The organism is uncultured Bacteroides sp., assembly GCF_937912035.1.
Taxonomy (GTDB): domain Bacteria; phylum Bacteroidota; class Bacteroidia; order Bacteroidales; family Bacteroidaceae; genus Phocaeicola.
Genome location: NZ_CALDPF010000043.1, coordinates 1 through 57,671, shown reverse-complemented (window position 1 = coordinate 57,671; position 57,671 = coordinate 1). Strand labels below are relative to the sequence as shown.

Genomic DNA, 57,671 nt, shown 5'->3' with positions numbered 1-57,671 from the left:
CTTTCTATACTTAAAACTGGAAAGGCTAAAGCTATACGTTTCTCTACTTTGGAGGCTATCTGTAAGGAACTGGACTGCCAGCCGGGAGATATTCTGGAATACAGGGATGAATGAAGTCTTAACGTAAAGATAACATAGCGATAACATAAACTAATCTTCTTTGCGCATACCTTTGCGGCATAAGAACAACTAATCAATATAAAAGTTATGAGAAGAATTATGAAACTGGCTTTTGTAGCCATTGCAGGATTTGCCTGCTTGCCGGTAGCTGTCAGGGCACAGCAGATGCCTCCGGTACCGGTGGATAAGGAAGTGAGAATAGGTAAACTGGATAACGGACTTACATACTATATCCGTCATAATGAATATCCTAAGAACCAGGTGGACTTCTATATCGCCCAAAAGGTGGGTAGTATCCTTGAAGAGGACAACCAGCGCGGATTGGCGCATTTTCTTGAACACATGTGTTTCAACGGAACAAAGAACTTCCCGGGTAACTCAATGATAAAATGGCTTGAGTCAGTAGGTGTGAAGTTCGGTTATAACTTGAATGCCTATACCAGCATTGATGAAACTGTATATCGTATCTCCAGTGTACCTACAGAGCGTATCGGGGTGCAGGATTCATGTCTGATGATTCTGTCCGACTGGGCTGACGGCCTTTTGCTTGAAGGTAAGGAGATAGACGAGGAACGTTCCGTTATACATGAGGAATGGAGAAGCCAGCTGCCACCGAATATGAGAATAATGGAGAAACTGCTTCCGGAAATATATCCTGACAGCAGATATGGACACCGACTTCCTATAGGAACCATGGAAGTAGTGGACAATTTCCCGCATCAGGCTTTACGCGACTATTATGAAAAGTGGTACCGTCCTGACCTGCAGGGTATAGTTGTGGTAGGTGACATTGATGTTGACCGTATAGAAGGCAAGATCAAGGAAATGTTCTCAAAGATTGAGAAGCCTGTAAATCCGGTAGAAAGGGTTTACTACCCGGTGGCCGATAATGAAAAGCCTATTGTAGCTTTCGGCTCGGATAAGGAGCAGGATAAATATGTAGCTCAGATTATGTTCAAATATGATGCCCTGCCTGATTCATTGAAGGGCACAATGGCTGATATTACAACCTCTTATCTGCTTGATATGGCCCAAATGATGCTTCAGATAAGACTGAACGAACTGGGGCAGAAGGCAGATGCTCCGTTTGCTGTGGCTTCTGCATTTTACGGTGAGTTCATTATGGCAAAGACTAAACAGGCTTTCCAAATGGCTATGGTTCCTAAGGGTAACAGCTTCAACGAAGGACTGAAGGCTGTCTATCGTGAGGCTCTTCGTGCAAAGAGGGGAGGATTTACTGCTACTGAATATGCGCGTTGCCGCACAGAATATCTTTCTCAGCTTGAAAAGGCATACAATAACCGCAACCAGCAGGAAAACAAGACTCTTGCAGAATCGTATGTACGCAACTTTATCGACAAGAAACCTATACCTGGTATAGAGACAGAATATCAGATGATGAGCATGATTGTAAACCAGATACCAGTGGAAGCTGTAAATCAGGTGTTCTCGCAGATTGTTTCGGACAAAAATCTGGTTGTTCTTGGTATGATGCCTGCACGCGAAGGGGAGTCATGTCCTAAGGATGAGGATATACTTGCATTGCTTTCTCAGGTGGAAGCAGAAAACATTGCTCCTTACGTTGACAATGTGAAGGATGAACCTCTGGTAAGCGAATTGCCTGCAGCCGGAAAGGTGGTGAAGGAAAACATGCTTTCTGATTTCGGTGCCAAGGAATGGATTCTTTCAAACGGTGCCAAAGTGATATTGAAGAAAACTGACTTCAAGGCTGACGAAATCAATATGATGGCTGTGGCAAAAGGCGGTACTTCTGTTTATGGCAACGATAAAGCTGCGGACTTGATGTTTATGCCTGCCGTATTGGAACAGCACGGTCTGGGTAATTTTACCAATTCTGATCTTACCAAGCTGATGGCCGGCAAGCAGGTATCCCTGAAAGTTGCTTTCGAGGACTATGTACGTAGTCTTTACGGAAATACCACTCCAAAGGATCTGAAGACTTATATGGAGATGATATACATGACTTTCACAGGACTGACAGTAACAGAGGATGAATTTGCTGCAATGCAGAATCTGTATAAGGGATTGATCCAGAATCAGGAGCAGAACCCTAGTTTTGTCTTCCAGAAGAAGGTTCAGGAATTCCTTTATACTTCGCCTAACAAGCAGGTGTTCGGTGTAAGTGATATTGAGAAGGCAAACCGTGAGAATATCCTTTCTATCATACATGAACAGCTTGCTAATGCAGTGGACTTTACATTTGTATTCAGCGGTAACTTTGATGAAACTGAATTAAAGACACTTGTTGAACAGTATATCGCTTCACTGCCTTCTGTGAAAGGAAAAAAACAGGAATTGAAATATAACAGTGCGGTAGAAATCAAGTCCGGTAGCGAAGAAAAGGATTTCACAATGAAGATGGAAGTGCCTCAGGGTAGTGCTGCTGTCATCATCAGCGGAAAGATGCCTTACTCGTTCAAGAACAGGCTGATGGCTTCAATGTCGGCACAGATAATTTCTACACGTCTATTGAATGAGGTTCGCGAAAAGGAAGGTGCGGTATATAGTATATATACACAGGGCTCTCAGGACAGACTGTCAGAAGTGTCAGTCACATATCAGACTATATTCCAGGTTAAGCCTGAAAAGAAAGACCGTGCGCTTGAAATAATCCGCAGCGAGTTTGATAAGCTGGCAAAGGAAACTCCGGCAGAAGAACTTGACAAGGTGAAGGAGTTTATGGTTAAGCAGTATGCCGAGAATGAACATACAAACAGTTATTGGTGTTCTATGATTGCAGGCAACGAACTTAAACCGGCCGAAGTATTTGCTCAGGCAGAAAAGGCAATCTTGTCTGTCACTCCAAAAGAACTTTCGGAATATGTCGGCAAAGTTATGAAACAGAACAACTACAGGGTGTTGGTTATGATGCCTGAAAACAAGTGATTTGATTTTTCTGAACTATAAAAGGCTAAGCTTGGAGAACGGGCTTAGCCTTTATTATTTTAGTATGTCGAGATATATATTTACGTCTTTATTATCAATCGTTTAAAACATAATTTATAATATCATTTTTTATTAGTATTTTTGCGGCTCAAATAATAACACATAGGATTAATGAGAACATTACGTTTATTTTACCTTTTTATTCTTTGTCTGTCTTTCTCCGGTTACGCTTCATCGCAGATTGTTGAAAAGGCACTTGATATATTACGTAAGGACAGTTTGGTAAAACCTGCTGTTACTGTTGCAGATTCTGATTCTGTTCTGCTGGCAGCCGCAAGGGAAGAGTTGGCTGCATTGCGGTTGAATGAGGCAAATATGCGAATGGAAATGGAGCAGATGAAGATAGCAATGTATGCGGCGGATTCCATAAAACTGGCAAAACAGAAGCAACGTATCGATTCATTGAGAAATGTAACATGCGGTGTACCTGTTGTTGTAGATAATGATACATTGTTTTACTATTATGCCAAACGTGGAGGACATACACCTCAACAACGTGCGGAAAATGTGGCAAATGAAATTCTCAGACTGGGAAAGCGTTTTAATCTCCAGCCAGATTCGCTGTATATTGAAAACAGTGAAATTGTGACAGATTTGATGTACGGCGACAAGGTTATAGTATCATTCACTGATCAGGATGGACTTTGGGAAGGCTGTTCACGCGATCAGTTGGCTGCCAATAAACGCACTGTTATTGTGGAGAAATTGCGTATGATGAAGGAAGAACACGGATTTCTGCAATTGTGTAAACGTGTTTTCTATTTCATTCTGGTGCTGGTAGGACAATACTTGTTGTTCCGGGCTACAAACTGGCTTTTCCGAAAACTAAAAGTACGTATTATCAAGTTGAGGAATACACGCCTTAAGCCTTTTTCTATTCAGGATTATGAGTTGCTTGATACGTATAAGCAGGTAAAACTGCTGGTATTTCTTGCCAATATCATTCGATATATATTCATGTTTCTGCAGCTGTTGCTTACCGTTCCGATGCTGTTTTCAATTTTCCCCCAGACAAAGGATCTTGCTTATAAGCTGTTTTCATATATATTGACTCCCGTAAAGAGTATTATAGCAGGAGTACTCTCATATATTCCTAACTTGTTTACTATATTTGTCATTTGTCTGGCTATCAGGTATCTGGTGCGTTTCTTCAGATATTTGGCAGAAGAAATACAGTCTGAAAGATTAAAACTGCGAGGATTCTATCCGGATTGGGCGATACCAACTTTCCATATCATCCGCTTCTTGCTGTATGCGTTTATGATTGCTATGATTTATCCTTATCTGCCTGGCTCTAACTCTGGCGTTTTTCAGGGTATTTCGGTTTTTGTAGGTTTGATAGTATCGTTAGGATCTAGTACTGTTATCGGAAATATTATTGCCGGACTGGTCATTACATATATGCGACCGTTCAAGATTGGCGACCGTATTAAACTGAACGACACTACAGGTAATGTGGTTGAAAAAACTCCTTTGGTTACACGTATCCGCACTCCGAAGAATGAAGTGGTTACTATTCCAAACTCATTCGTGATGTCTTCGCATACGGTTAATTTCAGCCAGTCGGCGCGTGAATTCGGACTTATTATTCATTCTGAGGTTAGTATTGGATATGATGTTCCATGGAGAGTTGTCAATAAGTTATTGATAGAGGCTGCACTTAATACTCCGGGAGTAGTGGATGATCCAAGACCTTTCGTCCTTTCCACATCTTTAAGTGACTGGTATCCTGTATATCAGGTAAATGCCTATATCAAAGATGCTGACCGTTTGGCGGAGATTTATTCTGATCTTCATCAGAACATTCAGGATAGATTTAATGAAGAAGGTGTGGAAATTATGTCTCCACATTATATGGCTGTGCGCGATGGCAACGCTTCTACTATACCTCCAAAAGAAGATGCCGACAAATAAGTATTAAATGAATCATAAATCAAAGCCGGATTCAATATTGTATTTTTAAACGGGAATACATTATTGAATCCGGCTTTGATTTTTATGTTAGCTTGTTTTTTAGATGTGACCTACAAATCAGTAGCTTATCTTTATGCCTGCAAATATAGAACGTGGCGTTCCAGGGCCATAGATATACCCGGAGTCTCTGTTTGCACCTTTGTCGAAGTCTTTCTGATAGGCATTGAATATATTCTGTACTCCTGCATTTAACTGAAGAGTTGTACTCTTATACAGGCTGAAGTCGTAAGAGGCTTTTAATCCTATATCCATAAAGCTTCTTGTCTTTTCTGTTCTGTTTTTTTCGATATATCCTTTGTGGTGTTCCACTAGCATACTTCCTGTATAAGTACCTGATAACGCTACATTAAAATGTTTCACCGGAGCGTATGTCATTGTAAAATATCCGTATGTGTTTGGTGTACGGAACATTCTTTTTTCTTCTGCTACATCTTCGCTCCAAGCTCTTGCTTCCTTATATTCAGCTTTCTGTAGCGTTAATCCGGCCTGCAACTGCCAGATATTACGCCATGCAAGTTTACCTTCAAGTGTTCCTCCATAAACTACAGAACCTTTTTCGTTTCCGCGTTCCATGATGAGGATGCCGTTCTCGTTACCTATTTCTGTCAGTGCAAATACATCTGAAATGTTAGTATAGAATCCTTCTACCAGAAGATTTCCCTGCCAGTCTCCCCAGTTGTGATACATATCTGCAGAGATGCTTGTGCTTTGTGATTTTTCTTCTTTTAAATCTTCTGCCAGACGAATCATCGAAACCGTACCTCCTACATTCTCTATATGCAGGTCTTCATCGAATGCCTGTGGAGCACGGAAACCGAATGAATAGCTTGCACGCAGATTGATATTTTCAGTAGGGTTGAAACGAAGGTTTGCTCTCGGACTGAATATCGGTTTGCTCAGCATGCTGTGTTTGTCCAGACGACCACCGATAAGGAAACTCCACATCTCGTTTTTCCATTCGTTCTGTGCAAAGGCACTCATAATTCTTACTTTCTGTGCAACGTATCTGTTGTATCCCCACTGGTTATCCTTCAGATTGTCGTAATTATATTCAGCACCGGCTGTAAGGTCGGCAGGCATGAACAGACATTTGTCCCAATGATAATTGTATTGTGTACCTGCTATCCATGTAATGTCAGTTGTCCCTCCGTATGCCTTTAGTGCAGTTTCACTGCTTTGTCCGCCACCATAGTAACTGTCGCGGTTAATATGTTGTGCTGATGTGTAGATGCTCACGCGATGTTTCTCGTTTGGTGAGAAATAGTCAAACTTCAATCCTCCGGTGTTTATGCTGTGAGTGAGCTGTTCGGCTATGTTTGCTTCGTGAGCAGGCCGGTCAAGCATATCACCTCCGCGTCTGAATTCCTGCAGATGATGATATTCCATTGTAAGTTTGGAGTAAGTACTTGTCTTTATATACGAACGCATACCTACAGTCTGGTTCTTGAGTTTAGGAAGTTCGGTGAAACCGTCGGCATCGTTATCATAACCGTTCCTTTCTCTATTTTGTCCGAAAACAGCGATTCCCATTTTCTGATCTTCTGTGACCAGTGAAGCATTCATTGTTGTATTATTTTCGAATACGTTACCATCACCAATACCAGTAAGAGTGTGTGATATTTGTGCAGAGTTTCTTATCGGTTCTTTTGTAATAATATTTATAGTACCAGCTATGGCAGATGAGCCAAACAAGGCAGAACCTCCACCACGCATTACTTCCACCCGGTCTATCATATTTGCAGGAATCTGTTCAAGACCGTAAACTCCCGAGAGGGCACTGAATATTGGGCGTGAGTCTATAAGAATTTGAGTGTATGGACCATCCAGACCATTTATTCTGACTTGCTGAAAACCGCAGTTTTGGCAGTTGTTTTCCACTCTTATACCAGGTTGAAAATTCAATCCCTGAGCCAGGCATGAAGAGTTTGTATTCTCGAATGTCTTCATAGAAACTACATTTACCAATGTAGGAGCCATACGGCGTGTGGTTTCGTTTCTGTTTGCAGAAACCACTACACCTTCAAGCGAAATAAGGTCCTCTTCTATCTCGAAATTCATTTCTATTGTTTTTCCCTTCTTGAAATTTATTTCCTTGCGAATCGTCTTATATCCGACAGATGAAACTTCTACTGTGAATGTTCCTTCAGGAAGGTTTTTCAGAAAGTAGTGACCGGTCTCATCGGTGGTTGTACCGATAGTAGTACCTTTCAGGCTTATTGTAATAAAAGCCAGATGTTCATGGGAGTGTTTGTCTGTCACGTGGCCTATCATGTTAGCATCCGATTCATTTAACTCGTATGCATATAACTGGTAGGGGAGCAATGTAAGTATTGTTCCAAGTATAATGGTATATATTGTTTTCATTTGATTTTGCGTTTAAATTTTTAGACATGATATATGAGTATATCTTCATTTGGAAGACATACGATATAAAATAAAGAATTTATTATATCAGTCTAATGCCGGAGGGGCACGCAGAGAGATAACTCCGTATGTAGCACTGTAAGGCTTGTTGCAGACAGCAGGTGTTATAAGAATGCCAATCAGTAAAAGCCACAATACGGGACTTAACGGCTGAGGTATATCGCCATAAGTGTAGAATGAAGATAGGAAAAAGATTGTTTCGGCCTGTTGTGCCGTATGGGTATGTTCGCTGTTGTATGGATGGGAGTGTACGATTATAACCCCATTTACTACATGAGTATGTGTAAACAGTGTTATTCCCCCGAAATAGAATATAAATAATATCGGAAGGAAAAAGCGCATGAATTTTAAATGTCTTTTTTCCTTAAGCATGTGAAGCCTATGTGCCTACTAATCCCTATTTGTTTGCAAAAATACGATATTTAGGGTTATTGTCAAATACTTGTTAATGGTACATGGTGGATTTAATACAAATGCAATGTTGAAATACCTACTAATGATTATAATCTAGTATCTTTTGTATGTTTTAATACCAATTTTTAGGTATTGCCATCTTTTTGATATCGTAATAATTTTGCGATTGAGAATTTAAGGCGTTTTATGAGATCTAATTTGTTGTTAATATTAATATTTTTAATCACTCCAATAGCTGGATTTTCATTTAACATATCAGGCAAGATACTTGATATAAAATCTAAAAAGCCAATAGAGTTTGCTACTGTATGGGTTGAGGGTACTGGTATTGGTGCAGTGACAGATTTAAATGGAGCATTTCTGATAAATAATCTTTCTGAAGGTAATTATGAATTTATCATTAGATGTTTGGGATATACAGAGAAAAAGGAGAAAATATATTTCATGAAGAATACTGATGTGGTGTTTTATCTTTCTGAAACATCTTTGGCTTTGGACGAGGTGACCGTTACAGCAGAGAGGAAAGCTTATGCTGCCACGACATATACGCTGAACAGGACTGCATTGGACCATTTGCAGAGTGTAAGTGTAACGGATGCCTTAAGCCTGTTGCCCGGTGAACAGACAAACAAATATAAAGCATTGACATCTTCAGAACAGGTCGTAACCTTGAGAGGTGAAACTACGGAGATGGGTAATCCTGATTTTGGAACTGTAGTTGAGTTGGATGGAGTAAGACTTTCCGGTAATGCTACTGCTCAATCTACGGGTGGAACAGATTTAAGGAATGTTGGTAATAATAACGTAGAAAGAATAGACGTTATTACAGGTGTTCCTTCTGTGGAATATGGTGACCTGACAAACGGTGTTGTCAGAATAATAACTCGAAAAGGTAAAAGTCCTCTTTTTGCAGACATATCAGTACGTCCCAATACTCAGTCATATTCACTCAGTAAGGGTGTTGATTTGGGAGGAAAAAGAGGGATAGTCAATCTGTCATATGAGCGTGTACGTTCTGTCTCTGATATTGCATCTCCATATACTTCTTATATGAGAAATGCTTTTGGTCTCAAGTATTCCAATGCAGTAAATTATTCGTCAGGGAGAAATCTTTCTATGGATTTCAGTCTGAATGGTAATGTGGGAGGATTGAATTCTGAATCAGACCCGGATGCTTTCAAGGAAACTTATACCAAGAAAAAAGACAATGCCTTGTGGAGCAGTGTCGCTTTCAATTATATGATAAACTCCAATTGGCTTTCAAATCTGAGGTGGGGGATGACTTTCTCATATTCTGATAAAATGACGGAAGTGAAGACAAACAAATCTGCATCATCCGCTATGCCTGCTTTGCATACCACAGAAGAAGGGTATTTCGTAGCTTCTAAATATGAAGACAATCCTTCGTCACCAATAATTCTGTTGCCTACGGGATACTGGTATGTCACTACATATAATGATAACCGTCCGATAAATTATTCAGCTTATGTGAAAGCAAGGTGGACACATAAGATTGGAAATATAACAAGTAATTTACTGTTGGGCTCGGATATTAAGTCAGACGGTAATCTGGGAAGAGGAGAGTATTATACAGATATGTCCGTTGCACCAACCTGGAGAGAATACAGATACGATAATCTGCCGTATATAAATAACTGGGCCTCATATATAGAAGAGGATTTGAATGTATCATTCAGAAATTCCAGTCTGAATCTGAAGGCAGGATTGAGAAATGATATGACTATAATATCTGGTTCTGATTATGGAACAGTTTCGAGTCTCTCTCCAAGAATCAGTGCGAAATATTCGTTTGGCAATGCTGATACCGGATTCTTTAGAGGGGCAACAGTCAGAATGGGATGGGGTAAAGCCGTAAAGCTTCCTTCATTTGAGATTCTTTATCCCAGAGAAACGTATGTGGATAGGTTGGCTTTTGCTCCAGGAACAATGGCTGACGGAACTACATATTATGCTTACCACACTCATCCGGTCACCCCTATATATAATTCATCACTGAAGTGGCAATATAGCATAATGCGTGAGTTTGGTGCAGATGTTAAGTTAAAATGGGTAAAGATGTCATTGTCCTTTTATTATAACAGTATGATGAGTTCATATTCCAGTACTAAGTTTTATTCACCTTTTGATTATAAACTTACGGACCAGAGTGCTTTGGAGTCTTGTTTGATTCCTTCTTCAGACAGGATTTACAGTATTGACCGTAATACTGGTGTCGTTACTGTATCCGACAAAACTGGAACCTTTCCTTCACAAGAACTGCACTATAAAGTTGTAAATGATTTTCAGTCGGCAAGTATGAGTATAAATGGCTCTTCGTCATCAAGAATGGGACTGGAGTGGGTATTGGATTTTGATAAAATTAAATCAATAAACACTTCTGTACGGATAGACGGAAAGTATTACAGATATAGAGGAGTTGATGAAGTTATTGTGCCATCCAGGGTTAACCTAACAAGTTCAGACGGGCAGCCATACAAATATATAGGATATTATGTTGGCGGAACCGGTAATTATAATGGCTTCGAGAGTAAACGCTTAAACACAAATCTGACTTTTATCACACACATACCTAAATTGAGAATGATTTTTTCATTGCGTTTCGAAGGTACATTAATGAATATACGTCAGAATCTGAGTGAGTACAGTGGAGGTACAAGAAGTTATGTAATCGATGACAGAGGTGATTATTTGCCGTCTGCTACGGATAAAAATATTTATGATGGAGATAATTATGTAGTGACTTATCCATTGTATTATGTATCGCGCGATGATATGGATATCAAAGTTCCATTTATGGAAAAACTGTTGTGGGCATACGATAATGATAAGGACTTATATAATGAGTTGACTAAACTTGCTGTAAAGAGCAGTTACGGATATATATTCAAGAAACAGAGTTATTCACCTTATTTCTCAGCCAATCTCAATGTGTCAAAAGAAATAGGTAAGTATCTTACTGTTTCATTTTTTGCAAATAACTTCTTCTACAGTACGCAGAAGTTAAAGAACGAACAGACAGGAAACGAAACGTCATTGTTTGATTCAAACCTTATAACTCCTTTTAATTACGGAATATCGTTTAAACTAAAATTATAATTGTTATGAGAAAACTTTTTTTAGCTTTAAGCATTTTGATGCTTAGTTTATTAGTCTATTCATGTACGGAGAAAGATAATCCGCAATATGAGTTAAGTAAAGTAAAGATTCAGCTTGTATATCCCGAGGGGTATAACGCATCAAAAGGTGTGGAAGTATTGTTGAAGAATACTTCTACCGGAGCTGTGTTTACTGAAAAGACTGGTGCTGAAGGTACGGTTCTGTTAGAAGTTCCTAAGGGTATATATGAGGCTTCAGCTTCGGAACAAAGAGTTGTAGATGCTGAGGTTTGTATGTTTAATGGAGTAAACAGCAACGTGAATGCCAGTGCAGAAAATGTAGAAGCTGTAATAAATTTGGAATTGTCAAAAGGCGGATCGGTGGTTATTAAAGAACTATACGTAGGCGGATGTCCAAAAGACGACGGCTCTGGGTATTTTGCAAGAGACCAGTATGTGATACTTTATAACAATTCGTCTGCAACTTTAGATATAAGTGATTTTGCTCTTGCAATGGTAAATCCTTACAATTCGCAGAGTACAAATAATGACTATGTTGATGGAGAGTTGTTTTATGCATCGCAAGGATGGATACCTGCCGGAAATGGTTTGTGGTATTTTGAAAACAACGTAAAACTGGAGCCTGGAAAACAGATTGTTATAGCAATTTGTGGAGCTATTGATAATACAAAGACCTATTCGCAGTCAATAAACTATGCTAACAGTGAGTATTATTGCTGTTATGATATAGAGGATTATAATCTGACTTCTTACTATCCAACTCCTTCTGAATTAATTCCTACAGAACACTATCTGAAAGTTTATAGTTACGGATTGGGTAAGGCATGGCCTTTAAGCAATTCCAGTCCGGCATTTTATATCGTACGTCCTCAGGGAACAACTCTAAAGGAATTTGTTGACAACCCTGAAAATGAGAACATGTACGGTTCTAATCAGGTTCGTAGAAAAGTTCCTGTGGAATGGGTTGTCGATGGTATCGAAGTGTTTGCAAAAGGACAGTCGAACAATCAGAAAAGACTTCTGCCTACAATTGACGCAGGTTATGTGGAAATGACTGCCAAGATGGGCTATACTCTTTACAGAAATGTAGATAAGGAAGCTACTGAGGCTATCAAGGAAAATGAAGGTAAACTTGTATATAATTATTCACTAGGAGTAGAAGGTTCTACCGACCCAAGTGGAATTGATGCTGAGGCTTCAATTAAGAATGGTGCGAGAATCGTTTATAAAGACACAAACAATTCTTCTGTCGATTTCCACCAGAGAAGCAAAGCCTCATTAAGAAACTGATTATGTATTTTGTGAATACCAGGAATATTAAATTGGCAATGACAACGGGGATAATACTCCTCGTTGCTATGTCTATTTGTGCAGACGATAATCCTGCGGTTGCCGATATAGATTATACTGAGACTGTTCTAAGGTTTCATGCATCGAAGAGCAAGAATGCTTCTTTCCTTACTGATATGAAAAGCCCTAACTTATCTTATCTGGAGATGAATGGTCATATCCGTAAAGGTGATATGGTGAATTATTATCAGTCTGACTATAGCAGGGATTTTGAAATCATAACTGAGTCATATTATCGTTTCAATGAACGTCTGATGTTGTCCGGCGCGATATCATATGGAACGGATAAAGGCAACAATATGTCAGGTTCCGTATTCATCAATCCTGAATATACTCCTTTTGATATCGTAGAGATGGACAAATCCAATGCTGGAACCAAGCGCAGAGAATGGTATTCATTGAGTGGAAAAGCTGGGTATTCGCTGAACTCCAGAATCTCATTGGGAGCTTCATTGGAATATGCCGTTGAGAATTATGCTAAGTTCAAGGATTTGAGACATCAGAATTCCATGATGGATTTGAACCTGTCTTTAGGAGTCAAGTATAAAATCACAGATAATGTAACTTTTGGTTCTGCCTATGTTTATAGAAGAAACATTCAGAGGGTATCATTTAATATTTATGGTAATACGGACAGGCAATATACTTCGCTGATAAGTTTCGGTAGCTTTTATGGGCGTACTGAATTATTTGGCGAGAGTGGATATACCTCTAATGCTCTTCCTCTGTTTACGCAAACTAATGGTGGTGCTTTGCAACTGTTATGGGAAACAACCGGTATGAAGTGGTTTAATGAATTTGGTTATTATAAGGATAATGGACAGTTCGGAACAGGTTCTTCTACTTCAATTACTTATAGTAATCATAATTCTACAGGGCTGGAGTACAAGTCGAAACTTATAATAGAAAAGTCTCGTATATCTCATGTGTTAGAACTGAATGTGTTCAGCAAATCGCTCGAGAATAATGAGAACTCATATAAGGAAAGCACTGATGCAAACGGAGTATCACAAATCGTCTATTATGGTAGCAATAAAGTAGGCGAGAAGAAGTGGAAAGGGGCTGATATCACATATTCAATTCTTTCAGGAAAAGGAATACGGCGTTCCGAGTGGTCGGCCGGTATAGATGCTGGATATTATTCACGCCTTGTAACAGCTTCGCAGTATCCGTTCTACAGAAAGCAGGATATCAATAGAGTTCATGCTGGTTTGTTTGCGAAAAAGAACTGGTTTAAGAAGAAAAGTATTTACACAATATCGATAAAAGGTGGATATTCAACAGGATGGGGAAACATGAACGAAGACGGAACATACACCATTGTTTCAGAAAATCAGAAAGTACCTGTCTCGCTTGATAATCTGCTTGTTCAGGAATATGATTATAACATAGCAAGTCAGGTGAAATCTTGTGTCACTTTGGGATATGAAAGAGGAATTTCGGAAAAGCTGTCACTGTATTCAAGTGTAGATTTTTCGTTTCTGACAGCCTTGAATACCAGTATGAAAGGTAAGAAACACTTTGTATGCGGCCTTTCGGCTGGAGTTAAATTCTAATGTTAAAAAATAATATATATGGAGAAGATTATAGAATGCGATAAAATAACGCATTATTATGGAGACAGACTGATTTATGCCGACCTTAGTTTTGACGTAGAAAAAGGTAAGGTGTTAGGTCTGTTAGGAAAGAATGGAACGGGGAAGACAACCATTATAAACATTCTGAATGGATACTTGAAACCCCGCTCCGGTGTATGCCGTCTGTTTGGTGAGGATATGAATAACATAAGTCCTGCCACGAAATCAAGGATAGGCCTGTTGCTGGAAGGGCACGTACAGCATACATATTTCAATGTTCAGCAGATAGAGAAGTTTTATTCGGCATTTTTCCCAAAATGGAAGAAGGAAGCATATTATGAACTTCTTAAAAAGCTGCAGGTTCTTCCTACGCAGAAAATCTCTACTATGTCGTGTGGACAGCGCTCACAGGTAGCCTTGGGACTTTTGTTTGCGCAGGACCCTGATTTGCTGATTCTGGATGACTTTTCTATGGGATTGGACCCGGGTTATCGTCGTCTTTTTGTGGAATATCTGAAGGAATATGCTTCGGCAGAAAACAAGACTGTGTTCCTGACCTCACATATCATTCAAGATATGGAAATGCTTATAGACGACTGTATGATAATGGATTATGGCCGTCTGCTCCTCCACCGACCGGTTAAGGAGATAATGGACAACTTTAAGCGCTACAGATTTGTCACTCCGGGAAATGACTTCAAATTATCTGCCGATAATGATTTCTGGAATCCGTCTGTGCTTGGCGACAAATGGGAGGTTTATTCTTTCCTGAATAAAGAAGAGGTACTGTCAAAACTTACTGTAATGGGAGTAAAGGAGATTACAGAGGAGAATCTCTCACTTGAGGATGCATTTATTGGTCTGACAGGAAAATATTGATAATAATAAAGTGATAAAATATGAATTTGTTTAAGGCTCTATCGTATAAAGAATGGATGAAGACACGAAAGTTTATTCTTGTGGCTTTTGTCCTGCTGGCTGCTGTAGCAGTATATTCTTATATTGACATTACATATGCCATAAGAATAGAAGAGGCGGTAAATATTTGGTATGGATTTATTTTCCAGGGAGTATCGGTTTCAAACCTTATGATGTATCTGATTCCATTGTCGGGTATTTCGATGGCAATAGTACAGTTCGTTCCTGAAATGACGAACAAGAGATTCAAACTGACATTGCATCTTCCTGCCAGCGAAACAAGACTGGTGTCGGCTATGCTGCTGTATGGTTATGGAGTATTATTTACATTGTATTTAGTCTGCATTGTATTCATGTATGTTATTATAGGTATGGTTATGCCTTCTGAAGTTGTGCAAATGATGGTATCGCAGTTCCTACCATGGATCACAGCCGGACTTGCCGGATATGGATTTACGGCATGGATATGTGTAGAACCAAGCTGGAAGCAGAGAATATTCAATATGCTGATTTCAGTAGGACTGTTGTCTGTACTTTTCGTTTCTGTGTATCCTGAAACCTATTCTAAATTTGGTTGGGGTATGATTCTTGTGCTTGTTTCGTCGTTTGTTTTTCCTTTCTATTCGTGTGTCAGATTTAAACAGGGAATTCAGTGATATGATTTAATCGTTAACAATAAAAACAGTTTTTTGATATGAGATTTAAGAATATTATATATGTGGCAATCCTTGTTCTGACTACAGTCATAACTTCGTGGTCAATACCGGCTCTGGTAAAGAAAATAGTGTATGAGTCTAATGGATATCCTCTGATGTACTACAGTTCACGTCTGAAAGAACTTTGTATAATAGATTTTCGTGAGATGAAGGATGCTTTCCGTGATGTGAAAGGAAATGTATATCCACGTTCGCAATACGATTCTCTCTTGCCACTGATGAACTACAGACAGCTGGCTATGAATGGAAATTTGCCCGACTCACTTGAAGGTCATGCTATGGATGTAAAAGTTCTTCGTTCGAAACAGGTTGTTTATCGTTTCAGGCCGTCGGATGTATATTCTCCACAACCGAAGATGGGAGTGTTGCTCGAGGCTATGCCGAAAAGAGGAAGTTTGTCATTGCCGGGTGATTATTTCAGAATGAACGACAATGAAATGGTTTTCGTAAATGCTGAAACGAACTCTGTAAATGACGCAAAAAGTAAGATGTTTACCAAGGAGCTTCTGAAAAAAGGATTTGAATTCCCTGCAAAGGCTTTCTGGGGTAATCCTACTGTGCGTAAAGCTTATGAGGAAGGTTATTTCTGTCTGGACAACAATGGTGAGTTGTTTCACATAAAAATGGTGAACGGACGTCCTTTTGTGAAGAATACAGGAGTAAGTAAGCAGGTCGCTGTAAAATGGTTTGTCATGCGCGAAGTAAGCGATAAGAGATTTTATGGTTACCTTTTCGGACAGAATGGAGAGTTGGGAATAGTGGAAAGCAATGAAGACGGTGGTTACAGATTTGTCAAGATGGATGTACGTCCTGTAGACATTGCAAAAGATGACATAACTATTATGGGTAATTTACTTTACTGGACGGTAAGGATATATAATTCTGAAGCAATGGACTGCTATGGACTTAAAACATCTACTTTAGAGTCATTGACAACTTATCATCAGGAGAAAGAAATTGGAACTTGGGATAAAGTAGCCGATTTTGTTTTCCCTGTAATCTTGTCGCCAACTTCGCCGGATAATGGCTATATTAGCTGTTATGTTCTTCATTTCTCGGCATTGGCATGGATACTGTCAGTTATATTGGCACTGTTGGTTTTTGTGTTTATGAGAAAAAGATTAGCTTTGCAAAAGAATCTAATAGTATCTGCAGTGGTTGCCCTGACGGGGATTACGGGTGTCATTGCTTTTGTATTATTACCTAAAAACAGATTTGAGTGATCTTAAAAAATTAATTATAAACTTAATCATAACTTTTTTAAAATGAAAAAACTTTACTTTTTTATCGCGGCATTGGCTGTAAGTGTGGCGTTTACATCATGTGGAAACAGTAAAAAACAGTCTGAAGAAACCTCAACTACCGAGCAGGTTGCTCAGAAAATAGATGCCTCAAAAGCTTTGTATGTAGAGGAAATCCTGAAGAATGCAGAACAGGAAGTAGGCAAGGAAATTACCCTTAAAGGTTTCGTGACTCATACGTGCAAGCATTCAGGACGCAGATGTTTTGTTATGGGCAATGACCAGAAAACATCTATCCGTGTAGAGGCAAGAGGAAATATCGGTGGTTTCAATCGTGAGCTTATCGGTTCAGAGCTTGTTATCAAGGGAATCCTGAAAGAAAACAAACTTACTAAAGAATATATCGACCAGGCTGAAGAAGAACTGAAAGAAAAGCAGGGAAAAGAAAGTAACGGTGAAACTTGCGATGCTGAATTGAGCAATATAGAAAATATGCGTAAATGGATGAAGGAAAACAATAAGGATTATTATTCGATATATTTCGTTGAGGGAACTGACTATGAAGTTGTTGAATAAAAGTTTTTCATATTGGTTGAGGGTTATTCATCGTGACCTGGGTTTTCTTATGGTGGGTTTGTGCCTGGTCTATGGAGTATCAGGATTTCTTCTGAACCACATGGACGGAAAGGATCCTGCATTTAAAACTACGGAAACCAAAGTGGAATTGAAAAAAGGGATGAATGCTGATGAAATAAAATCTGTATGGAACTCGGATTCAGGATTGCCACATCTGAAAAAGGTTTTTAGGATTGACAATGAACATTTCAGAGTTATGTTAGAGAGAGGAGTAGGAGTATACAACTCTTTAACCGGTATCACAGAATACGAAATCCATGAGAAACGTCCTGTAATCTACTGGTTTAACAGACTTCATTATAATCGTGTAGACGGTTGGAGCTTTATGGGTGATTTTTTTGCTTTTTCATTGATATTCTTTGCCGTTTCAGGACTTTTTATGATTAAAGGAAAGAATGGCATAGCAGGAAGAGGTAAATGGTGTTTGCTTGTTGGAATATTGATTCCGATATTGTATTTAATTCTTTTATAATTTTTTTGACTGTCTCAAATCTGATGTTGAGACAGTCATTTTTTTGATTAAAAGCTAAAAAGCCAAAATAATATTGAAAGGAGATGTGTTATTTTGTAATCATTACAAAATAACAATTATATTTGCTGGTGAACCAATATAATTAAAGTTATGAAGAAAATCAGTCTTTTATCTCTGTTTATACTTGGCATTATGTCATCAAATTCAGCATTAGCCCAGGAAAAAGTTGTAGCCCGTGGAGTAGAAGTATCTACTAATGGTTATATGCCTGAAGTAGGAGTTATGGCACCGGATTTTTCTGCTACGGATAAGGCTATGAATGAAGTCTCTCTTTCATCGTTCAAAGGCAAGAAAGTGGTATTGAATATTTTCCCAAGCCTTGACACTCCAACATGTGCTCTTTCTGTCAGGCAGTTTAACACTGAGGCAGCCTCTCTTGAAAATACAGTTGTACTTTGTGTGTCAAAAGATTTGCCTTTTGCCCAATCAAGATTCTGCTCGACGGAAGGATTGGACAGAGTGATACCACTATCAGTTTTCCGTAGTGATGATTTTGAAAAAAATTATGGTCTGATTATAACTGAGGGTCCTATGAGAGGATTGACAACTAGGGCTGTAATAGTAATTGATGAAACGGGAAAGGTCATTTACCGTCAACTTGTGAAAAATGTCTCTGAAGAGCCCGATTATCAGAAAGCTATAGAACGGTTGAAATAGTGTTTTGTCTCTGATAAAATTAAAATCCTCTTATCATGTCAAATAGTCTTGATAAGAGGATTTAATATGGAATGTACTTACAAATCTTGCTGCTGACTATGGTCGACAGTGCTGTTCACTATGGTCGACAGTACTGCTCACTATAGTCGGCAGTGCTGCCGACTGCAGTCAGCAACAGATTCTTAGCTTATAATCAATATACCTTGTTAAGGATTTCTTTTGCAACAGCTCCTGTTACAAGTCCGTCTTCACCAAAGTGTACATCACGTTCGTTGAAACGGCGTTCGATTTCGTCTATTACATCTCTACCTATATTGTTTTCAGATAGGGAAGTAGTAAGACCGAGAGAATTGAAGAATTCGCGAGTCTTACGGATTATTTCGTTTATACGGAAATCATGTGTACCGGAATTTACTCCAAATACTCTAGTTCCTACTTGCATAATTTTTTCACCCTTCTGCTGGCGAAGGACATCCATCGTACCAGGAAGAATTATAGCAAGTGTATGTCCGTGAGTTAGTCCTGTAAGTGCTGTCACTTCATGACCAATCATGTGTGTAGCCCAGTCCTGTGAAACTCCCATAGCGATAAATCCGTTAAGGGCCATAGTTGCACACATCATGAAGTCTGCCATATTCTGGTAGTCCTGCTTGTTTTCCTTGATTTTTGGAGCAATTTCAACCAATGTTTGCAAGATACTTTCCGCCCAACGGTCCATAACTCTTGATTCGCCTGCCTTAGTGAGATACTGTTCCATTACGTGTACGAATGTATCTGCTATTCCGCATGCTATCTGATAGTCTGGCAATGAGAAAGTAACTTCTGGGTCAAGAATTGAGAACTTAGGGAAGTTTGAGAAGAAAGCAAATTTTTCTTTTGTTTCCTTGCATGAAATAACAGCACCGTCGTTCATCTCTGAACCTGTAGCAGGTATAGTCAGAACTGTTCCAAGAGGAATGGTCTTGTCGGCTTTACCTTTTTTTACCAAGTCCCAAGCATCCCCTTCGTAAAGTAGTCCAGCTGAGATGAGTTTTGTTCCATCGATTACTGAACCTCCGCCTACGGCCAGCAGGAAATCTACTTTTTCTGATTTTCCCAATGCGATAGCTTCGCGCAGAGTTTCTATGGCTGGATTTGGCTCTATACCCCAGAATTCAACGGTGTTGTGATTCTTTAAGGCTTCATTAACTTGTTCATATACTCCGTTTTTCTTTACGCTACCACCTCCGAAAGTAATCATTATTTTTTTGTCGGTAGGTATTTCTTTACTTAATTGGGCAATCATGCCTTTGCCCATTATCAGTTTTGTAGGATTCTGAAAACAAAAATTGTTCAACATATTAATTCTGTATTTATGGTTTTAAAACTCAATGCAAATTTACGTATTTATACTGAGAGTTCAAACTTTATATTTTTAACATTTATGTGTGCGTTTTTGTTTATCTTTTAATAAGATAGGCTGCACCTCTGAATTAAAAGTTGAAAACCCTGTTTTCACTTTGTACTTCATTCGGTTTGCACTATCTTTGTACCTCCGAAAATTATATTAATCATGAATAGAATAAAGACTTTGATTGTTATTGTTGTTTTGTTGCTGAATGCTTTCACATTCAATGCTCAGACAGCATTTCCTAAACGTGAGTTTCGCGGGGCGTGGATACAGTGTGTAAACGGACAGTTTCAAGGTATGCCTGCGGAAACTATGAAACAGACTCTTCTGAAACAGCTTGATAATTTGCAGGTAGCAGGTATTAATGCCATAATTTTTCAAGTTAGGGCAGAAGCTGATGCATTATATAAGTCATCGTATGAACCTTGGAGCCGTTTCCTTACCGGTGTTCAGGGACTCCAGCCAGCTCCGACATGGGATCCTCTGCAGTTCATGATTGACGAATGCCACAAGCGTGGTATGGAGCTGCACGCATGGATTAATCCTTATCGTGCCTGTACTAAGGGAACTACCAGATTGTCTCCTTTGCATCCTTACAACAAACATCCGGAACTGTTTGTGAAGTATGCCGGACAGCTTTATTTCGATCCGGGATTTCCTGATAACAGAAAGTATATATGCAAGATTGTCCGCGACATCGTAAACCGATATGACGTAGATGCCATTCACATGGACGACTATTTCTATCCTTATCCTAATCCGGGAGAGAATTTCCCTGATGACGTAAGCTTTGCTGCATATGGCCGTGGATTTACTGACAGAAATGAGTGGAGAAGAAACAATGTGAATGTACTTATCAAAGAACTTCATGAGACAATTCGTGAATGCAAGCCGTGGGTAAAGTTCGGTATTTCTCCTTTCGGAATATATCGTAACAAGAGAACATCGCCGGAAGGTAGTGAAACCCGAGGACTGCAGAACTACGACGATCTGTATGCCGATGTCCTGTTGTGGGTGAACAAAGGTTGGATAGACTATAACATTCCGCAGGTATATTGGGAGATCGGCCATCCTGCTGCCGATTATGAAACTTTGGTTAAGTGGTGGGCTGAGAAATCAAGTGCACGCCCTCTGTATATCGGTCAGGATGTGTATAGAACAGTGAAGAAACCGGATTTGAAGAAGCCTTCTGTACATCAGATGGAAGCTAAATATAATTTACAACGTTCGTTGTCAGCCATACAGGGTAGTTGTCAGTGGTATGCAGCTGCTGTGATGGATAATCCTGGTAATTATAGAACTTTATTGGCAAAGAATTATCACAAGTATCCAGCTTTGCAGCCATTGTATCCTTTTATTGACGATAAAGCTCCTGGAAAGGTCAAGAAGTTAAAAGATGTATGGACAGAATATGGATATATTCTTTTCTGGACTGCTCCTAAAGCAAAGCATGTTATGGATGAGGCTGTTCAGTATGTAGTATATAGATTTGAGAATAAGGAAAAGGTAAATCTTGAAGATGCATCGAAGATTGTTGCCATAACGAGGGATACTTTCTATAAATTGCCTTATGAGAACGGAAAGACCAAGTACCGATATGTGGTAACCGCTCTTGACAGACTGAATAATGAATCCAAACCAGAATCAGAGAAGGTGAAATTGTAATTTAATTTTTTTTGAATATAATCGTAGCGGCTCAAGTTCTTTATCGGATTTGAGCCGCTATAATTATATTATGAGGGGTTATCTAAATACTATTTAAAGCCTGTTCCAAATCATTTTTCAAATCGTCAATGTGTTCCAGACCTATGGATAGTCTGATAGTTCCCTGATGGATGCCCTGTTCCAGGAGTTCGCTTTCTGTCAACTGCGAATGTGTTGTGCTTGCAGGATGTATCACCAGCGATTTTGCATCTGCTACATTGGCAAGCAATGAGAATATTTTCAGATTGTCAATAAATTTATGTGCTTCTTTCTTGCCGCCTTTTATCTCAAATGTGAATATTGAGCCTCCACCTTTGGGCAAGTATTTATTATAAAGCTCATGATTTGGATGTGATGTGAGCGAAGGGTGATTCACTTTCTTTACTTTTGGATGCGAAGCAAGGTAAGAAACTATTTTAATAGCATTCTCTACGTGACGTTCAACTCTTAGCGACAGAGTTTCAAGACCTTGTAAAAGCATAAATGCATTGAACGGGCTTATAGCAGCTCCTGTATCTCTGAGCAATGTTGTTCTTATTCTTGTGACAAAAGCAGTGCTCGGATCTATATCTGTGAATATTATTCCATGATATGATGCGTCAGGCTCTGTCAGTTGCGGAAATTTTCCGGAAGCTTTCCAGTCAAATTTTCCTGAATCTACAATAACTCCGCCAAGAGATGTCCCGTGTCCGCCGATGAATTTTGTGGCAGAATGTACCACTATGTCTGCGCCATGTTCTATCGGACGGATAAGATACGGGGTTCCGAACGTATTGTCTATTATCAGAGGTATGTTATGCTTGTGAGCTATGTTGGCAATAGCCTGTATATCTATTATATTTGAATTAGGATTGCCTAGTGTTTCTATAAATATGGCTTTTGTATTTTCCTGAATGGCCTTTTCGAAATTCTCAATGTTGTCAGGATCTACAAAGCTAGTACTGATGCCGTATGTAGGGAGAGTGTGTGCCAAAAGGTTGTAGCTTCCTCCATAAATAGTTTTTGCAGCTACGATGTGGTCGCCCTGTTTTGCGATATTTAGGAATGAATATGTAATTGCTGCCGCTCCTGATGCTACTGCAAGAGCAGCCTTTCCATCTTCCAAGGCTGCTATTCTTTGTTCGAAAATACCCTGTGTGGGATTTCCCAGTCGTCCGTATATTTCTCCGCTTTCCTGAAGTCCGAACAAAGCTTCGGCATGAGCTGAATTGTTGAATACGTATGATGTTGTTTGATATATAGGTACAGCCCTTGCGCTTGTTGTCTTGTCTGCATTTTCCTGTCCAACGTGTAGCTGTAATGTCTCGAAATGTAGTTCCTGTGTATCTTTCATAATCTTTATTGCTTTATTGTTACATCTGCAAAGTTATGCTCTGTGGTGATATAATACAATATTTGTATAAAATATAGAATATATCACTATTATACATCTGCTTTCTGTGATTTTATTCTTATTTTAGTATCGAAAATCAAATAAAACAGAATATTTGTACTATGAACAATGTAGAGAAATTGGATAAGGTGGATTTGCAGATACTCCGTATCTTGCAGGAGAATGCCAGATTGACAACAAAAGAGCTTGCCGCTAAAGTGAGCCTGTCGTCAACTCCGGTTTTTGAACGTCTGAAGCGTCTTGAATCAGGTGGGTATATCAAGAAATATATTGCTGTGCTTGATGCTGAGAAACTTAATCAGGGTTTTATTGTGTTCTGTAAGGTGAAGATGCAGCACCTAAATTATGATATAGCCCGTAGTTTTTCAGAAGTTATTGCAGGGATACCGGAAGTGACTGAGTGTTATAACATTTCAGGCAGTTTTGATTATCTTCTCAAGATACATGCACCGGATATGAAGTATTACCAGGGATTTATACTTAATGTGCTTGGAAGGATAGGTACTCTTGCATCATTGGAGAGCGTATTTGTGATGGATGTGATAAAGCATGATTATGGAATACACATATAAAATAATAAGGCTGAACCCCGTTGAGGATTCAGCCTTAAAAATTTTATTGCAGTAGGCAAAAATTATTTCTTACCTTCCAGCTGTTCTTTCAATGCAGCAAGAGCATCGATGTCACCAAGAGTTGTAGAAGCAGCCTGATTCTGGATCATTGGAGCTTCTTCTTTCTTAGATGTCTTCTTTGCAGCTTTCTTTTCTGCCTTTTCTTCAGCCTTAGCAGCATCTTCGAATACACGGCTGTGAGACAAGATGATACGTTTAGCTTCCTTGTTGAATTCGATTACTTTGAACTGAAGCTTTTCGTCAAGCTGAGCCTGAGAACCGTCTTCTTTTACAAGGTGTTTTGGAGTAGCGAAGCCTTCAACACCGTAAGGCAATGAAACTACTGCACCTTTGTCCAAAAGTTCGATGATTGTACCTTCGTGGATAGAACCTACAGTGAATACAGTTTCGAATACATCCCATGGATTTTCTTCCAACTGCTTGTGACCGAGGCTCAAGCGACGGTTTTCCTTGTCGATTTCCAATACCTGAACTTCGATTTCAGCACCGATCTGAGTGAATTCTGATGGGTGTTTGATCTTCTTAGTCCAAGAAAGGTCAGAGATGTGGATCAATCCGTCAACACCTTCTTCGATTTCTACGAATACACCGAAGTTAGTGAAGTTGCGTACTTTTGCAACGTGCTTAGTACCTACAGCATATTTTTCTTCGATGTTTTCCCATGGATCAGCTTTCAACTGCTTGATACCAAGTGACATCTTACGTTCTTCGCGGTCAAGAGTCAAGATAACAGCTTCTACTTCGTCACCAACTTTCATGAAGTCCTGAGCTGAACGCAAGTGCTGTGACCAAGACATTTCAGAAACGTGGATCAAACCTTCAACGCCTGGAGCGATTTCGATAAATGCTCCGTAGTCAGCCATAACAACTACTTTACCCTTAACGTGATCACCAACTTTCAAGTTTGGATCAAGAGCATCCCATGGATGTGGAGTAAGCTGTTTCAAACCAAGAGCGATACGTTTCTTGTCATCATCGAAGTCAAGGATAACAACGTTCAACTTCTGATCCAAAGAAACAACTTCGCGTGGATCGCTTACGCGGCCCCAAGACAAGTCTGTGATGTGGATCAAACCATCTACGCCACCCAAGTCGATGAATACACCATATGATGTAATATTCTTAACGGTACCTTCGAGTACTTGACCCTTTTCAAGCTTACCGATAATTTCCTTCTTCTGTTGTTCCAATTCAGCTTCGATAAGAGCCTTGTGAGATACAACAACGTTCTTGAATTCTTGGTTGATCTTAACCACCTTGAATTCCATAGTCTTACCTACGAATACATCGTAGTCGCGGATAGGCTTAACGTCGATCTGAGAACCCGGCAAGAATGCTTCGATACCGAATACGTCAACGATCATACCACCCTTAGTGCGGCACTTAACGTAACCCTTAATGATTTCTTCGTTTTCAAGAGCAGCGTTTACGCGATCCCAAGAGCGAGTAGCACGTGCCTTCTTGTGAGAGAGGATCAACTGACCCTTCTTGTCTTCCTGATTTTCGATGTATACTTCTACGATATCACCAATCTTCAATTCAGGATTGTAGCGGAATTCATTCAAAGGAATGATACCGTCTGATTTGTAGCCGATGTTGACAACAACTTCGCGCTTGTTCATTGAGATAACAGTACCATCTACAACCTCGCGGTCATTTACCTTGTTCAAAGTACCGTCATAAGCCTTTTCAAGCTCTTCTTGGCTCATGCTTGTTACAGCTTCACCTTTTTCATACGCATCCCAATTGAAGTCTTCAATAGGAGCAATGTTCTTTAAGTTTTCCATTAAAAAATTAGTTAATAAAATTGTTAATTGTGTTAGACTTTATATGGATAATATCTAAATCGGCCGCAAAGATACAACAAATTCCTGAAACACACGTGCATTTCAGGAATTTATTTTATCATTTATGTATGCTTAATAGAATTTACGGATTTCTGCACCTTTATAATAATGTAATAGGATTTCTTCATACGGGTATCCTTTTTCTCCCATAACGGCAGCACCGATTTGGCATAGACCTACGCCATGTCCCCAACCGGCTCCCGAAAGGAGGAACCATTGTGGGATACCTTCCTTGATTTCTCCCTTGTCTACCACAAATGCAGAACTGAACAAGTGGGAATCCGAGAGTGTGCGGCGGATTTCCATTTCCTTGCCGATAGTTAATGTCTTCAATGTACCCACAATCTTCAGCTTACAGATGCGTCCGGATGGACCACGTTGAACAGGTATCAAGTCGATGATGTCCCCATAATCTGATTTGGTTTTCGTACGGATAAGCTCAGCTAGTTCCGCTTGTGTGTAGCGTACCTTCCAACGATAGAAGTCAGTCGTTTCTTGATCATAGTTGTTGAGTATTTGCGACAGGATTTTCTTGTCATGTGTATCGCAGAAAGATTTAGGCGCTTTGCGAATCCAGTGTTCTGCTTCCTCCTCTTTGGTCAAGTCTGGGAAAGGAAGATTTTCTTCCTCTTCGGCATCACGCACGGAAGTCAAATAAGGATAGTGTTTGTCTTCCCAGCAGTATTCAAATTCCTCTGTAGCACCTCCGCAGCATTTGGAGAAACGTGCATCGCATATTTTTTTCCCATACATCAGCAAGCGTCCACGAGTCGCTTGAACGGCTTCGGCTACGGTGCTGTTGGTGGCTTTGGTGATGCCCTGGTAACGTTGGCAATGATCGTCGGCACATACGTCGAAGATGGTATGGTCTTCACGGTCATACCAGCGGATGTATTCTTCCTTTGTCTTGATAAAGGAGAAGAATCCTTCGTCTTTGCCTTTCAATGCCTTTCGTTTCTCGATCTGAGCGAATAGCCAACTGCGTGAAACAACGGCATGTGCTTTCAGTAGCTCCAAAGAGGAATTAGCGTTCATTTCAGATGAAATCACACTAGTCAGGTAATCTTCTACCGGAAGAATGTTGATGGCTACAATTTTGTCTTCGTCTACTACCAATCGCAGAGTGCCGGAAAACACTTGTGTTTCCTGGCGTTCCCAATGGTAGTTGAGTCCGATGGTAACATCATATAATGAGAAGGAATTGTTTTCCTCCAAGGGAGTGAAAGTTAATTCCCTATATTGGTTTTCGTTCCAAAGGATGCCTCCTTCGCTGAAGGACACCACTTGATTGTCGCTGACGGTCTCTCCTTTGGCAAAGAACTGGCCGTTCAAAGTGAAATGAATTTCTTTTGCACTGACAATCCCTACGTTTATTTCAGGTTCTTTCATGTACGATTGAATCTTAAATTTTCTAATAATGGTACAAAGATAGGGATTATATCTTTATTTTTGTATACCTTTGTATAATTAAATACTGAAAATAGATATGGAAACTCCTAAAATATCCTTGCTTGGCAAGACTCTTTATGAGATTCAACAGATAACTGCGAATCTGGGAATGCCTAAATTTGCGGCCAAACAGATAGCCTCTTGGCTTTATGACAAGAAGGTGGATTCGATAGATGAAATGACCAATCTTTCCTTGAAGCATCGCGAAGCGTTGAAGGAAAGCTATGAAGTAGGAGCATCTGCACCAGTAGAGGCGATGCGCTCGGTAGATGGAACGGTGAAGTATCTGTTCCGTACACCGACCAATGACTATGTGGAAGCGGTGTATATCCCCGATAACGACCGTGCTACACTTTGTGTGTCTTCGCAAGTAGGATGTAAGATGAACTGTAAGTTCTGTATGACGGGTAAGCAAGGTTTTACAGCCAATCTGACCGCCAATCAGATTCTGAATCAGATTTATTCCATTCCGGAACGGAACACTTTGACCAATCTCGTGTTTATGGGAATGGGAGAGCCGTTCGACAATTTGGACGAAGTACTGAAGGTACTGGAAATCCTCACTTCGGATTATGGTTATAAATGGAGTCCGAAGCGAATTACCGTTTCATCGGTAGGATTGAAGAAAGGATTGGAACGTTTCTTGAACGAGAGCGATTGCCATTTGGCTATCAGTATGCACTCGCCCCTTCCATCGCAGCGTAGGGAGTTAATGCCGGCCGAGAAAGCTTTCTCTATCGAAGAAATAGTGGAAATCTTGAGCCGATATGACTTTACCAAGCAGCGCCGTTTGTCGTTTGAGTACATTATGTTCAAGGGTGTGAACGATTCATTGGTTTATGCCAAGGAAATTGTCCGTTTGCTTAGAGGCATTGAATGTCGTATGAACTTGATTCGTTTCCATGCTATCCCGAATGTAGATTTGGAAGGAACGGGTATGGAGCATATTGTCGCTTTTCGGGATTATTTGACACAGCATGGTGTATTTGCTACCATCCGTGCATCAAGAGGGGAGGACATCTTTGCGGCTTGCGGTATGCTCTCTACGGCCAAGCAGCAGGAAGAAAAGAAGAAATGATCAAGAAAAAATAGAGAATATGAAAAAGCAAGTAATGAACTTATTGAGCATAGCATTGATGGCATTGGTGCTGTTCTCTTGTGGTGGTGGAAGTGGAAAGAAAGGTAGCGGTGGAAAATCGCTCTTCACTCCCGTGTCTAGTGGTGTACCTTATGAAATGCTGGTAGTGATTGACAAGGATATGTGGGAACGTCCTGCTGGTCGTGCACTTTTCAATGTGCTCGATACAGATGTGCCGGGATTACCTCAGCCAGAGCGTTCGTTCCGTATTTCCCAAATCATTCCATCGAAATTCGAACGTGGTTTCCGTATTTTCCGTAATATCATCGATGTAGATATTCAGCCTATTTATACCCAACCGAAGTTGAAGTATTCTCGCGATAGTTATTCGTCGCCTCAGATGATTATGACTATTCAAGCACCAGACGAGGCTTCATTCGAGGAATTTGTAAATAAGAACAAGCAAGTTATTGTTGATTTCTTTACAAAGGCAGAGATGAATCGCCAGATTAATTTGTTGAAGAAGGAATATAGTAGTGTGATAGCTACCAAGGTAGGAAGCATGTTTGGATGCGACTTACGCATTCCGGCAGGCTTTGAACGTTATAAGCAAGGTAAGGACTTCTTGTGGACATCGCAAGATCGTCCGGGGTCGGAAGTGAGCTTGAATTTCGTGGTTTATTCTTATCCATACACAGATAAGAACACGTTTACACGCGATTACTTCATCCACAAGCGTGACTCAGTGATGAAGCTTAACATTCCTGGTTCATTGGAAGGTCAGTACATGGCTACCGATAGCAATTATGTGAATGTAAAGGAATTCAGTGTAAAGGGTGAATATGCGTTCGAGGCGCGTGGATTGTGGTACATGGAGAATGACATGATGGGTGGTCCGTTCGTGTCTCATGCTCGTGTAGACCGCCCGAATGGTCGTGTAGTGGTGGTAGAGGCATTTGTCTATGCACCGAAGGACAAGAAACGCGACATGATGCGTCAGTTGGAAGCAGCGCTCTACACTCTCAACTTGCCGCAGGAACAGGAAATAGAAGAAATAATCATTAGTCCGGAATTGCAGGAAGAAAAGCCAGCTCCGGAAGCTGTTAATTAATCATATAGAAATATTTAGCCTTTCATGGAAAACAATCGAAAAATAAGAGTGGGTATCACCCACGGGGACATCAATGGCATCGGATATGAAGTGATACTGAAATCTTTCTCGGATGCTACGATGCTCGAATTGTGTACACCAATAGTGTATGGTTCGCCTAAGGTAGCCACTTTTCATCGCAAGTCGATGGATATTGCTACCAACTTCTGTATCATTGGTACGGCAGAAGGTATACAGGAAAGCAAGTTGAATATCATTAACTGTACAGAAGATGAACTGAAGGTGGAACTCTCCAAGTCTACTCCAGAAGCTGGCAAGGCTGCTTTGGATGCTTTAGAAAGAGCGTTGCAGGACTATAACGACGGTTTGATAGACGTACTTGTGACTGCTCCTATCAATAAGCATAACATCCAATCGGATACCTTCCACTTCCCAGGACATACAGAGTATATTGAGGAAAGGGTAGGAGAAGGAGAGAAAGCATTGATGATTCTCCTGAAGGACGATTTCAGAGTAGCATTGGTAACAGGACACATTCCAATCAAGGATATTTCCGCTACCATTACCAAGGAACTGATTATGGAGAAAATTAGTATTTTCCATCGCTCTTTGAAAGAAGATTTCGGCATCGATGCTCCTCGTATCGCTGTGTTCTCGCTGAATCCTCATGCTGGTGACAACGGTGTAATCGGTACAGAAGAAAGCGAAGTGATTGTTCCGGCTATTCAAGAGATGGTGGCTAAAGGTGTACAATGCTTCGGTCCTTATCCGGCGGACGGATTTATGGGATCAGGTAACTATAGTCATTTTGATGGTATTTTGGCGATGTATCACGATCAAGGATTAGCTCCTTTTAAGGCGATGGCCATGGACGAAGGGGTGAACTTTACCGCTGGATTGCCTATTGTCCGTACTTCACCGGCTCATGGTACAGCCTACGATATTGCAGGTCAGGGAATAGCGTCGGAAAGCTCTTTCCGCCAAGCGATTTATACGGCTTTGGATGTGTTCCGCAATCGTCAGATAGAAAGGGAAATTCATGCCCGTCCGTTGCGTAAGCAGTATTATGAAAAGCGTGATGACAGTGATTTCTTGAAAAAAGGATTGCAGGAAGAATAAAGGAAAACAAAAGAGGAAGGGCAGATGCTCATCCTCTTTTGTTTTTTTATGAAATATAATGGGTGTATCGTTCGATAAACCGGTTGAATGCACTCCATTTCATCAGAATCTTTTCGAAAATGAAGATGCCCAATACGGAACAACTTGCTCCCAATATAGCATCGATAATGTAATGGTGGGCTGAATAAACGGCTGTAAACCAAATGCCGAGCATAATGATACCGAAAATCACACGGAGGAAATTCGGATATTTAGCCTTGAGTGAATAATAGAAAGCGATCACCATATAGGCAGAGTGAAGCGATGGGACGGCTGCAAATACATTGGAGTTGCGCGAATAGAGTGAATCGAAAATGCCCAATCCGGTCATTTCGTCGAATCTGCCCAAGCCGGCTACATCGCCAGGAGTATTGAGGATAGCTTCGAAACCATACTTCATGACGTACCAAGGTGGAGCTGCCGGATGGATGTAATAGCCGGCGAAGCCAATCAAATTGACAAAGAGGAACACGATGGCAAAACGCAAATAGAGATTCCGCTGGTTCATGAAATAAAGGCTGAGGCCGAATAGGATAGGAACCGGTACCCAGCAAAGGTAGAAGAAACCTGCCCAGAAATCCATGAATGCGCAATGGTGTTCGGCAAAGTATTCGTTGGGAGTGACTACACCTGTAGCCGTTGTGATACCGAATAGGGATTTCTCTGCTTCATACAAATCTTGTACGTCGATAGGATTTACCTTGTAGTTCGGCACGATGTTCATCCAGTCGTAGGATACGGCAAAGAGGATGAAAGGCAACAATGCTATCACCAGCTTCTTGGTCTGTGGATGGGCGCAGAACAATACGGCTATCAATACGATGAGCAGTGGATGTTCCGGACGGATACCCACGAACAAAGCGGTTACAACCAGCCAAATTCCTAAGCAAAAGAATAAGGTGATAAGTTCCCGGTTGGTGGGTCTATTGGATAAAATACTCATGTCCTTTTTCTTATTTTTGGTTCAATGCTTTGCGGCAATGGGCGATGCGCGCAAAAGCGGTTAAGTTGGCAAACACGGCAATGATACCCATGGCTACGATAAGAATCATCATCGGGTCGAATGAAGGATTTTCTACGTTATGGCCTACTGCGCCACAGATGATGGCTGCCAGACTAGTGACTACCACTCGTTCCGGACGCTGCATGAAACCTACCTTACATTCGATATCCAATCCCTCGGCACGGGCACGTACATAGCTCACCATGATAGAACCTACCAAGGCAGCGAATGTGATGATGGCTCCGGTTCCATAGCCGGTATCGTTCAAGAAGAAGCAGATACCACCCAAAGTAACCAGTTCGCAATAGCGGTCAAGGACAGAGTCATACATGGCACCGAAAGTGGATGCCATACCACCGATACGGGCTACTTGTCCGTCTAACATATCGAATAAGGAAGAAAGGATGATGGTTAGGCCTGCCCATCCTACCCAGTCATAGGCCGGTACTTCCGGAGTAGAAATCTGTCCAGCATAAATAAATAATCCGGCTGCGGCTAGATTGCCTAAGAAACCGATGGTAGTTACTGTGTTCGGAGTAAATCCGATTTTAATCATTCCCTTGACCAAAGGATTGATGACGAAGTAGATGCCCTGTTGTAGTTCATCTCTTCTCGCTTTGAAGAATTTCTTGATGTCCATTATCTTAGTTTTTTTTGAATATACTTTTGATTCGTGTCAGGATTTTGGCATCCTGGAAAACGAAATATCGGTGGAGTACATAATTCCAACCGACGGAAACAATGATGGAGGCAATAACCTTGGCAATAATCAGATAGAAGCCACTGGCTCTTTCCCATAGATGCGTATTGTCCTGCATGAATTCCACTAGGAGATACACACCTCCTACATTCAGGACGAAGCTGCCTATCCATACAAGGACGTATTTAAAAAATACCCATTTGAATTGGCAATCTTTTGTGGCGAATGCCCATTTATAATTGATGACACAATTGATGATACCTCCCGTAATGGCTCCGATGGAGGTTGCCAATACATAATAGATTCCAAACCATTTGAAACAGACATAAGTCAAAATGAAGTCGGCTAGCGTAGCGAATTGTGCGGACAGCTGAGCACGCAGAAACATAAACAGACTATGTCTTTTCTTGGCTTTTACCATGGAATTGCTGTTATTAGATAGAGGATGATAGCTCCATAGATACCTGCTAGAATGTCATCGGCCATGATACCCCAACCGCTTTTGAAATTTTCCATTTGGCGTACGCCAAGCGGTTTGACAATATCGAAGAAGCGGAAAAGGATAAATGCTGCCAATACATGCCACCATGAAAATACAGCCGGAACAGCCAATAAGGCAATCCATTGTCCTACTACCTCGTCGATGACTACTCGGGAAGGGTCTTCTCCCCAATATCGTTCAGCCACGGTCGATGACCAGGCTCCTAATATCGTGAATAAAATAATCAGACCGAAGAGAATACCAAGCCATAAAAGATAGCTAAGACAGGTAGCTAGGGGATACCAAACAAGGATGGCTAGCAGAGCTCCCATTGTACCAGGGCCGTAAGGAAAGTATCCGACTCCTAGTCCTGTAGCAATGAATTGGTGGTAAAAGGGAATCTTTTTCACTGGTTCAAAAACTTTAATTTTTGCAAAAATACAAATAAAATTTGGAAAATAATCTATGGGGTAACATAAAAATATCGTTCTAAATTTCCATAATAATTCTAAAATCTAGGAATTAATTCTGAAAAAATGTTCTATTTGTAAGGAGGAAGTACCCTAGTTTTTGTGAGTGTTGCTTGCTTTTTGTATTTTTGCAGACTGAAACTGAACAAGTATTCATTAAGTTTTTTGATATGCAGAAAAAAATACTTTTTTCCTTGCTGTTTGTATTGATGTGTTGCAGCCAACTTTTGGCACAAATCACTGGCGTTTTAAAGGATGCCAAGACTGGTGAACCCATTATGTATGCGAATGTTTTTTATGAAGGCAAGGGAGTGGGTGGAATCACTGACATGGACGGTCGTTTCGAGGTAGATAAATTTCCTGAATGGAAGGAACTGACTTTTTCTTCTGTGGGATATGATACCAAGAGAGTGCCTATTGACCACAAGACAAAGGAAATGATTGTTGAACTCAATCCTTCGGAATATACGTTGAACGAAGTGATTGTCAAGCCGAAGCGTCAGAAGTATTCCCGTAAGAATAATCCAGCTGTAGAATTGATGAAGAAGGTAGTAGCCAGTAAAGAACTGGATGACCTGAAGCAGAAGGATCACTATGATTACAATGTATATCAGAAACTGACGTTGGCTCTGAATAATATTACAGCCGACTCTTTGCGTGAATCCAAACTTTTCAAGCAATATCCTTTTTTCCGTGAACAAGTGGAGTATTGTCCGGAAATCGACAAGAACATTTTGCCATTGTCGGTAGACGAGACATTGACTCAAATCGTATATCGTAAGAATCCGGAGAGTGAAAAGCATGTCATCAAGGGTATCAACTCTACCGGGGTGAACGAACTTTTCAATACGGGAGATATGCTGACAACGGTATTGAAGGATGTATTCCAGAACGTCAATGTGTACGAAGATCGTGTCCGTTTGTTACAATATCCGTTCGATAGTCCGATTTCAGACAATGGTATAGGTTTTTATCGTTACTATATCATGGATACTACTTATGTGGAGAAGGACAAATGTTTCCAGTTGAGTTTCGTGCCTAACAATCCGCAGGATTTCGGCTTTACGGGTACGTTGTATATTTTGGCCGATTCTACCTTCCGTTTGAAACAATGTGTGCTGAACCTTCCGAAAAAGACGGACGTGAACTTCGTGGAAACCATGTCTATCAAGCAGCAGTTTGGAGCTTTGCCTACGGGTGAATGGGTACAGCTTTCGGACGATATGCTATGTGAATTGAACTTCTTCGGCGGACGCTTCATGGTGCGACGTGCAACTCATAATTCCGATTATAACTTCTTGGATACCAACGAGCGTGTGTTCAAAAAGAAAGGAAGGGAAATCAAGGATGTAAATGCCATGATGCGTAACGATGACTTTTGGAACCGCTATCGTGCAACGGAACTCACAAAGTCGGAAAGCAATATGGGTGGTTTCGTACAGAAACTAGCCAATATCAAAGGTTTCAAGTATGTGCTCTTCGGTTTGAAGGCATTGATTGAAAACTTTGTAGAAACAGGAAGCAAGGAACATCCGAGTAAGGTGGACATCGGTCCTATCAATACCATTCTGACCAGTAACTATATCGATGGAACTCGTTTGAGAGCTTCAGCACAGACTACTGCCAATTTGAACCCGAACTGGTATTTCAAAGGATATGCTGCTTATGGTTTCAAGGATGAAAAACTGAAGTATTTGGGACAGGTGGAATATTCTTTCGATAAGAAAGGGTATCTGCCACGCGAATTTCCGAAGCATTCGGTGGCTGTATCTTATCAGTACGATAATATGTTGCCTTCAGACAAGTATATCAATACCGACAAAGATAATATGTTCACTTCGTTGAAATGGGCGAAGCAGACGTTGTATAACTACGAACGTAAGTTTACGATCAATTACGAACACGAACGCGAGAACGGTTTGAAGACCACCGTCATGCTCCGTCATGCTAACTATGAGCCGTGTGGTGACTTGTTTTACCGTACGATGGAAGGGGAGTCCCAATTGCAACAAGCCATTGCCAATGGAAGCATTAAGGGGGATGAATTCATGCATACTCCATACAATACCAAGGACATTACCATAGCCGAAGCAACCGTAGGAGTGCGATTTGCTCCGGGCGAAACGTTTGTCAATACCAAGCAACGCCGTTTGCCGATCAACTTGGATGCTCCGGTATTCTCGCTGTCGCACACGTTTGGTATGAATGGTGTATTGGGTTCGGAATATACCTATAATTATACGGAAGCCGGATTCTACAAGCGTCTTTGGTTAGGTTCATGGGGTAATATCGATACTTACTTGAAGGGAGGTATTCAGTGGGACAAGGTACCGTTCCCATTGCTCATCATGCCGGCAGCCAACTTGTCGTACATCATTCAGGATGGTACCTTCAACTTGATTAACAATATGGAATTCTTGAACGACCGTTTTGCCTCGCTCGATATTTCGTGGAACATGCAAGGCAAACTCTTCAACCGTATTCCATTGATCAAGAAGTTGAAGTGGCGTGAGTTTATCGGTATCAAGTGTTTGTGGGGAGAATTGACTGATAAGAATAATCCGTTCTTGGAAGAAAACCGCAATGACAAGACATTGATGATGTTCCCGGGACATTATCGTCCAGGTGGCATCTTCGATTACTCCAGTCATGTGATGAATCCGAAGGAACCGTATGTGGAACTTTGTGCCGGTATCCATAACATCTTCAAGCTGTTGCATGTGGAATATGTCCGCCGTTTGAATTATAATGACTTGCCTACAGCCAATAAGTGGGGTGTCCGCTTGATGATCCGTACCGTATTCTAAGAAACATAAAGAGTAATAAATAGAGAAACTTTAAAATCATGGAACAACAAAAGAAAGCGCATGCTTTGGTGAAGAAGGAATATTTGTTGCCGTTCGTCTTGGTAACCTCCCTCTTCTTTATGTGGGGATTTGCCCGTGCTATTTTGGATGTGTTGAATAAGCATTTCCAGGAAGCGTTGGGAATTAGCTTGGCTCATTCTGCAATGATTCAGGTGATGTTTTATTTGGGTTATTTCATCATGGCTATACCAGCCGGTCTGTTCATTGCCCGTAACGGTTATCGCAAGGGGGTAGTATTTGGTCTACTGCTTTTCGGCATCGGTTCGCTTCTGTTTATCCCGGGCGAATATTTCATGTCGTTCAATTTCTTCTTGTTCTCCTTGTTTGTTATTGCTTGTGGTTTGGTGTTCCTTGAAACAGCTGCCAATCCTTACATGACCGAATTAGGTGATCGCGAAACAGCTGCCAGCCGCTTGAACTTGGCTCAATCCTTCAATGGATTGGGATGTGCTTGCGCTCCTTTGTTGGTGGGTATGATGTTGTTCTCCGAAGGTCAGGAAGCTAATCTTTCTTTCCCATACATGATGATGGGTATCGTGGTATTGGTGGTAGCTTTGATTTTCTCAAGAGTCCAACTTCCTGAAATCACTCATGCTGAAGATGCCGTACAGACAGAAACTACTGCAAGTAAGAAGGGTGTTTGGTCGAACAAGTTGTTCGTTTTTGGTATTTCGGCTTTGTTCTGCTACGAGATTGCCGAAATCTCCATCAATAGTTTTTTTATAAATTATGTGGTGGACGATGGTTGGATGAATGCTCTTGATGCAGCCAAGCTTTTGTCTGTAGCTGGTTTGGGATTGTTTATGTGCGGACGTTTCTTGGGTAGCTGGATTATGCGCTTTGTCCGTGCCGAAAAGTTCCTGTTGATTTGTGCGATAGGAACCGTATTGGCGACAGCTATGGTAGTCATGAATCTCGGAATGGTTTCTTTCGTTTCCTTGATTCTGATTTATTTGTTCGAAGCGATTATGTTCCCTACGATCTTTGCTATCTGCTTGCGCGGATTGGGTAATAACACCAAGCGTGCTTCTTCTTATTTGATGATGACTCCGATTGGTGGAGCCGTAGGCCCATTGTTGATGGGTACGGTAGGCGATATGACCAGCATGTCGTTCTCGTTCATCGTTCCACTTATTTCGTATATGGTGGTCTTGGCATACGCTTTGAAAGTCGTTCGAATACGATAAGATAATATAAAAAAAGAGGTTTCCGATTGGGAACCTCTTTTTTTATGCGTTGATAATTGCTTGAATGTCTTCTTCTGTACCGCTGAACGGTCCGTGATGTTCTAGTTTAAGAGTAGACATGGCTGCAGCAAAACATCCGGCATCGTAGTAAGAAGCTCCTTGGCTTCGCTTGTACAAATAACCAGCAGCATATGTGTCGCCACAACCGGTAGCATCCACTACTTCTTTCGGTGGAAATGCAGGAATACGATGGAACTCGCCTTCTGCATAAATCAATGAACCTAAGCTACCTAACGTAATGAGCACTTCCTTCACACCCCATTCGCCTAACTGACGGGCTGCCTTTTCAGGATCACTATATCCGGTAAGCACTTCCATTTCTTTCTCGTTAACCTTGAGGATATCAATGTATTTCAGTGCTTCGAGCTTTTCTTCCCAATCGATAGCGTATACCTTTTCTCCACGTACTTCACGAAGATAACCTTGAGCATCGGCCGAGAGTACACCCTTTTCAGAAAGATGCTTGATAACTTCGAGCGAGAAATCATCGGCTAATAACGTGCCTAAGTGGTAGATATCCGCCTCTACATTGGCCAAATTCTCGTTAGTGAAAGGATCGGCCTTGGCCAATACACGTTGGCTACGGTCATCGGGATTATCACCATAGATGTTTTCAAAATAAACCGTCTTTCGGCTAGGGATAATCTTTACATCGATGCCTAAATCACGGATGGCTTCTGCCGAAGGATATTCCGATTCGGCCAAAGCAGTCACCAGTTTATAGTGCGAGAAATCTTTTAGGCGGCTGAATGCATGTGAGAAATAATAGGAGGTTCCTCCTGCCATATAAGTGGTCTGTTTCGGTGTGACAATCTTGTCCAATGTGATGTGACCGATACAACAAATGTTTTTCATATGTCAACAATATTTCGTTTTGTTTTCGAATCGATGAATATAATTGCACAAATATACGATTAAAACGTATATTCTTTGTTCTTTCCAACTTATTTTTTCTAATTTTGCTTGCAATAAATAATAAATGATGAATTTATGACAAGAAAAACACTCTTATTGATTGCTTGCCTCATGGGCTATGCGACTGCGGTTTTTTCACAGACGTTGAACCGTAGTGCTTGGATGAAGGGATTGTCCGATGAAATTCCGGTTTGCCAATTGACTATCCCTGCTACACACGATAGTGGTGCTTTGTTGGGTGGAGAAGCTTTGCAGACGCAGGACATAACGATTCGTGAACAACTGGAAATAGGTGTGAGAGGATTCGATATCCGTTTACAGGCTTGTGAGAACGGGAAGTTGGGTGTATACCATAGCGTGCAGTTTCAGGAAATCTATTGGGAAACAGACGTACTTCCGGTTTTCATCGAATTCTTAAAGAAAAATCCGTCCGAAATGCTTTTTGTTTCCTTGAAGAAGGAGGGGGGAGAATCCGAAGCTTATCGCCGTTTGGCAGCTGCCAGCTTGAACGACCAAGCTCTTGCTCCATACGTTTTGAAGGATTTCAAGAACGACTTGACATTGGGCGAGGCGAGAGGCAAGATTCTTTTCATGCATCGTGATCGCATTTTGAAGGAATACCCAGGTGCCCAATGCAACGGTTGGGACGATAATACTACTTGTTGGGTGACACTGAAGGATATGAAGGGAAATGAAACTCTCGTATCCGTGGAAGATGAATATGGCTACCCGAGTGGTAAGAAGGCGGCTTACAAAGGACGCATCACCTGGAAGAACATGGAGACGGCCATGAAAAATAAGGGTAAGCAGAACCGTTGGTATATCAGCTTTGCGAGTGCTACAGCGCTTCCTGTGGCAGGACCGGCTGCTTTCTCGGACGTTGTGAATCCAATGCTCGCCAAGCATACTCAAGGGTTGAAGCAGTCTTGTGGTATTGTCTTGGTGGACTTTGCTGGTACACCGGATGCCCGTACGCTGATAGACAACTTGATTCTCTCCAACAACCCGATGAAGGTGGCTATGCCACTTCGTTTCAAGGAGGGAAAGTTGAGAATAGCTCAACTCACTGATGTACATTGGGAGCCGAACTCGGAAAAATCGGAAAAGAATCCCGAAACCATTCTGAAGGTATTGGAAAAGGAAAAACCGGATGTTGTGATTCTCACTGGAGATGTTGTAACGGATAAACCGGCTGTGAAAGGATGGCAGAAGGTGGTCGACATGATGGAAAAAGCAGAAATTCCGTTTGCTGTGACCATGGGGAACCACGATGCTGAAAACCTTTCGGAGGATTCCATTTATCACATTCTTTGTCAGTCTCGCCTTTTTCTCGGTGAGAAGGGACCGGAAGCATTGAGCGGAACTGGTAATTATATCCTTCCTGTGTATGCTTCGGATGGTACTGATAAGGTGAATGCCTTGCTTTATTGCTTGGATTCCAACGACTACACTACGGATTCGGAAAAGTATGGAAATTATGCTTGGATAGATAGAAATCAGATTAATTGGTATTTGGAACAAAGTCGTGCTTATACAGAAATAAATAAAGGTAAAGCTCTTCCTGCTTTAGCATTCTTCCATATAGCCTTGCCTGAATACAAGCATCTCCATGGTCGTTCCGATATGTACGGACATTTGGGTGAAGACGGAGGCTGCCCAAAAATTAATAGCGGCATGTTCCATGCTATGATAGAGGCAGGTGATGTGATGGGTGTCTTTGCCGGTCATGATCATGACAATGATTATATCGGTCAGGAATACGGCATTGCTTTGGCTTACGGACGAGTATCGGGACACGATGCCTACGGAGATTTGGAACGTGGTGCCCGTATCATCGAATTGCAGGAAGGAAAGCGCCAATTCGATACTTGGATAGCTACTCCTTCGGGAAAGAGTTTGGCGTATTATTATCCATCAGCCATTACTTCGGACGATGAGGCTGTTACTCCACTTCCGGCTAAACAAGTGTCGCCGACCAAGAACGGAGTATCTTATATCTACTACGAAGGAAAGTTCAAGCATACCGACCATTTCAAAACGAATGGTGTAAAGAAAGATGAAGGTACAATGCCGAACTTCTCCATTCTCAATGCCCCGGCCAAGGATCACTTCGGATATGAATTCAAGACGTATATCTACATCCCGAAGACGGGCGTTTACAATTTCTATTTGTATTCGGATGATGGTTCGTTGCTTTATATCGATGGAAAGGTAGTCATTGATAACAATGGTTCGCATAGTGCTGCTCGCAAGGGTGGAAAAATCGCTTTGGAAGAAGGATTCCATGAACTTCATCTGCTTTACTTTGAGGACTATATGGGACAGGAACTGAAGGTGAAAATCTCCAGTCGATGGATGGAAGAACAGTTTATTTCGGATAAAATGGTCTTTTTATCTGAATAATTTTACCTTAATAAAAAGAAACCTTATATTTGCCTGCTAAAAAATATTAAATAATATCCGTTTGAATATTAATTAAAGTCATTAAATAGTTATTTTATGAAAAAGAAAATGTCTGTTTTACTGAGTGCTGCCATGCTGGGATGTGCATTCCCGTTGTCAGTACACGGTAATACCATGGTGGATGAGATAGCCTCTATCCAGCAGAACAAGACCATTAAAGGTCGGGTATTAGATGCCAATGGCGAGCCTGTAATTGGGGCTAGTGTTTTGGAAAAAGGTACTACCAACGGTACGATTACCGATTTCGATGGTAATTTCCAATTGAATGTGAAGGAAGGTGCTGTCTTGTCTATCAGCTACATTGGTTATGCGGCTCAGGAACTGACAGCACAGGCTAATATGACCATTACTTTGAAGGAAGACACAGAACTTTTGGACGAAGTCGTGGTTTTGGGTTATGGTGCAGGTCAGCGTAAGCAGGACTTGTCTGCATCTGTAGGTGTATTGAGCAATACGGAAGATTTGGTCACTCGTCCGGTTAGCTCTACGGAAGGTATGTTGCAAGGTCAGTTGGCCGGTGTGGTTGTTTCATCGAATGGTGGTGACCCAACCGGTACTCCGAATATCGTGATTCGTGGTCAAGGTTCTCAGAATGGTGACAATGTGTTGTGGGTAGTAGATGGTGTACCAGGTGCTCCGATTGCTTCCATGAACGATATCGAATCAATCGTTGTATTGAAGGACGCGGCTTCGGCTGCTATCTATGGTGCTCAGTCGGGAGCCGGTGGTGTAGTGTTGGTGACTACCAAGAAGGCTAAGGAAGGTGCTCCATCATTGAGTTACGATGCAACATTCGGTATCCGTCAAGCCATGAACTTGATTGAACCATTGAATGCAGAAGAGCAATTAAAGATGCGTCAGCTTTCATATGCTAATGCTGGCTTGTCATTGCCGGCTGGTTGGGATGTAAGCAAGAATCCATGGATTGGTACTACTCGTACAGACTGGATGGATGAAATTTTCCGTACTGGTTTCTACCAACGTCACAATGTGGCATTGAACGTAGGTACTGAAAATTATTCTAACCGCCTTTCATTTGCTTTTGACCAAGACGAAGGTGTATTGGAAAATACATTCGACAAGCATTTTACTTTGCGTTATAATGGTAAGTTCAAATTGAACAAGTGGGTGACTATCAGCGAAGACTTGATTTGGAAGAACCACGAAGACCGTTCAGTAGACACTAATAGCGGTTATACAGGTGCGGTTATTGCAGCAATGTTCATGCCAGCCAGTGCTACTGTTTATAATCCGTTGGATGGTACATACGGTGGTACAACTACTGAGGATCCGGCTTACATCGCACAATATGGTTCAAACTTTGCCGATGCTCATGGTGATGCTGTGAACCCAATGCGTTTGTTGGAAGCTCACAACCGTTACGACAAGACTAGCGAAGTATGGTCTACTACTAGCTTGGAAATTGCCAATATCGTTCCTGGTTTGAAGTTCACCAGCCGTTTCACTTATAGCCTCGAACATCAGAACTACAAGAACTTCAGCCCAATCCGTGATGAAGTGGGTAAGCCTGAATTGTCGAACAGCTTGAACAACTATAGCTATCGTACCGATGCATGGAAGACTGAAAATACCTTGACTTATGACAATACTTTCAATGACAAGCATACAGTAGGTGTATTGCTTTCTACTACTGCAGACCACTATGCAATGCGTGGCTTGGAAGTGGATGGTAAGGACTTTGCTGATGAATCAAGTTATTTGCAATACTTGTCATATGCAGGTTCTACTACTGCTTACGATTTCTTGACTGGTCCGGATGCTAACGTTTCATTGATTGGTCGTTTGGCTTATTCATACGATGACCGTTACTTCTTGACTGCTTCTTGGCGTCGTGACTATGCAGGCCGTTTGCCGAAGGACAATAACTATGGTGACTTCCCGGCTTTGACTGCTGCATGGAAGATTTCAAACGAAGCTTTCTTCCCGGAAAACGATGTAGTGAACTTGTTGAAGGTACGTGCTTCTTGGGGTCGTGTAGGTAACTTGGGTTCTATCGGTTACAACTACAAGTCGGCTGTATTGAAGAAGTCATCTTGGTCAGAACAAGCTCAATATGGTCCTGAATCGGGCAAGGTATGGGAAAACTTCGTATACAATGGTGTAGCGTTGAACCCGAACTTGACTTGGGAAACTTCTGAACAATGGGACTTGGGTATTGACCTCGATATGTTTAATAACCGCTTGAACGTAGCTCTCGACTACTTCGACAAGCGTACATTCAACTTGATTCAGGAACAGACCATGAACTGGCCGAACACCATCGGTATCAGCGGTATGTTGGTTAATCAGGGTGAAATCAGAAACCGTGGTTTCGAAGCACAGATGAGCTGGAAGGACAAGATCAACAAGGATTGGAGCTACTTCGTATCAGGTAACTTCTCTTATATTAAGAATAAGGTATCCGATATCGGCGTGAAGAATCAGGACGGTACTCCGGGGGTATGGACTGGCGAAGGTGGTTTCCGTAACATCCCTTACATCTATCAGACTGCACAAGGCCAACCGCTCAACTCGTTCTATTTGATTAAGGCTGATGGTATCTTCCAAAGCGATGCTGAAGCAGCTGCTTACGTGAAGGATGGCAAGCGTATCCAACCGGATGCTGTAGCCGGTGACTTGAAGTTCGTAGACTTCAACAACGATGGTAAGATTGATACCAACGACCGTCAGTACATGGGCAATGCTACTCCGGAAACTACATTCGCTCTTTCAGGTGGTTTCACTTACAAGAAGCTTTCAGTGAGCGCTATGTTGCAGGGTGTAGGTGGTGCTCAAGCATTCTATGCTGGTAAGTACATGGGCTTGAGTGATGCCGAAGGTAGCTTCAACCGTTCAAAGGAAATCTTGAATGCATGGAGCCCAAGCAATACCGGTTCTGACATTCCACGTTTGGCAAAGAACGACCCGAACAGTAACTTCAGTACAGCTTCTGATTGGTACTTGGAAGATGCTTCTTACCTCCGTTTGAAGAACTTCACTGTATCATACGACTTGACAGACGTACTCCGTAAGTGTGCTCATTTGAACGAACGCAAGAGCAGCATGTCTGTATACTTCAGTGGTGAAAACCTCTTCACTATTACTGACTACTCAGGTATGGACCCTGAATGTGGTGGTTGGGATGCCATGAAGTATCCGGTATCTAGAGTATTCTCTTTGGGTGTGAAGTTGACATACTAAGAAAGATTGACTAATAAATAAAAGAATAAGAAGATGAAAAAATATATTTCAGTTTTTGCTTTGTCTGCATTGGTATGTAGCTCATGTAGCGACTTCCTGGATGTACAACCGGAAGGCGATGCTACGACTACCCAATATTTTACAAACGACCAGCAGGCAATTGATGCCATCGATGGCTTGTATGAAAGATTCCATCAGGAAGGTTGCTACGGACGTGAGTTGTTCTGGGAACAGGGTGGTGCTTGTGACGTAGTATGGGGTCGTACCCGTGGTTACAATACTTTGGCTACCTTGAACTATACCGGCGATGAGTCTCCGTTGAGAGACGTGTTCAGCCGTATGTATTCTACCATGGCTCGTGCCAACTGGGTGATTGACGGTTTGTTGAACAAGGAAGCTTCGACTGCTTTGAGCGAAGTGGAAAAGCGCAGCTTGGGTGAAGCTTATTTCAACCGTGCTTGGGCACACTTCATCATCGCTTACCGTTATGGTACCGACAAGCAGGGTGTTCCATTCGTACGTTATGAAGATTTTGAAAATGGTTATGATAACTCCATTCCTCCACAGCGTGCATCGGTAATGGAGAATTACCAGTTGATTATCGAAGATATGGACAAGGCTATCAGTTACTTGCCACGTTTCGAAGAATACGATGCAGACAACCGTGGTCGTGCTCACGATGCAGCTGCCGTAGCTTTCAAGGCGAAGACATACGCTTATTGGGCAACTTGGGAAGCAGGCCAGTGGAGCAAGGTCATCGAAATGGTGAACCAGTTGGAAACTGCTTATGGCCGCGATTTGGCTCCTACATTTGCCGACGTATTCTCTTCAGACTTCAAGGATTTCTGGAACGCTGAATACCTTTGGACTATCCCTGGTAACGGTGGTTCAAGCGGTGGTGGCTCTGAATTCCCGGGTGTTATCCTCGAAAACAAGGGTTGGGGTGTATACAACGGCTGGGGTCAGAACAAGCCTTCTTACGACATCTACGAAATGATGGCTAAGGATGGTGAAGGTAACGATCGTCTGGTTCGTTCTATCTTGGAGTACGGACAAGAATTCCAGTTCTTCGGTGAAACACGTACTTTCTGGTCAACTTCCGACTTGGAAGCTGGTTTCATGATTAACAAGTACATGGACCCATTCAAGCATGCCAATGCTACTGACGAAGGTTATGTAAACACTAACGGTAACTGGCCGACAGTTCGTTTGAACTTCCCGATTATCCGTTTCGCTGAAATGTTGTTGTTCCGTGCGGAAGCTTACTTGATGACCGGTGCTGCCGACAAGGCTACTGCTGATTTGAACCGCATCCGTGTACGTTCTAATTTGCAGCCTTTGGCAGGTACAGCTACTATGGCCGATTTGTATCACGAACGTCGTTGTGAATTGGCATTCGAATTCACCGACCACTTGTTCGACTTGAAGCGTTGGCATCGTTCCAATAATGCTGAAATCAAGGCGTTGGCAGCTGCTGAGTTGAACGCTCATCCACGAGTACGTGTATACGAAGACCGTGCTAATCCGGCATCGGCTTTCACTATCGAAGGTTATGGTGACTATGTAAATAAGAACTCGTATGCAGACTATATGATGGTGTTCCCTTATCCTAGCGAACAGGTAACTAAGTCAAACGGTCAGTTGAAGCAGAACGAAGGTTATTGATTCGTTTCATATACAGAAATAAAGACGGCGGTATTTTGAATACTGCCGTTTTTTTGTAGATAATTTTGGGTATATCTTGTGTTTTCCTTATTTTTGTTGAATGGTTTGAAATTTAATGAAAAGTATATGAAATACACAGATTTATTGGTGGGAGGACTTTGCTTGTTCTGTGCTTGTTCTTCTCCGCAGAAAAATCCGATTGATTATGTAGATCCCTTCATCGGGACAGGATTCCATGGACATACTTATCCGGGTGCAACGACTCCTTTCGGTGCGGTTCAGTTAAGTCCCGATACCCGTCGAGGCAATTGGGATGCCAGCTCGGGCTATCATTATTCGGATTCAACGATTCTAGGTTTTTCACACACGCACTTGAGCGGTACGGGATGTCAGGACTTGGGTGATGTCTTGCTTCGTCCTACTACCCAACCGGTACGCTTGGAAGGAGAGGGGGATATCTTCTTGCCGGCGGCTTTCTCGCACGACTCTGAAAAGGCGACTCCGGGATACTATGCCGTGACCTTGGCTGAAGAGCAAATCAAGGTGGAACTGGCGGCATCGACCTTTGCCGGTATGCATCGATACACCTATCTGAATGATAAGGATGCTTCTGTGATTGTGGATTTAACTCACATCCTGAATACCGATGACTTCATCTACGAAGCGGAATTGAAGCAGACTGCCGATAATGAAATCGTGGGAATGAGACGTACCCGTAGTTGGGTGGACAACCAATACATCTATTTCGTGCTTCAGTTCTCGAAGCCGATTCAGGAATGGCAACAGCTGAATGACAAGCAAGGGCTGGCTCACTTCGGTCAAGAACGCGAAGTGTTGGCCAAGGTAGGTCTTTCCATCGTCAGCGCAGAAAATGCCCGTGAAAACTTGTTGCACGATATGCCGGACTTCAACTTCGAGGCCGTTTGCCAGCAGGCCAAGGCGGCTTGGGAAAAGGAATTGGCTATAGTGAACGTAAAGGGAGGTACCGAAGCACAACGCACCAATTTCTATACGGCTTGGTATCATTCATTGGTGGTGCCTAACCGTACCAACGACATCAACAATGACTATCGTCGCCATGATAGCAGCATCACAAAGACTCCGGAAGGAAAGACCACTTATTCCACTTTCTCTACTTGGGATACGTTCCGTGCATGGCATCCGTTGATGACTTTGACCGATACCGAATTGGTGAACAACATGATTCAGTCATTGCTCAATATGTATGAAGTGACTGGCGAACTTCCTATCTGGCCGCTTTCTTCGGGCGAGACAGGAACGATGATTGGCTATCACTCGGCTTCCATCATTGCCGATGCTTACATGAAGGGCATCCGTGGTTATGATGCTGAAAAGGCATTGGAAGCGATGGTGGTTTCTTCCAACAAGAATGCCAAGGGTTCGGACTTTTATACGAAGTATGGTTTCATCCCTTCGAACATCAAGCGTGAATCGGTATCTTGTTTGTTGGAATATGCATACGATGACTGGACCATTGCTCAGATGGCCAAGGCGATGGGTAAGGAAGACGTTCACAAGGAATACATGGAACGTGCCTTGAACTATTGCAATGTATTCGATGGCAATGTCCGTTTCTTCCATGGCAAGCGTTTGGATGGCAACTGGGAAGAAAAGTTCAATCCGGATGCGGTAGGTCATGAATTTACCGAAGCGACTGCTTGGCAATATCGTTTCTTCGTACCTCATGATGTGAATGGTATGATTCAACTCTTCGGTGGTAAGGAAACCTTTACGGCCGATTTGGATGACTTGTTCAATACATCGGCGGGTGTCGTAGGAAAGGCATCGGATATTACCGGCTTGATTGGTCAGTATGCACATGGCAATGAGCCAAGTCACCACATGGCCTATCTTTATAATTATATCGGTCAGCCTTGGAAGACACAGGCCATGACCCGTCGTTTGCTCGATGAAATGTATGCACCGACCCCAGAAGGTATCGTGGGTAATGAAGACTGCGGTCAGATGTCGGCATGGTATATCATGAGCGCTATGGGCTTCTATCCGGTATGTCCGGGTAGCAATGAATTCGCTTTGACTACTCCAATCTTCGAACAAGTGGATTTGCAATTGGCGAATGGCAAGACTTTGACCATTACTGCCAACAATCCAACCAAGAATATCTATATCGATGCGGTAACATTGAATGGCCAACCGATTGAAAAGAACTTCATCACTTACGAACAGTTGATGCAGGGTGGCACCCTGGCCTTTACGTTGACTGATGAACCGAATATGCATAGAGGTACATCGGATGAGGCTGCTCCTTATTCGGCTACTGAAGGCAATTGGGTATCGATGCCGTATGTGAGTCAGGACTTGCATCTGTTTGAAGGAGAGACAGAAGTGTCTTTGTCAACAACCACCGAAGGAGCCAGGATTTATTTCACTTTCAATGGTGAAGAACCGGATGAAAATTCATTTGGATATGTAGAACCATTTACTTTGGGATGCTCGAAGCTGATAAAAGCCAAGGCATTCAAGGAAGGTTACAAGCCTAGCCGTACCTTTACTGTTCAAGCAACCAAGGCCGAATTCAAACCGGCTCGTCAAGCCAAGGGTACAGTCAATGGTGTGAACTATGTACATGTAATAGGTAACTTCCAGAAGGTGGCTGATTTGAAGAATGGAAAGTTCGTAAAGCAAGGTGTCATGACCGAACCTTCCATTAAGGAAGCTGTACAACCGGACCACTTCGGTTATACCTTTACGGGTATGTTTGACATTCCGGAAGATGGTATCTATGGTTTCTTCACCCGTTCGGATGATGGTAGTGTCTTGTACATCGATGGAGAAAAGATCGTAGATAACGATGGTTCTCACTCGGCATTGGTAGCTAGTGGTAAGGTGGCTTTGAAGAAAGGCTTACATACTTATCAGTTGCTTTACTTGGAAGATTACGAAGGAGATCATTTGAGTTGGGGGTGGAGACTCCCGGGTAAGGATGAGTTTGAAAAGATTCCGGTTGAAAAATTATTTGTGAAATAAGAATACATGAACAAGCATTGGATAAAATTAGGAATGGCCGCATTATTGTTGGGAAGTATGCAAGTTTCCCAACCGATGCAGGCACAGGAAGTGGCTAGAGAAGCCAAACTTCATACATACATTATGGAAAACCCTTACGATGTGCCAGAAATCAAGGCACCGAAGGGTAAGAAAGTAAAGAATGTGGTTCTGATGATTGGTGATGGCATGAGCTTGATGCATGTCTATTCGGCTTGGACAGCCAATCGGGGTAAGTTGTATTTGGACAATAGCCAGGCAGTTGGCTTGTCGAAGACTTATTGTGCGGATAAACTGATTACCGACTCTGGAGCAGGAGGAACCGCCATTGCAACGGGTCAGAAGACCAAGTATCATTACGTAGGGGTAGACCCTCAAGGAAATGAATTGCCTTCGTTGATTACGTTGTCAAAGCAGAAAGGTATGTCGGCTGGTATTGCAGTCACTTGTCGCTTGTGGGATGCCACACCGGCCGATTTCTGTTGTCACAACGTGGATCGTGATGATGAATATGATTTGGTAGCCGACTATGTGGAATGTGATGCCGACTATGTAGTGGGTGGTGGAGCAGAGAAGTTTGAGAATCGTCCGGATGGCCGTAACATATTCCAAGAGTTGGAAGCGAAGGGCTATCAAGTAGCCCGTAGTTGGGAAGAAGCCCAAGCCTTGAAGAATGGTAAAATCTTTGCCGTAACAGATAAGAGAGATACTCCGGTACCGGCAGAACGTGGAGACCGTTTGGCTCAATCGGCTTTGAAGGGCATGGATATCATGGACAAGAACAAGAAGGGATTCTTTCTAATGATTGAAGGTTCCCAATTGGATGACTATGGTCATTTCAACGATTTGGACTTGTTGATGCAGGAAACCCATGACTTCGATCGTACGGTAGGTAAGGTATTCGAATGGGCGGCTAAGGATGGAGAAACTTTGGTCGTTGTGACTGCTGACCATGAAACAGGCGGTTTGACCTTGGTGGATGGTGATTTGCAGAAAGGCGAAATCAAGTGTAAGTTCTCGACAGGTAGCCATTCAGGCGTGATGGTTCCTGTTTATGCATTCGGTCCGGGTGCGGAACACTTTACCGGCTTGTATGAAAATACCGCGATATTCGATAAGATTGCAACCCTCTTAAAATTGAAGAAATGATGAAAAGAAGAACAATCATAGCAGGTTTGCTCGGTATGGCTATGTTGCCGGGCATCGGTCATGCACAAAGTTGTGGCAATGACAGTATTTATAAGATTCCTTATAAGGATACGTATGTAAAGCAGGCATTGGTGGCGGAAAATGAATTCCGTGTACAGCAGCCTAAGTATGTCACTCTACCTACTTTTGCGGAAGCGAAGGAAGTTCTCCCGAAGCCTATTTGGGCTGGTCATGACGAGGAAATCAACATGTATTGGCGTGCTTGGGAAATCGGGGTTGGCAATTTGCGCAATCCTCAACCGGGTTCCGGTTTCATCATGCCGTACATCGATACTGCCTATAATGGAAACATCTTTATGTGGGACTCTTCCTTTATCTTGATGTTTGCCCGTTATGGCGCCCGTTTCTTCCCGTTCCAGAATACTTTGGACAACTTCTATGCCAAGCAGCATCCGGACGGTTTTATCTGTCGTGAAATCAAGGCAGATGGTGCCGACTGCTTCGAACGTTACGACCCGGTAAGTACAGGACCGAACTTGATCCCTTGGTGTGAAATGGTGTACTTCCACCAGTTTGGCGATATGGAACGTTTGCACAAGATTTTCCCTGTACTTTGTTCTTATTATAAGTGGTTGAAGTTGAACCGCACTTGGCGAAACGGTATGTATTGGTCGAGTGGTTGGGGTACAGGTATGGACAATATGCCTCGCGTACCAAGCGAATACAGCATGATTTTCAGCCATGGTCACATGATTTGGTTGGATACCAACTTGCAGCAACTCTTCATTGCCAACTTGTTGCTCGAAATGGGTTTCTATTTGGAACGCTGGCAGGAAATCGAAGAGTTCGAGGATGAAGTGGAACATCTCAAGAAATATATTCGTGAAAACTTGTGGGATGAAGAAACCGGCTTCTTGTATGACCAGTATGCCGATGGTTCGCTTTGCAAGACCAAGGGTATCGGTGCTTATTGGGCATTGTACTCGGATGTGTTGAACGATGATCAAACCAAGCGTTTGGTAAAGGAATTGGATAATCCGGCAACTTTCAAGCGTACACACCGTGTTCCTTCTTTGTCGGCAGACAATGCCCGTTACAAGGCAAACGGTCGTTATTGGCAGGGTGGCGTTTGGCCGGGAACCAACTACATGGTGATGACTGGCTTGAAGCAGAAAGGTTTCGATAAGGAAGCTCGTGAAATTGCATTGAACCATTACGACCAAGTGTTCCAGGTGTACAAGAAGACCAATACATTCTTTGAATATTATGCACCGGAAAGTACCGAACCGGGATTCATGGCTCGTAAGGACTTTATCGGTTGGACCGGTTTGGCACCGATTGCGGAATTGATTGAATTCATCATTGGCATCCGTGGCGATTATACCAACAAGAAGATTGTATGGGATATGAATTTGACTGAAGCTAACGGTATCGAACGCTATCCGTTCGGTCCGGAAGGATTGATTACTTTGAAGGCAAATGGTCGTCGTTCGGCAGCTGATAAACCGAAAATCGAAGTGGAATCGAATGTGGATTTCCAGTTGGTAGTCCGTTATGGCGACAAGGAAGAAACCTTCCAGGTAGTTGCCGGAAAAAATAATTTCTAAATCTAATACATTTATTATATGAAGAAGAATCATTGGATAGCTGCATCGGCATTGGCATGTATGTTGGCATTGGCACCATCGTCGGTGGAAGCAGAAAATAAGGTAGACAACAAGCGTCCACCAGTAGCAGAAAGAAACTTTACTTCGAAGGCGGTAGAAAAACTGATTAAGGAAGTAAGTAAGGTTATTCAGGACCCGAAGTTGCGTGAAATGTTCCAGAATTGTTATCCGAATACCTTGGATACTACCGTAAAATTTAAAATGGATGGCAAGAAACCGGATACTTTTGTCATTACAGGCGATATTGATGCCATGTGGTTGCGTGACTCCTCTGCTCAGTTATGGCCGTACTTGGTTTTGATGGAAGGGGATAAGGAATTGCAGACATTGATTGCTGGTTTGATTAACCGTCAGACAGCTTGTATCTTGCTCGATCCGTATGCGAATGCTTTCAACGATGGCCCGAAGGGTAGCTATTGGGAAAGTGACATGACTCAAAAGATGCGTAAGGAATTGCACGAACGCAAATGGGAAATCGACTCATTGTGTTATCCGATTCGTGTAGCTTATTTCTATTGGTTGCTCACAGGCGATACTTCGGTATTTGATGCCCAATGGCACGAAGCCATGCAGTTGGTCGTAAAGACTTTCAAGGAACAACAACGTAAGGACAATCTCGGTCCATATAGCTTCATGCGTGATTGTGACCGTCCGACTGATTCTCAAATCAATGGTGGTTTCGGTGCACCGGTGAAGCCGGTTGGCTTGATTTTCTCTGCTTTCCGTCCATCGGATGATGCTACTCAATATGGCTTCTTGATTCCATCGAACATGTTTGCCGTGGTATCGTTGCGTCAGTTAGCCGAAATCGAAACCAAGGTATTGAAGAATACAGAATTTGCTGCTGAATGCAAGGCATTGGCAGACGAAGTGGATGCTGCTATTCAGAAATATGGTGTCGTGAATCATCCGGTAGCGGGAAAGGTTTATGCATTTGAAGTGGATGGTTACGGTAACTCTTATTGCATGGACGATGCCAATGTGCCTAGCTTGTTGGCTGCTCCTTATTTGGGTTATTGTGCACAGGACGATCCGCTCTATCAGAATACCCGTAAGTTGGTTTGGAGTGAAAACAACCCATACTTCTTCAAGGGTAAGGATGGTGAAGGCATTGGTGGACCGCACGTAGGATTGGATTATGCATGGCCAATGAGTATGATTATCAAGGGATTGACAACTAATGATGCCGCAGAAATCAAGGAATGTCTGACTCATCTTTGCAATACTGATGCAGACACAGGCTTTATGCACGAAAGCTTCCATGTGAATGATCATCATAAGTTTACCCGTTCTTGGTTTGCTTGGACCAATACCTTGTTTGGTGAATTGGTAGTAAAGGCTTATCGTGAATGTCCTGAAATTTTAAAGGATACTTATAAGAAGTAAAGATATGAAACCTTATGTATTGGCCCTTGATTTAGGAGGGACAAATTCAGTATTAGGGGTAGTCGACGAGACTGGAAAGATTGTGTGTACGGATAGCTTCCGTACACAATCTTTTTCTCTGTTGGAAGACTATGTAGAACAGTGTGCCTTAGTGGCTGAACGCTTGTTCGAACAGGTCGGTGGAAAAGACCAAATCGAAGCTTTTGGCATCGGTGCTCCCGATGTGAATTATTGGGGACAAACCATCGAGAATGCGACTAACCTTCCTTGGAAAGGAATCGTACCTTTGGCCTCTAAATTGGAAACACGTTTGGGAATCCGTGTGCGAATGACCAATGATGCGAAAGCCGCTGCTTTGGGTGAAATGCTCTATGGAGCAGCCAAAGGCATGAAGGATTTCATTATGCTGACTTTGGGAACAGGTGTCGGAAGTGGTATTGTGGTCAATGGCCAGTTGGTATATGGTAAGCGAAGTTTCGCAGGTGAATTGGGGCATACCTCCATTCGTCCGGAAAACGGTCGTCCTTGTCCTTGTGGACGGAAGGGTTGCTTGGAAACCTATTGTTCGGCAACGGGAGTGGCGGAAACAGCCCGTGAATACTTGGCTTCAGGCAACTATCTGGAAAGTCCGCTTCATGCTTTGCCTTTGGATGAAATCACTTCGAAGGATGTATACGATGCAGCCGTGCAAGGAGACCGATTGGGTAATGAGGTCTTTGCTTTTACTGGACAGTTGTTGGGTGAAAGTTGTGCGGACTTTGCTACTTTCTCCGATCCGGAAGCCTTTATCTTCTTTGGTGGTTTGACCAAGGCTGGCGACTTGTTGATGGAACCTATTGTGAAGACTTATAACGAAACGGTATTTGATAATTATAAAGGTACAGCTCGTTTTCTCGTGTCGCAATTGAAGGATGCAGAAGCGGCCTTATTGGGGGCTGCAGCCTTGGCTTGGACCGATAGATAGTTAAAAACTGACAAAATTGCTTGTTGTATACCAACTTATTAGTAATTTTGTCATGGTTTAGCAAAAAGAATATGGTAAAAGCTGAGATTCAGAACATCAAACTCCGTTTTGGTATTATTGGGAATGCCGAAGGACTGAATAGAGCCATTGATATTGCAATGCAGGTGGCTCCAACCGATTTGTCGGTACTGATTACCGGTGAAAGTGGGGTAGGTAAGGAAAACTTTCCCCAGATTATTCATCAGTTCAGTCGCCGGAAGCATGGATATTATATTGCAGTGAACTGTGGGGCCATTCCGGAAGGTACCATTGATTCGGAATTGTTCGGTCATGAAAAGGGTTCGTTTACGGGCGCTATTGGTGACCGTAACGGTTATTTTGCGGAAGCCAATGGGGGTACCATTTTCTTGGATGAAGTAGGGGAGCTTCCTCTATCTACTCAAGCTCGCTTGTTGCGTGTGCTGGAAAGTGGCGAATATATTAAGGTAGGTTCTTCCAAGGTTCAGAAGACAGATGTCCGCATTGTGGCGGCTACCAATGTGAATTTGGCGGAAGCCATTGCTTCGGGACGTTTCCGTGAGGACTTGTTCTATCGTCTGAATACTGTACCTATCAAGATACCTCCTTTGCGTGAACGTGGCGAGGATATCTCTTTGTTGTTCCGTAAATTTGCTTCTGATTTTGCTGAGAAATATCGAATGCCTTCGGTGCAGTTGACCGAAGATGCAAAGGCCATGCTGATGGCTTATCCTTGGCCGGGCAATGTTCGTCAGTTGAAGAACATCACGGAGCAGATTTCCATCATTGAGACCCATCGGGAAATCAATTCTCATATTTTGCAGAATTATTTGCCTGCCCAACAGATGGATGCTCGGTTGCCGATGCTGTTCGGTGCCAAGGGCAATGGTGGGGGAAAGACGTTCGAAAGCGAACGGGAAATTCTGTATCAAGTCTTGTTTGATATGCGTCGGGACATGACGGAACTGAAGAAGTTGGTCAATACGCTCATGGCTGAACGGGGAGGCGAACCTAACTATAGTATGGTACATCCGGCTGTAACATCGCCTACCATCAATATCTCTCCATTGACCCATGCCACTCCTACTATTTCTCATGCGGATGATGATATCCAGGATACAGAAGAATACGTAGAAGAGACACTCTCATTGGATGAAGTGGAGAAGGAGATGATTCGGAAAGCTTTGGAACGTCACCATGGACGACGGAAGAATGCAGCAAAGGACTTGAAAATATCAGAACGTACACTCTATCGAAAAATAAAGGAATATGGTTTGGAATAAAATGAAATATTGGGGAACAATGTGTGTCATGGCTATCGTGATGACGGCTTGTTCTGTTTCTTATCAGTTCAATGGATCGTCCATTGACTATACAAAGGTGAAGTCTATCGCCATCGAAAACTTTGCCAATCGTTCGGTGGGCTTTGTATGGGGGCCTATGGAAAGTATGTTCAATACAGCTTTGCAGGATATCTATACCCAACAAACCCGTTTGCAGATGGTGAAACGTGGTGGTGACTTGACTCTTTCTGGTGAAATCACCAATTACGATGCTTATAATAAAGGGGTAGGAGCTGATGGTTATTCTACCATGGCCGAACTTCGTATGACCGTTCGTGTTACTTTCACCAACAATTCCAATCCACAGGAAAACTTCGAGGCTAAACAGTTCTCGGCTAGCCGTGAATACGATGCTACTCAGCAGTTGGCTTCGGTACAGGACGAATTGGTGAACCAGATGATTAAGGACATTGTAGACCAGATTTTTAATGCAACCGTAGCAAACTGGTAAATGTATGATACAGCAACGTCTTTATGAATGGATAAAACATCCCGAGCGATTGGATCGGGAGTCTTTGTACGAGCTTCGTTCGTTGCTCGCACGCTATCCTTATTTCCAGACGGCCCGATTGCTGTACCTCAAGAACCTTTTCTTGCTGCATGACATCACTTTCGGGGAGGAGCTCCGACGGGCTGCTTTGTATATTGCCGATCGTCGTGTCCTTTTCTCTTTGGTAGAAGGGGAACGATATACTTTGAAGGCATTGGAAAAACAGCTGGTACCGGAAGAAACTGTTGGAGTGGATCGTACACTCTCATTGATCGATGCTTTCTTGTCCACTTTACCGGAAGAACCTTCTGCTTCGAACATTATTTCTTTGCCAATAGAAGCAGCGACGGACTATACATCCTACTTGATGAAGGACTCGTTTGTGGGAGAAGAAGTGAAGGGTGAGGAAGAACCAAAAATGAAAGGTCAAGATCTAATTGATAGTTTTTTGGAGAATTCCGAGGAACAACCTTTGATTTCTTCAGTAGTGGAAGAAGAGGAGGATTCTTTGGAGCAAACAAGGGAAGAACCGGAGGAAGAAAGCTATTTTACAGAGACTTTGGCCAAAATTTACGTAAAACAGCAAAGATATTCGAAAGCTCTTGAAATAATTACGAGATTAAATTTGAAATATCCCGAAAAAAACGCTTACTTTGCAGACCAAATTAGATTTTTGGAAAAATTGATTATTAACAATAAACAAAAATAAGGGAAAATGTATTTTTTATTGATCGGATTGATTATTATCGCTGCATTGCTTTTGTGCTTTGTAGTTATGATTCAAAACTCTAAGGGTGGTGGTTTGGCTTCTAGTTTTGCTTCTTCAAACCAGATTATGGGTGTTCGCAAGACTACAGACTTTATTGAAAAGATGACTTGGGGTTTGGCAGGTTTTATGGTAGTCATCAGCATCGCTTGTGCTTATGCACTTCCTTCTGCAACAGCAGAATCTTCTGTTATCATGGAACAGGCTGTAAAAGAAAGTGCTACTAACCCATTGAATGCACCTGCAGGTTTCGTTGCTCCTACAGCTACAGAAACTCCGGCTGAAGCTCCTGCTACAGAAGAAGCACCAGCTCAGTAATTCGCATCTTTTTTTAGAAAAAGAATAAAGGCGGTTCGTTCCCGGAAGGAAATGAACCGTTTTTGTTTTTCATTCCTTTGGATTTTCTTATTTTTGTGAAAATTAAAAATGGAAGTATTATGTTGAAATTAATATCATGGAATGTAAATGGCCTTCGTGCCTGTTGCGATAAGGGATTCAGAGAAGAGTTTGCACGTTTGGATGCCGATTTCTTTTGCTTGCAGGAAACCAAGATGCAGGCGGGTCAGTTGGATCTTCAGTTTGAGGGTTATCAGTCGTATTGGAATTACGCCGAAAAGAAAGGGTATTCGGGTACAGCTATCTTTACCCGTCACCAGCCTTTGTCGGTAGCGTATGGAATCGGAGTGGAGGAGCACGATCATGAAGGTCGTGTCATTACGTTGGAAATGGAACATTTTTATCTCATTACGGTTTATGTACCTAATTCGCAGGACGGATTGAAGAGATTGGACTATCGTATGACCTGGGAAGATGCTTTCTTGGCTTATCTCCAGCAGTTGGAAGAAAAGAAGCCGGTGGTGGTGTGTGGTGACTTGAATGTGGCTCATCAGGAAATCGACTTGAAGAATCCGAAGAGTAACCGTAAGAACGCTGGTTTTACAGACGAAGAGCGTGCTAAGTTTACTCGATGGCTGAATGCGGGCTTTACAGACACTTTCCGCTACTTTTATCCGGAACAGAAGGAAATCTACTCTTGGTGGTCGTATCGCTTCAAGGCGAGGGAAAAGAATGCAGGCTGGCGTATTGACTATTTCGTTACCTCTGCGTCCTTGAATGAAAAGTTAGTCGATGCCAAGATACATACCGATGTATATGGTTCCGACCATTGTCCGGTAGAATTGGTTCTTGATTTATAAAAATAAAAAGTTGGAATTTCACCCTTCACACCCTTCACCTTTCACCGTTTTATGTGAAGCGTGAAGGGTGTGAAGGGTGAGAATCCAACTTTTTAATCTAACAGACAACGGAATAACTTTTCCAAAGAGACCGCCGTCTTTTTTAAAAATGTCTTATACTGCCATAGGTAGACACATTTATAAACGATTAAAATGTGTAAGCAGTATGCGAAAGAAATGGCAACATTA

The 57,671-nt window shown here is 42.0% G+C and carries 43 protein-coding genes (1 of these 43 running past the window's edge); 32 read left to right on the top strand and 11 right to left on the bottom strand.

Translation table 11 applies throughout. From position 1 onward, the window contains the following. The 3 genes from Q0486_RS12620 to Q0486_RS12610 all read left to right on the top strand — a co-directional run. Window positions 1-114: the 3' portion of a helix-turn-helix transcriptional regulator gene (locus tag Q0486_RS12620; RefSeq protein ID WP_204390448.1), read on the top strand. The gene continues 93 nt to the left of window position 1, outside the view; only the last 114 of its 207 coding nucleotides appear in the window; its start codon lies beyond the left edge, outside the window; the stop codon is at window positions 112-114. Between the two features lie 93 nt (window positions 115-207). Continuing rightward, entirely contained in the window at window positions 208-3,027 is a 2,820-nt protein-coding gene (locus Q0486_RS12615; protein WP_299233897.1) for a M16 family metallopeptidase, read from the top strand. A gap of 171 nt (window positions 3,028-3,198) precedes the next feature. Next, on the top strand, window positions 3,199-5,001 hold the full coding sequence (locus tag Q0486_RS12610; RefSeq protein ID WP_299233894.1) for a mechanosensitive ion channel family protein: 1,803 nt from the start codon (window positions 3,199-3,201) through the stop codon (window positions 4,999-5,001). A 117-nt stretch (window positions 5,002-5,118) separates the two neighbouring features. Here Q0486_RS12610 and Q0486_RS12605 read toward each other — a convergent pair whose 3' ends face one another. Further along, entirely contained in the window at window positions 5,119-7,425 is a 2,307-nt protein-coding gene (locus Q0486_RS12605) for a TonB-dependent receptor (protein ID WP_299233891.1), read from the bottom strand. Between the two features lie 87 nt (window positions 7,426-7,512). Next, window positions 7,513-7,857 carry a hypothetical protein gene (locus Q0486_RS12600; RefSeq protein ID WP_299233888.1) on the bottom strand — a complete coding sequence of 115 codons (345 nt, stop codon included), beginning with the start codon at window positions 7,855-7,857 and terminating at the stop codon, window positions 7,513-7,515. Window positions 7,858-8,085: 228 nt separating this feature from the next. Between Q0486_RS12600 and Q0486_RS12595 the strand changes: the two genes are divergently transcribed. From Q0486_RS12595 to tpx, 9 genes are all read left to right on the top strand, one after another. After that, window positions 8,086-11,016: a carboxypeptidase-like regulatory domain-containing protein gene (locus Q0486_RS12595; RefSeq protein ID WP_299233885.1), complete on the top strand. Its 2,931-nt coding sequence runs from the start codon at window positions 8,086-8,088 to the stop codon at window positions 11,014-11,016. Window positions 11,017-11,021: 5 nt separating this feature from the next. Then, window positions 11,022-12,326 carry a DUF4876 domain-containing protein gene (locus Q0486_RS12590; RefSeq protein WP_299233882.1) on the top strand — a complete coding sequence of 435 codons (1,305 nt, stop codon included), beginning with the start codon at window positions 11,022-11,024 and terminating at the stop codon, window positions 12,324-12,326. A 38-nt stretch (window positions 12,327-12,364) separates the two neighbouring features. Next, a complete protein-coding gene (locus tag Q0486_RS12585; RefSeq protein ID WP_299233879.1) occupies window positions 12,365-13,942 on the top strand; it encodes a DUF6850 family outer membrane beta-barrel protein in 1,578 nt (525 codons plus the stop codon). An 18-nt stretch (window positions 13,943-13,960) separates the two neighbouring features. Further along, window positions 13,961-14,842 carry an ABC transporter ATP-binding protein gene (locus Q0486_RS12580; RefSeq protein WP_299233877.1) on the top strand — a complete coding sequence of 294 codons (882 nt, stop codon included), beginning with the start codon at window positions 13,961-13,963 and terminating at the stop codon, window positions 14,840-14,842. 20 nt (window positions 14,843-14,862) lie between these two features. Next, window positions 14,863-15,537, top strand: coding sequence for a hypothetical protein (locus Q0486_RS12575; protein ID WP_299233874.1), 675 nt, complete (start codon window positions 14,863-14,865; stop codon window positions 15,535-15,537). A gap of 38 nt (window positions 15,538-15,575) precedes the next feature. Beyond that, window positions 15,576-16,820 (top strand): DUF4857 domain-containing protein, encoded by a 1,245-nt coding sequence (locus Q0486_RS12570; protein ID WP_299233871.1) that lies wholly within the window; start codon window positions 15,576-15,578, stop codon window positions 16,818-16,820. Between the two features lie 42 nt (window positions 16,821-16,862). After that, complete coding sequence (locus tag Q0486_RS12565; protein WP_299233868.1) at window positions 16,863-17,414, top strand: hypothetical protein; 552 nt, start codon at window positions 16,863-16,865, stop codon at window positions 17,412-17,414. Continuing rightward, complete coding sequence (locus Q0486_RS12560) at window positions 17,398-17,946, top strand: PepSY-associated TM helix domain-containing protein (protein WP_299233865.1); 549 nt, start codon at window positions 17,398-17,400, stop codon at window positions 17,944-17,946. Before Q0486_RS12565 ends, Q0486_RS12560 begins: the two co-directional genes overlap by 17 nt. A 192-nt stretch (window positions 17,947-18,138) precedes the next feature. After that, window positions 18,139-18,663, top strand: coding sequence for a thiol peroxidase (gene tpx / locus Q0486_RS12555; protein ID WP_299234174.1), 525 nt, complete (start codon window positions 18,139-18,141; stop codon window positions 18,661-18,663). Window positions 18,664-18,856: 193 nt separating this feature from the next. Here tpx and Q0486_RS12550 read toward each other — a convergent pair whose 3' ends face one another. Further along, complete coding sequence (locus Q0486_RS12550) at window positions 18,857-19,999, bottom strand: iron-containing alcohol dehydrogenase (protein WP_299234171.1); 1,143 nt, start codon at window positions 19,997-19,999, stop codon at window positions 18,857-18,859. A gap of 216 nt (window positions 20,000-20,215) precedes the next feature. Here Q0486_RS12550 and Q0486_RS12545 point away from each other — a divergent pair, with 216 nt between their 5' ends. Beyond that, on the top strand, window positions 20,216-21,718 hold the full coding sequence (locus Q0486_RS12545) for a family 10 glycosylhydrolase (RefSeq protein ID WP_299233862.1): 1,503 nt from the start codon (window positions 20,216-20,218) through the stop codon (window positions 21,716-21,718). A gap of 82 nt (window positions 21,719-21,800) precedes the next feature. Here Q0486_RS12545 and Q0486_RS12540 read toward each other — a convergent pair whose 3' ends face one another. Then, on the bottom strand, window positions 21,801-23,090 hold the full coding sequence (locus Q0486_RS12540; protein WP_299233859.1) for an O-acetylhomoserine aminocarboxypropyltransferase/cysteine synthase family protein: 1,290 nt from the start codon (window positions 23,088-23,090) through the stop codon (window positions 21,801-21,803). Window positions 23,091-23,251: 161 nt separating this feature from the next. Between Q0486_RS12540 and Q0486_RS12535 the strand changes: the two genes are divergently transcribed. Continuing rightward, window positions 23,252-23,722: an Lrp/AsnC family transcriptional regulator gene (locus Q0486_RS12535; RefSeq protein ID WP_299233856.1), complete on the top strand. Its 471-nt coding sequence runs from the start codon at window positions 23,252-23,254 to the stop codon at window positions 23,720-23,722. 62 nt (window positions 23,723-23,784) lie between these two features. On the opposite strand, the gene rpsA is transcribed toward Q0486_RS12535, so the two are convergent. Continuing rightward, the gene (gene rpsA, locus Q0486_RS12530; protein ID WP_299233853.1) at window positions 23,785-25,569 is read right to left on the bottom strand and encodes a 30S ribosomal protein S1; all 1,785 of its coding nucleotides are present in this window, start codon (window positions 25,567-25,569) and stop codon (window positions 23,785-23,787) included. A 132-nt stretch (window positions 25,570-25,701) separates the two neighbouring features. Beyond that, the gene (locus Q0486_RS12525) at window positions 25,702-27,018 is read right to left on the bottom strand and encodes a SpoIID/LytB domain-containing protein (protein WP_299233850.1); all 1,317 of its coding nucleotides are present in this window, start codon (window positions 27,016-27,018) and stop codon (window positions 25,702-25,704) included. A gap of 97 nt (window positions 27,019-27,115) precedes the next feature. On the opposite strand from Q0486_RS12525, the gene rlmN reads away from it, so the two are divergent. From rlmN to pdxA, 3 genes are read left to right on the top strand one after another with little or no spacing between them, the layout of a single operon-like run. Then, a complete protein-coding gene (gene rlmN / locus Q0486_RS12520; RefSeq protein WP_299233847.1) occupies window positions 27,116-28,156 on the top strand; it encodes a 23S rRNA (adenine(2503)-C(2))-methyltransferase RlmN in 1,041 nt (346 codons plus the stop codon). A gap of 19 nt (window positions 28,157-28,175) precedes the next feature. Continuing rightward, window positions 28,176-29,267 carry a DUF4837 family protein gene (locus Q0486_RS12515; protein WP_299233844.1) on the top strand — a complete coding sequence of 364 codons (1,092 nt, stop codon included), beginning with the start codon at window positions 28,176-28,178 and terminating at the stop codon, window positions 29,265-29,267. 24 nt (window positions 29,268-29,291) lie between these two features. Next, window positions 29,292-30,386, top strand: a complete 1,095-nt coding sequence (pdxA, locus tag Q0486_RS12510; RefSeq protein ID WP_299233841.1) for a 4-hydroxythreonine-4-phosphate dehydrogenase PdxA — start codon at window positions 29,292-29,294, stop codon at window positions 30,384-30,386. A gap of 46 nt (window positions 30,387-30,432) precedes the next feature. Here the strand turns inward: pdxA and Q0486_RS12505 are convergent, their stop codons facing one another. The 4 genes from Q0486_RS12505 to Q0486_RS12490 are packed head-to-tail and all read right to left on the bottom strand — an operon-like array spanning window position 30,433 to window position 33,019. After that, a complete protein-coding gene (locus Q0486_RS12505) occupies window positions 30,433-31,368 on the bottom strand; it encodes a phosphatase PAP2 family protein (protein ID WP_299233839.1) in 936 nt (311 codons plus the stop codon). A gap of 10 nt (window positions 31,369-31,378) precedes the next feature. After that, on the bottom strand, window positions 31,379-32,068 hold the full coding sequence (locus Q0486_RS12500; protein WP_299233837.1) for a CDP-alcohol phosphatidyltransferase family protein: 690 nt from the start codon (window positions 32,066-32,068) through the stop codon (window positions 31,379-31,381). 4 nt (window positions 32,069-32,072) lie between these two features. Further along, window positions 32,073-32,549, bottom strand: coding sequence for a GtrA family protein (locus tag Q0486_RS12495; protein ID WP_299233835.1), 477 nt, complete (start codon window positions 32,547-32,549; stop codon window positions 32,073-32,075). After that, a complete protein-coding gene (locus Q0486_RS12490; RefSeq protein ID WP_299233833.1) occupies window positions 32,543-33,019 on the bottom strand; it encodes a phosphatidylglycerophosphatase A in 477 nt (158 codons plus the stop codon). The genes Q0486_RS12495 and Q0486_RS12490 overlap by 7 nt, the downstream gene beginning before the upstream one ends. Window positions 33,020-33,249: 230 nt before the next feature. Here Q0486_RS12490 and Q0486_RS12485 point away from each other — a divergent pair, with 230 nt between their 5' ends. Further along, complete coding sequence (locus Q0486_RS12485) at window positions 33,250-35,886, top strand: DUF5686 and carboxypeptidase-like regulatory domain-containing protein (RefSeq protein ID WP_299233830.1); 2,637 nt, start codon at window positions 33,250-33,252, stop codon at window positions 35,884-35,886. 38 nt (window positions 35,887-35,924) lie between these two features. Beyond that, complete coding sequence (locus tag Q0486_RS12480; RefSeq protein WP_299233828.1) at window positions 35,925-37,133, top strand: sugar MFS transporter; 1,209 nt, start codon at window positions 35,925-35,927, stop codon at window positions 37,131-37,133. Between the two features lie 42 nt (window positions 37,134-37,175). Here Q0486_RS12480 and Q0486_RS12475 read toward each other — a convergent pair whose 3' ends face one another. After that, complete coding sequence (locus Q0486_RS12475; protein ID WP_299233825.1) at window positions 37,176-38,048, bottom strand: PfkB family carbohydrate kinase; 873 nt, start codon at window positions 38,046-38,048, stop codon at window positions 37,176-37,178. Between the two features lie 135 nt (window positions 38,049-38,183). Here Q0486_RS12475 and Q0486_RS12470 point away from each other — a divergent pair, with 135 nt between their 5' ends. The 13 genes from Q0486_RS12470 (at window position 38,184) to Q0486_RS12410 (ending at window position 57,443) form a co-directional block, all read left to right on the top strand. Then, on the top strand, window positions 38,184-40,511 hold the full coding sequence (locus tag Q0486_RS12470; protein WP_299233822.1) for a metallophosphoesterase: 2,328 nt from the start codon (window positions 38,184-38,186) through the stop codon (window positions 40,509-40,511). A 174-nt stretch (window positions 40,512-40,685) separates the two neighbouring features. Further along, the gene (locus Q0486_RS12465; protein WP_299234168.1) at window positions 40,686-43,772 is read left to right on the top strand and encodes a TonB-dependent receptor; all 3,087 of its coding nucleotides are present in this window, start codon (window positions 40,686-40,688) and stop codon (window positions 43,770-43,772) included. A 33-nt stretch (window positions 43,773-43,805) separates the two neighbouring features. Further along, window positions 43,806-45,437, top strand: a complete 1,632-nt coding sequence (locus tag Q0486_RS12460; protein WP_299233819.1) for a RagB/SusD family nutrient uptake outer membrane protein — start codon at window positions 43,806-43,808, stop codon at window positions 45,435-45,437. 126 nt (window positions 45,438-45,563) lie between these two features. Continuing rightward, the gene (locus Q0486_RS12455; protein ID WP_299233813.1) at window positions 45,564-48,446 is read left to right on the top strand and encodes a GH92 family glycosyl hydrolase; all 2,883 of its coding nucleotides are present in this window, start codon (window positions 45,564-45,566) and stop codon (window positions 48,444-48,446) included. 57 nt (window positions 48,447-48,503) lie between these two features. Next, window positions 48,504-49,613, top strand: a complete 1,110-nt coding sequence (locus Q0486_RS12450) for an alkaline phosphatase (RefSeq protein WP_299234165.1) — start codon at window positions 48,504-48,506, stop codon at window positions 49,611-49,613. A 35-nt stretch (window positions 49,614-49,648) separates the two neighbouring features. Then, window positions 49,649-51,220 carry a trehalase family glycosidase gene (locus tag Q0486_RS12445; protein WP_299234163.1) on the top strand — a complete coding sequence of 524 codons (1,572 nt, stop codon included), beginning with the start codon at window positions 49,649-49,651 and terminating at the stop codon, window positions 51,218-51,220. Window positions 51,221-51,280: 60 nt separating this feature from the next. Then, window positions 51,281-52,666, top strand: a complete 1,386-nt coding sequence (locus tag Q0486_RS12440) for a glycoside hydrolase family 125 protein (RefSeq protein WP_299234160.1) — start codon at window positions 51,281-51,283, stop codon at window positions 52,664-52,666. Between the two features lie 4 nt (window positions 52,667-52,670). After that, complete coding sequence (locus Q0486_RS12435; protein WP_299233810.1) at window positions 52,671-53,630, top strand: ROK family protein; 960 nt, start codon at window positions 52,671-52,673, stop codon at window positions 53,628-53,630. A gap of 71 nt (window positions 53,631-53,701) precedes the next feature. Then, window positions 53,702-54,931: a sigma-54 dependent transcriptional regulator gene (locus Q0486_RS12430; RefSeq protein ID WP_299233806.1), complete on the top strand. Its 1,230-nt coding sequence runs from the start codon at window positions 53,702-53,704 to the stop codon at window positions 54,929-54,931. Beyond that, the gene (locus Q0486_RS12425; protein ID WP_299233804.1) at window positions 54,918-55,442 is read left to right on the top strand and encodes an LptE family protein; all 525 of its coding nucleotides are present in this window, start codon (window positions 54,918-54,920) and stop codon (window positions 55,440-55,442) included. The genes Q0486_RS12430 and Q0486_RS12425 overlap by 14 nt, the downstream gene beginning before the upstream one ends. Before the next feature lie 4 nt (window positions 55,443-55,446). Further along, window positions 55,447-56,190, top strand: coding sequence for a tetratricopeptide repeat protein (locus Q0486_RS12420; RefSeq protein ID WP_299233801.1), 744 nt, complete (start codon window positions 55,447-55,449; stop codon window positions 56,188-56,190). A gap of 6 nt (window positions 56,191-56,196) precedes the next feature. Further along, on the top strand, window positions 56,197-56,565 hold the full coding sequence (secG, locus tag Q0486_RS12415) for a preprotein translocase subunit SecG (protein ID WP_299233799.1): 369 nt from the start codon (window positions 56,197-56,199) through the stop codon (window positions 56,563-56,565). Window positions 56,566-56,684: 119 nt separating this feature from the next. Beyond that, complete coding sequence (locus tag Q0486_RS12410; protein WP_299233796.1) at window positions 56,685-57,443, top strand: exodeoxyribonuclease III; 759 nt, start codon at window positions 56,685-56,687, stop codon at window positions 57,441-57,443. The last annotated feature ends 228 nt before the right edge of the window (window positions 57,444-57,671 follow it).

What these genes read in the sequence shown, in the direction of transcription:
- Q0486_RS12470 (WP_299233822.1), top strand. Translation starts at nt 38,184, where the DNA reads ATGACAAGAAAAACACTCTTATTGATTGCTTGCCTCATGGGCTATGCG.
- Q0486_RS12455 (WP_299233813.1), top strand. Translation starts at nt 45,564, where the DNA reads ATGAAATACACAGATTTATTGGTGGGAGGACTTTGCTTGTTCTGTGCT.
- Q0486_RS12590 (WP_299233882.1), top strand. Translation starts at nt 11,022, where the DNA reads ATGAGAAAACTTTTTTTAGCTTTAAGCATTTTGATGCTTAGTTTATTA.
- Q0486_RS12485 (WP_299233830.1), top strand. Translation starts at nt 33,250, where the DNA reads ATGCAGAAAAAAATACTTTTTTCCTTGCTGTTTGTATTGATGTGTTGC.
- Q0486_RS12505 (WP_299233839.1), bottom strand. Translation starts at nt 31,368, where the DNA reads ATGAGTATTTTATCCAATAGACCCACCAACCGGGAACTTATCACCTTA.
- Q0486_RS12495 (WP_299233835.1), bottom strand. Translation starts at nt 32,549, where the DNA reads ATGGTAAAAGCCAAGAAAAGACATAGTCTGTTTATGTTTCTGCGTGCT.
- tpx (WP_299234174.1), top strand. Translation starts at nt 18,139, where the DNA reads ATGTCATCAAATTCAGCATTAGCCCAGGAAAAAGTTGTAGCCCGTGGA.
- Q0486_RS12535 (WP_299233856.1), top strand. Translation starts at nt 23,252, where the DNA reads ATGAACAATGTAGAGAAATTGGATAAGGTGGATTTGCAGATACTCCGT.
- Q0486_RS12565 (WP_299233868.1), top strand. Translation starts at nt 16,863, where the DNA reads ATGAAAAAACTTTACTTTTTTATCGCGGCATTGGCTGTAAGTGTGGCG.
- Q0486_RS12615 (WP_299233897.1), top strand. Translation starts at nt 208, where the DNA reads ATGAGAAGAATTATGAAACTGGCTTTTGTAGCCATTGCAGGATTTGCC.
- Q0486_RS12480 (WP_299233828.1), top strand. Translation starts at nt 35,925, where the DNA reads ATGGAACAACAAAAGAAAGCGCATGCTTTGGTGAAGAAGGAATATTTG.
- Q0486_RS12425 (WP_299233804.1), top strand. Translation starts at nt 54,918, where the DNA reads ATGGTTTGGAATAAAATGAAATATTGGGGAACAATGTGTGTCATGGCT.
- Q0486_RS12460 (WP_299233819.1), top strand. Translation starts at nt 43,806, where the DNA reads ATGAAAAAATATATTTCAGTTTTTGCTTTGTCTGCATTGGTATGTAGC.
- Q0486_RS12420 (WP_299233801.1), top strand. Translation starts at nt 55,447, where the DNA reads ATGATACAGCAACGTCTTTATGAATGGATAAAACATCCCGAGCGATTG.
- Q0486_RS12605 (WP_299233891.1), bottom strand. Translation starts at nt 7,425, where the DNA reads ATGAAAACAATATATACCATTATACTTGGAACAATACTTACATTGCTC.
- Q0486_RS12410 (WP_299233796.1), top strand. Translation starts at nt 56,685, where the DNA reads ATGTTGAAATTAATATCATGGAATGTAAATGGCCTTCGTGCCTGTTGC.
- Q0486_RS12545 (WP_299233862.1), top strand. Translation starts at nt 20,216, where the DNA reads ATGAATAGAATAAAGACTTTGATTGTTATTGTTGTTTTGTTGCTGAAT.
- Q0486_RS12465 (WP_299234168.1), top strand. Translation starts at nt 40,686, where the DNA reads ATGGTGGATGAGATAGCCTCTATCCAGCAGAACAAGACCATTAAAGGT.
- Q0486_RS12570 (WP_299233871.1), top strand. Translation starts at nt 15,576, where the DNA reads ATGAGATTTAAGAATATTATATATGTGGCAATCCTTGTTCTGACTACA.
- Q0486_RS12540 (WP_299233859.1), bottom strand. Translation starts at nt 23,090, where the DNA reads ATGAAAGATACACAGGAACTACATTTCGAGACATTACAGCTACACGTT.
- Q0486_RS12595 (WP_299233885.1), top strand. Translation starts at nt 8,086, where the DNA reads ATGAGATCTAATTTGTTGTTAATATTAATATTTTTAATCACTCCAATA.
- Q0486_RS12585 (WP_299233879.1), top strand. Translation starts at nt 12,365, where the DNA reads ATGACAACGGGGATAATACTCCTCGTTGCTATGTCTATTTGTGCAGAC.
- Q0486_RS12500 (WP_299233837.1), bottom strand. Translation starts at nt 32,068, where the DNA reads ATGGACATCAAGAAATTCTTCAAAGCGAGAAGAGATGAACTACAACAG.
- Q0486_RS12580 (WP_299233877.1), top strand. Translation starts at nt 13,961, where the DNA reads ATGGAGAAGATTATAGAATGCGATAAAATAACGCATTATTATGGAGAC.
- Q0486_RS12435 (WP_299233810.1), top strand. Translation starts at nt 52,671, where the DNA reads ATGAAACCTTATGTATTGGCCCTTGATTTAGGAGGGACAAATTCAGTA.
- Q0486_RS12430 (WP_299233806.1), top strand. Translation starts at nt 53,702, where the DNA reads ATGGTAAAAGCTGAGATTCAGAACATCAAACTCCGTTTTGGTATTATT.
- pdxA (WP_299233841.1), top strand. Translation starts at nt 29,292, where the DNA reads ATGGAAAACAATCGAAAAATAAGAGTGGGTATCACCCACGGGGACATC.
- Q0486_RS12450 (WP_299234165.1), top strand. Translation starts at nt 48,504, where the DNA reads ATGCAAGTTTCCCAACCGATGCAGGCACAGGAAGTGGCTAGAGAAGCC.
- Q0486_RS12610 (WP_299233894.1), top strand. Translation starts at nt 3,199, where the DNA reads ATGAGAACATTACGTTTATTTTACCTTTTTATTCTTTGTCTGTCTTTC.
- rlmN (WP_299233847.1), top strand. Translation starts at nt 27,116, where the DNA reads ATGGAAACTCCTAAAATATCCTTGCTTGGCAAGACTCTTTATGAGATT.
- Q0486_RS12575 (WP_299233874.1), top strand. Translation starts at nt 14,863, where the DNA reads ATGAATTTGTTTAAGGCTCTATCGTATAAAGAATGGATGAAGACACGA.
- Q0486_RS12515 (WP_299233844.1), top strand. Translation starts at nt 28,176, where the DNA reads ATGAAAAAGCAAGTAATGAACTTATTGAGCATAGCATTGATGGCATTG.
- secG (WP_299233799.1), top strand. Translation starts at nt 56,197, where the DNA reads ATGTATTTTTTATTGATCGGATTGATTATTATCGCTGCATTGCTTTTG.
- rpsA (WP_299233853.1), bottom strand. Translation starts at nt 25,569, where the DNA reads ATGGAAAACTTAAAGAACATTGCTCCTATTGAAGACTTCAATTGGGAT.
- Q0486_RS12475 (WP_299233825.1), bottom strand. Translation starts at nt 38,048, where the DNA reads ATGAAAAACATTTGTTGTATCGGTCACATCACATTGGACAAGATTGTC.
- Q0486_RS12525 (WP_299233850.1), bottom strand. Translation starts at nt 27,018, where the DNA reads ATGAAAGAACCTGAAATAAACGTAGGGATTGTCAGTGCAAAAGAAATT.
- Q0486_RS12445 (WP_299234163.1), top strand. Translation starts at nt 49,649, where the DNA reads ATGGCTATGTTGCCGGGCATCGGTCATGCACAAAGTTGTGGCAATGAC.
- Q0486_RS12560 (WP_299233865.1), top strand. Translation starts at nt 17,398, where the DNA reads ATGAAGTTGTTGAATAAAAGTTTTTCATATTGGTTGAGGGTTATTCAT.
- Q0486_RS12600 (WP_299233888.1), bottom strand. Translation starts at nt 7,857, where the DNA reads ATGCTTAAGGAAAAAAGACATTTAAAATTCATGCGCTTTTTCCTTCCG.
- Q0486_RS12440 (WP_299234160.1), top strand. Translation starts at nt 51,281, where the DNA reads ATGTTGGCATTGGCACCATCGTCGGTGGAAGCAGAAAATAAGGTAGAC.